Source organism: Spirosoma areae (assembly GCF_054781775.1).
This window is the reverse complement of sequence record NZ_BAAGTT010000040.1, coordinates 1-57,463: the sequence shown is the minus strand read 5'-3', so window position 1 is coordinate 57,463 and position 57,463 is coordinate 1. Positions and strand designations below refer to the sequence as shown.

Annotated in this window: 57 protein-coding genes (1 of these 57 cut by a window edge); 27 read left to right on the top strand and 30 right to left on the bottom strand. The window is 50.8% G+C overall.

The features are described 5' to 3' along the window. A protein-coding gene (locus ACYVI1_RS23695) for a tetratricopeptide repeat-containing sensor histidine kinase (RefSeq protein ID WP_460913329.1) crosses the window boundary here: on the top strand, nt 1-975 show its 3' end. It extends 1,254 nt beyond the left edge of the window; the window shows 975 of its 2,229 coding nt (coding positions 1,255-2,229); its start codon lies off the left edge, out of view; it ends in the stop codon at nt 973-975. Nucleotides 976-1,043: 68 nt separating this feature from the next. On the opposite strand, the gene ACYVI1_RS23690 is transcribed toward ACYVI1_RS23695, so the two are convergent. From ACYVI1_RS23690 to ACYVI1_RS23680, 3 genes are all read right to left on the bottom strand, one after another. Continuing rightward, nucleotides 1,044-1,622: a cupin domain-containing protein gene (locus ACYVI1_RS23690; protein ID WP_460913328.1), complete on the bottom strand. Its 579-nt coding sequence runs from the start codon at nt 1,620-1,622 to the stop codon at nt 1,044-1,046. Between the two features lie 174 nt (nt 1,623-1,796). Then, nucleotides 1,797-2,942: a serine hydrolase domain-containing protein gene (locus tag ACYVI1_RS23685; RefSeq protein WP_460913327.1), complete on the bottom strand. Its 1,146-nt coding sequence runs from the start codon at nt 2,940-2,942 to the stop codon at nt 1,797-1,799. A 9-nt stretch (nt 2,943-2,951) separates the two neighbouring features. Then, nucleotides 2,952-3,638 carry an outer membrane beta-barrel protein gene (locus ACYVI1_RS23680; protein WP_460913326.1) on the bottom strand — a complete coding sequence of 229 codons (687 nt, stop codon included), beginning with the start codon at nt 3,636-3,638 and terminating at the stop codon, nt 2,952-2,954. Between the two features lie 104 nt (nt 3,639-3,742). On the opposite strand from ACYVI1_RS23680, the gene ACYVI1_RS23675 reads away from it, so the two are divergent. The 5 genes from ACYVI1_RS23675 (at nt 3,743) to ACYVI1_RS23655 (ending at nt 12,599) form a co-directional block, all read left to right on the top strand. Beyond that, a complete protein-coding gene (locus tag ACYVI1_RS23675) occupies nt 3,743-4,663 on the top strand; it encodes an EamA/RhaT family transporter (protein ID WP_460913325.1) in 921 nt (306 codons plus the stop codon). Nucleotides 4,664-4,780: 117 nt separating this feature from the next. Further along, complete coding sequence (locus ACYVI1_RS23670) at nt 4,781-6,412, top strand: ABC-F family ATP-binding cassette domain-containing protein (RefSeq protein ID WP_460913324.1); 1,632 nt, start codon at nt 4,781-4,783, stop codon at nt 6,410-6,412. 217 nt (nt 6,413-6,629) lie between these two features. Continuing rightward, a complete protein-coding gene (locus ACYVI1_RS23665) occupies nt 6,630-7,289 on the top strand; it encodes a DinB family protein (protein ID WP_460913323.1) in 660 nt (219 codons plus the stop codon). A 331-nt stretch (nt 7,290-7,620) separates the two neighbouring features. Then, a complete protein-coding gene (locus ACYVI1_RS23660) occupies nt 7,621-11,133 on the top strand; it encodes a metallophosphoesterase (RefSeq protein WP_460913322.1) in 3,513 nt (1,170 codons plus the stop codon). Nucleotides 11,134-11,246: 113 nt separating this feature from the next. Next, nucleotides 11,247-12,599 (top strand): dihydrolipoyl dehydrogenase family protein, encoded by a 1,353-nt coding sequence (locus tag ACYVI1_RS23655; RefSeq protein ID WP_460913321.1) that lies wholly within the window; start codon nt 11,247-11,249, stop codon nt 12,597-12,599. 15 nt (nt 12,600-12,614) lie between these two features. Here the strand turns inward: ACYVI1_RS23655 and ACYVI1_RS23650 are convergent, their stop codons facing one another. From ACYVI1_RS23650 to ACYVI1_RS23590, 13 genes are all read right to left on the bottom strand, one after another. Then, nucleotides 12,615-13,550 (bottom strand): hypothetical protein, encoded by a 936-nt coding sequence (locus ACYVI1_RS23650; RefSeq protein ID WP_460913320.1) that lies wholly within the window; start codon nt 13,548-13,550, stop codon nt 12,615-12,617. Between the two features lie 38 nt (nt 13,551-13,588). Then, the gene (locus tag ACYVI1_RS23645; RefSeq protein WP_460913319.1) at nt 13,589-14,023 is read right to left on the bottom strand and encodes a (4Fe-4S)-binding protein; all 435 of its coding nucleotides are present in this window, start codon (nt 14,021-14,023) and stop codon (nt 13,589-13,591) included. A 54-nt stretch (nt 14,024-14,077) separates the two neighbouring features. Then, nucleotides 14,078-14,518 carry an OsmC family protein gene (locus ACYVI1_RS23640; RefSeq protein ID WP_460913318.1) on the bottom strand — a complete coding sequence of 147 codons (441 nt, stop codon included), beginning with the start codon at nt 14,516-14,518 and terminating at the stop codon, nt 14,078-14,080. Nucleotides 14,519-14,565: 47 nt separating this feature from the next. Beyond that, entirely contained in the window at nt 14,566-15,213 is a 648-nt protein-coding gene (gene pyrE / locus ACYVI1_RS23635; RefSeq protein WP_460913317.1) for an orotate phosphoribosyltransferase, read from the bottom strand. Between the two features lie 75 nt (nt 15,214-15,288). Then, nucleotides 15,289-16,569, bottom strand: a complete 1,281-nt coding sequence (locus tag ACYVI1_RS23630; protein ID WP_460913316.1) for a hemolysin family protein — start codon at nt 16,567-16,569, stop codon at nt 15,289-15,291. A gap of 78 nt (nt 16,570-16,647) precedes the next feature. After that, entirely contained in the window at nt 16,648-16,875 is a 228-nt protein-coding gene (locus ACYVI1_RS23625) for a hypothetical protein (protein WP_460913315.1), read from the bottom strand. Between the two features lie 95 nt (nt 16,876-16,970). After that, nucleotides 16,971-19,673, bottom strand: coding sequence for a cytochrome c biogenesis protein CcsA (ccsA, locus tag ACYVI1_RS23620; RefSeq protein WP_460913314.1), 2,703 nt, complete (start codon nt 19,671-19,673; stop codon nt 16,971-16,973). Continuing rightward, on the bottom strand, nt 19,670-19,930 hold the full coding sequence (locus ACYVI1_RS23615) for a ParE family toxin-like protein (protein ID WP_460913313.1): 261 nt from the start codon (nt 19,928-19,930) through the stop codon (nt 19,670-19,672). Before ACYVI1_RS23615 ends, ccsA (ACYVI1_RS23620) begins: the two co-directional genes overlap by 4 nt. Next, nucleotides 19,927-20,124 carry a hypothetical protein gene (locus ACYVI1_RS23610; RefSeq protein WP_460913312.1) on the bottom strand — a complete coding sequence of 66 codons (198 nt, stop codon included), beginning with the start codon at nt 20,122-20,124 and terminating at the stop codon, nt 19,927-19,929. Before ACYVI1_RS23610 ends, ACYVI1_RS23615 begins: the two co-directional genes overlap by 4 nt. After that, nucleotides 20,121-20,570, bottom strand: coding sequence for a cytochrome c maturation protein CcmE domain-containing protein (locus ACYVI1_RS23605; RefSeq protein WP_460913311.1), 450 nt, complete (start codon nt 20,568-20,570; stop codon nt 20,121-20,123). Before ACYVI1_RS23605 ends, ACYVI1_RS23610 begins: the two co-directional genes overlap by 4 nt. Before the next feature lie 39 nt (nt 20,571-20,609). Beyond that, nucleotides 20,610-20,876, bottom strand: a complete 267-nt coding sequence (locus ACYVI1_RS23600) for a CcmD family protein (protein WP_460913310.1) — start codon at nt 20,874-20,876, stop codon at nt 20,610-20,612. 70 nt (nt 20,877-20,946) lie between these two features. Further along, nucleotides 20,947-21,609 carry a cytochrome c biogenesis protein CcsA gene (gene ccsA / locus ACYVI1_RS23595; protein ID WP_460913309.1) on the bottom strand — a complete coding sequence of 221 codons (663 nt, stop codon included), beginning with the start codon at nt 21,607-21,609 and terminating at the stop codon, nt 20,947-20,949. A gap of 78 nt (nt 21,610-21,687) precedes the next feature. Then, complete coding sequence (locus ACYVI1_RS23590; RefSeq protein ID WP_460913308.1) at nt 21,688-22,362, bottom strand: heme exporter protein CcmB; 675 nt, start codon at nt 22,360-22,362, stop codon at nt 21,688-21,690. A 115-nt stretch (nt 22,363-22,477) separates the two neighbouring features. On the opposite strand from ACYVI1_RS23590, the gene ACYVI1_RS23585 reads away from it, so the two are divergent. From ACYVI1_RS23585 to feoB, 4 genes are all read left to right on the top strand, one after another. Beyond that, a complete protein-coding gene (locus tag ACYVI1_RS23585; protein ID WP_460913307.1) occupies nt 22,478-23,494 on the top strand; it encodes a bestrophin family protein in 1,017 nt (338 codons plus the stop codon). 14 nt (nt 23,495-23,508) lie between these two features. Beyond that, nucleotides 23,509-24,270, top strand: a complete 762-nt coding sequence (locus ACYVI1_RS23580; protein WP_460913306.1) for a sulfite exporter TauE/SafE family protein — start codon at nt 23,509-23,511, stop codon at nt 24,268-24,270. Nucleotides 24,271-24,364: 94 nt separating this feature from the next. Further along, nucleotides 24,365-24,598 (top strand): FeoA family protein, encoded by a 234-nt coding sequence (locus tag ACYVI1_RS23575; protein WP_460913792.1) that lies wholly within the window; start codon nt 24,365-24,367, stop codon nt 24,596-24,598. A gap of 26 nt (nt 24,599-24,624) precedes the next feature. Then, entirely contained in the window at nt 24,625-26,778 is a 2,154-nt protein-coding gene (gene feoB / locus ACYVI1_RS23570) for a ferrous iron transport protein B (RefSeq protein ID WP_460913305.1), read from the top strand. Between the two features lie 12 nt (nt 26,779-26,790). Here the strand turns inward: feoB and ACYVI1_RS23565 are convergent, their stop codons facing one another. Further along, nucleotides 26,791-26,955 carry a hypothetical protein gene (locus ACYVI1_RS23565; protein WP_460913304.1) on the bottom strand — a complete coding sequence of 55 codons (165 nt, stop codon included), beginning with the start codon at nt 26,953-26,955 and terminating at the stop codon, nt 26,791-26,793. 219 nt (nt 26,956-27,174) lie between these two features. After that, a complete protein-coding gene (locus ACYVI1_RS23560; RefSeq protein ID WP_460913303.1) occupies nt 27,175-28,707 on the bottom strand; it encodes an NAD(P)H-hydrate dehydratase in 1,533 nt (510 codons plus the stop codon). Nucleotides 28,708-28,821: 114 nt separating this feature from the next. On the opposite strand from ACYVI1_RS23560, the gene rplS reads away from it, so the two are divergent. From rplS to ACYVI1_RS23545, 3 genes are all read left to right on the top strand, one after another. After that, complete coding sequence (gene rplS / locus ACYVI1_RS23555) at nt 28,822-29,196, top strand: 50S ribosomal protein L19 (RefSeq protein WP_460913302.1); 375 nt, start codon at nt 28,822-28,824, stop codon at nt 29,194-29,196. 148 nt (nt 29,197-29,344) lie between these two features. Then, on the top strand, nt 29,345-30,118 hold the full coding sequence (gene dapF / locus ACYVI1_RS23550) for a diaminopimelate epimerase (RefSeq protein WP_460913791.1): 774 nt from the start codon (nt 29,345-29,347) through the stop codon (nt 30,116-30,118). Between the two features lie 61 nt (nt 30,119-30,179). Continuing rightward, the gene (locus ACYVI1_RS23545; protein WP_460913301.1) at nt 30,180-31,109 is read left to right on the top strand and encodes a bestrophin family protein; all 930 of its coding nucleotides are present in this window, start codon (nt 30,180-30,182) and stop codon (nt 31,107-31,109) included. Between the two features lie 6 nt (nt 31,110-31,115). Here ACYVI1_RS23545 and ACYVI1_RS23540 read toward each other — a convergent pair whose 3' ends face one another. Together ACYVI1_RS23540 and ACYVI1_RS23535 are read right to left on the bottom strand one after the other, a co-directional pair. Next, complete coding sequence (locus tag ACYVI1_RS23540) at nt 31,116-31,424, bottom strand: rhodanese-like domain-containing protein (protein ID WP_460913300.1); 309 nt, start codon at nt 31,422-31,424, stop codon at nt 31,116-31,118. A gap of 8 nt (nt 31,425-31,432) precedes the next feature. Next, a complete protein-coding gene (locus ACYVI1_RS23535; protein WP_460913299.1) occupies nt 31,433-32,377 on the bottom strand; it encodes an RpnC/YadD family protein in 945 nt (314 codons plus the stop codon). 129 nt (nt 32,378-32,506) lie between these two features. Here ACYVI1_RS23535 and htpG point away from each other — a divergent pair, with 129 nt between their 5' ends. Then, complete coding sequence (htpG, locus tag ACYVI1_RS23530; protein WP_460913298.1) at nt 32,507-34,351, top strand: molecular chaperone HtpG; 1,845 nt, start codon at nt 32,507-32,509, stop codon at nt 34,349-34,351. Between the two features lie 153 nt (nt 34,352-34,504). Here htpG and ACYVI1_RS23525 read toward each other — a convergent pair whose 3' ends face one another. From ACYVI1_RS23525 to ACYVI1_RS23505, 5 genes are all read right to left on the bottom strand, one after another. After that, the gene (locus ACYVI1_RS23525; RefSeq protein ID WP_460913297.1) at nt 34,505-35,338 is read right to left on the bottom strand and encodes an oxidoreductase; all 834 of its coding nucleotides are present in this window, start codon (nt 35,336-35,338) and stop codon (nt 34,505-34,507) included. A gap of 45 nt (nt 35,339-35,383) precedes the next feature. Further along, nucleotides 35,384-35,743 carry a SnoaL-like domain-containing protein gene (locus ACYVI1_RS23520; RefSeq protein WP_460913296.1) on the bottom strand — a complete coding sequence of 120 codons (360 nt, stop codon included), beginning with the start codon at nt 35,741-35,743 and terminating at the stop codon, nt 35,384-35,386. A 68-nt stretch (nt 35,744-35,811) separates the two neighbouring features. After that, a complete protein-coding gene (locus ACYVI1_RS23515) occupies nt 35,812-36,696 on the bottom strand; it encodes an AraC family transcriptional regulator (RefSeq protein ID WP_460913295.1) in 885 nt (294 codons plus the stop codon). Between the two features lie 3 nt (nt 36,697-36,699). After that, a complete protein-coding gene (locus ACYVI1_RS23510) occupies nt 36,700-37,335 on the bottom strand; it encodes a DUF4126 domain-containing protein (protein WP_460913294.1) in 636 nt (211 codons plus the stop codon). A gap of 53 nt (nt 37,336-37,388) precedes the next feature. After that, the gene (locus ACYVI1_RS23505) at nt 37,389-38,882 is read right to left on the bottom strand and encodes an ATP-dependent DNA helicase (protein WP_460913293.1); all 1,494 of its coding nucleotides are present in this window, start codon (nt 38,880-38,882) and stop codon (nt 37,389-37,391) included. A gap of 161 nt (nt 38,883-39,043) precedes the next feature. Here ACYVI1_RS23505 and ACYVI1_RS23500 point away from each other — a divergent pair, with 161 nt between their 5' ends. The 4 genes from ACYVI1_RS23500 to coaD all read left to right on the top strand — a co-directional run bounded on the left by ACYVI1_RS23500 (nt 39,044) and on the right by coaD (nt 41,677). After that, nucleotides 39,044-39,481 carry a CBS domain-containing protein gene (locus ACYVI1_RS23500; protein ID WP_460913292.1) on the top strand — a complete coding sequence of 146 codons (438 nt, stop codon included), beginning with the start codon at nt 39,044-39,046 and terminating at the stop codon, nt 39,479-39,481. A gap of 140 nt (nt 39,482-39,621) precedes the next feature. Further along, nucleotides 39,622-40,122 (top strand): NUDIX domain-containing protein, encoded by a 501-nt coding sequence (locus ACYVI1_RS23495; RefSeq protein ID WP_460913291.1) that lies wholly within the window; start codon nt 39,622-39,624, stop codon nt 40,120-40,122. Between the two features lie 119 nt (nt 40,123-40,241). Next, entirely contained in the window at nt 40,242-41,120 is an 879-nt protein-coding gene (locus ACYVI1_RS23490; protein ID WP_460913290.1) for a DUF3822 family protein, read from the top strand. Nucleotides 41,121-41,200: 80 nt separating this feature from the next. Further along, nucleotides 41,201-41,677 carry a pantetheine-phosphate adenylyltransferase gene (gene coaD, locus ACYVI1_RS23485; RefSeq protein WP_460913289.1) on the top strand — a complete coding sequence of 159 codons (477 nt, stop codon included), beginning with the start codon at nt 41,201-41,203 and terminating at the stop codon, nt 41,675-41,677. Between the two features lie 38 nt (nt 41,678-41,715). On the opposite strand, the gene ACYVI1_RS23480 is transcribed toward coaD, so the two are convergent. Continuing rightward, nucleotides 41,716-42,426 carry an NUDIX hydrolase gene (locus ACYVI1_RS23480; RefSeq protein ID WP_460913288.1) on the bottom strand — a complete coding sequence of 237 codons (711 nt, stop codon included), beginning with the start codon at nt 42,424-42,426 and terminating at the stop codon, nt 41,716-41,718. 117 nt (nt 42,427-42,543) lie between these two features. Between ACYVI1_RS23480 and ACYVI1_RS23475 the strand changes: the two genes are divergently transcribed. Both ACYVI1_RS23475 and ACYVI1_RS23470 read left to right on the top strand, forming a co-directional pair. Then, complete coding sequence (locus ACYVI1_RS23475) at nt 42,544-43,833, top strand: hemolysin family protein (RefSeq protein ID WP_460913287.1); 1,290 nt, start codon at nt 42,544-42,546, stop codon at nt 43,831-43,833. A 305-nt stretch (nt 43,834-44,138) separates the two neighbouring features. Next, entirely contained in the window at nt 44,139-44,456 is a 318-nt protein-coding gene (locus ACYVI1_RS23470) for a hypothetical protein (protein WP_460913286.1), read from the top strand. Nucleotides 44,457-44,471: 15 nt separating this feature from the next. Here the strand turns inward: ACYVI1_RS23470 and ACYVI1_RS23465 are convergent, their stop codons facing one another. Further along, the gene (locus ACYVI1_RS23465) at nt 44,472-45,107 is read right to left on the bottom strand and encodes a Uma2 family endonuclease (protein ID WP_460913285.1); all 636 of its coding nucleotides are present in this window, start codon (nt 45,105-45,107) and stop codon (nt 44,472-44,474) included. 58 nt (nt 45,108-45,165) lie between these two features. Beyond that, nucleotides 45,166-46,929 carry an ABC transporter ATP-binding protein gene (locus ACYVI1_RS23460; RefSeq protein ID WP_460913790.1) on the bottom strand — a complete coding sequence of 588 codons (1,764 nt, stop codon included), beginning with the start codon at nt 46,927-46,929 and terminating at the stop codon, nt 45,166-45,168. Between the two features lie 137 nt (nt 46,930-47,066). Here ACYVI1_RS23460 and ACYVI1_RS23455 point away from each other — a divergent pair, with 137 nt between their 5' ends. Then, the gene (locus ACYVI1_RS23455) at nt 47,067-48,314 is read left to right on the top strand and encodes a DUF2264 domain-containing protein (RefSeq protein WP_460913284.1); all 1,248 of its coding nucleotides are present in this window, start codon (nt 47,067-47,069) and stop codon (nt 48,312-48,314) included. A gap of 1 nt (nt 48,315) precedes the next feature. Here ACYVI1_RS23455 and ACYVI1_RS23450 read toward each other — a convergent pair whose 3' ends face one another. Both ACYVI1_RS23450 and metG read right to left on the bottom strand, forming a co-directional pair. Continuing rightward, nucleotides 48,316-48,657, bottom strand: a complete 342-nt coding sequence (locus tag ACYVI1_RS23450) for a DUF6169 family protein (RefSeq protein ID WP_460913283.1) — start codon at nt 48,655-48,657, stop codon at nt 48,316-48,318. 455 nt (nt 48,658-49,112) lie between these two features. Continuing rightward, complete coding sequence (gene metG / locus ACYVI1_RS23445) at nt 49,113-51,179, bottom strand: methionine--tRNA ligase (protein ID WP_460913282.1); 2,067 nt, start codon at nt 51,177-51,179, stop codon at nt 49,113-49,115. Nucleotides 51,180-51,259: 80 nt separating this feature from the next. Here metG and ACYVI1_RS23440 point away from each other — a divergent pair, with 80 nt between their 5' ends. The 6 genes from ACYVI1_RS23440 (at nt 51,260) to ACYVI1_RS23415 (ending at nt 57,349) form a co-directional block, all read left to right on the top strand. Then, nucleotides 51,260-52,381 (top strand): AAA family ATPase, encoded by a 1,122-nt coding sequence (locus ACYVI1_RS23440; protein ID WP_460913281.1) that lies wholly within the window; start codon nt 51,260-51,262, stop codon nt 52,379-52,381. Then, a complete protein-coding gene (locus tag ACYVI1_RS23435) occupies nt 52,374-52,889 on the top strand; it encodes a hypothetical protein (protein WP_460913280.1) in 516 nt (171 codons plus the stop codon). Before ACYVI1_RS23440 ends, ACYVI1_RS23435 begins: the two co-directional genes overlap by 8 nt. After that, nucleotides 52,870-53,895, top strand: coding sequence for an NAD-dependent epimerase/dehydratase family protein (locus tag ACYVI1_RS23430; RefSeq protein WP_460913279.1), 1,026 nt, complete (start codon nt 52,870-52,872; stop codon nt 53,893-53,895). The genes ACYVI1_RS23435 and ACYVI1_RS23430 overlap by 20 nt, the downstream gene beginning before the upstream one ends. A 177-nt stretch (nt 53,896-54,072) precedes the next feature. Next, a complete protein-coding gene (locus tag ACYVI1_RS23425; protein WP_460913278.1) occupies nt 54,073-55,476 on the top strand; it encodes a tetratricopeptide repeat protein in 1,404 nt (467 codons plus the stop codon). A 451-nt stretch (nt 55,477-55,927) separates the two neighbouring features. Next, a complete protein-coding gene (locus ACYVI1_RS23420; protein ID WP_460913277.1) occupies nt 55,928-56,851 on the top strand; it encodes a hypothetical protein in 924 nt (307 codons plus the stop codon). Between the two features lie 6 nt (nt 56,852-56,857). Next, nucleotides 56,858-57,349: a hypothetical protein gene (locus ACYVI1_RS23415; protein ID WP_460913276.1), complete on the top strand. Its 492-nt coding sequence runs from the start codon at nt 56,858-56,860 to the stop codon at nt 57,347-57,349. Nucleotides 57,350-57,463: the final 114 nt, after the last annotated feature.

Here is a 57,463-nt window from a genome sequence, read left to right as displayed (position 1 = left end):
GTGCAGGCCGAACAACAGAAACAGAATGCCCTGGCAAGTGCCCGGCAACTGGCTCTGCTGGCGGGAATGGGGCTGACGCTGCTGTTGGCAGCCGTGGCCTTTTATGCTTATCGCACCAAACAAAAAGCCAATACCCTGCTTCAACAGCAGAAAGAAGAACTTCAACAGGCACTTGCTAAACTTAAAGCGACGCAAACGCAACTTGTTCAATCGGAGAAGATGGCTTCATTGGGCGAACTAACGGCGGGTATCGCTCATGAAATTCAGAACCCGCTGAATTTCGTCAATAATTTCTCCGAAGTATCAACTGAGTTAGTGGAAGAAATTCAGGAAAAGCGCAGACAGGCCGAACGGGACGACGAACTGGAAGAGGAACTTCTGGGTGATCTTTCAGGGAATTTAGTGAAGATTAATCATCACGGTGTGCGGGCTTCCAGTATTGTCAAAAGTATGCTTGAGCACTCCCGCATCAGCACGGGTCAGAAACAGCCTACCAACCTCAATGCGCTCACCGATGAGTACCTGCGCCTGGCGTATCACGGCCTGCGGGCAAAAGACAAAGAATTCAGCACCGAGTTAGTCACCCACTTAGACCCAGCGGTAGGTGAGGTTGAGGTGGTGCCCCAGGAGTTAGGCCGGGTGCTGTTGAACCTGTTCAACAATGCCTTTTATGCAGTACGCCAGAAACAACAGGCTAAGGTTGAGAACTACCAGCCTATGGTAACGGTCAGTACGAAACAGCAGAACGGACAGGTCGAAATTCGTATTCGGGACAACGGTACGGGCATTCCTCAACCGGTGCTGGAAAAAATCTTTCAACCTTTCTTCACCACCAAACCCACCGGGCAGGGTACGGGCCTGGGCCTGTCACTGAGCTACGATATTGTGACAAAGGGGCATGGCGGAACGCTAACAGTAACAACGCAGGCGGGTGAGTTTGCGGAGTTTGTTATTCAATTGCCGCTGACGGTGTAAATGAATCCTCGTCGCTCACCGGCGAGTGACCGATGCTCTATTGCCTTTAGGAGCAGTATTGAGCTGCCTTACCACTTTTTGAACTGTTTAATGGGCGGTCCTACACGTTTAAGACCATGTTCGTCCCGAAATTTATCCTGTTCTTCTTCCGACATACCTTTGGTGACGCCTTCACTAATTTTCCTGAACATTTCTTCCATTTTACCCGCAGGCTGAAAGAACATTAATAATTTCCCTTCTCCTTCTCCAACCTTCGCAAAACTGTGCGGTACTCTTCTGGGACCGAAAACGCTGTCGCCCGCTTTTGCCTGGTGGGTTACCTCACCTACTTTAATCAAAAATTCTCCCTGAAGAACGTACCACCACTCATCCTGATCAAAATGAAGGTGATGCGATGGGCCACCCTCCTTTACCCGGATTGATTCAAACATATAGATGTCGCCATCCGTATCTTTTGTTGATACCTTCGTGGAAAAGGTATCGCCTTCCAAAAGAGAAATGCTTTTATTGAATCGGTCTTTACCCGAATCAACCTTGAATCCTTTCTCCAGCCGGTACTTTCGTACTGATTCGGCAACCAGACTGAAGGGTGAGGACAGGAGCGTTCCCAGCGCCAGACAGGCCCTCAAAAAATTAGTTCTTTTCATCGTAATACGGTTGACGGGTTCGTTGTGGATTTAATGCCGGATGAGCTAGAAAGGCCAACCAGAAAAACTGACGTCCGTTGCCCTGGGTTATCCGCCCGACAAACGTAAAACTACCTCGTGTCGACTGGAAAATCGACTACCCAGTTAGTAAGCGGTCGAATTCCAGGTCAAAGCCTATTTCGCCTTTTGAGAATGCTTCTGGAAAAACGCGTCAGCGTTTATGCCCAAAAACGGAAACGCCGGGTGCTGACCACCCAGGGTTAATTGCAGAATCCGGTCGGCAATGTCTAATCCGTTCGATGAGTTGGCGAAATAAATAACCGCATCTTTGCGGGCATAACTGGCCGTTACGTAGCATTTGAACGCGCCATTGTCGCCCCAATGCCAGAAGTAGGTAGCCGATGGTGTTTGTTCCAGACCGATACCTAAGCCCCAGAATAAACCCGGCGATAAAACGTCGGAGCCGGAGAACCGCTGCGGCAGTTGACTTTGTGGCGTCAGCAGTTGGTTAACGGTAGCAGCTTTTAGACCCGTGGGTGTCAGAATTGCCAGAATAAAGCGGGCATAATCCTCGGCGGTGGTGTGCAGGGAATAGGCCATATTAGCCTGCGATGGCTTGTATTTCGGTTGCGTCTCTCCAGACTCGTTATGGGGCTGAGCGAAATGAGTCTCGAAAGTGGGTTGCCAGACAAACCGGCTGCTGGTCATGCCCAGCGGTTTCAGTACGCGCTCATCCATAAACTCGTTGATGGGTTTAGCCGTAATTTTCTCAACTACTTTTTGCAGATATACGAAGCCTTCGCCCGAGTAACCAAATCGTTGGCCGGGCGTAAAGGACATAGCCAGCTCCGGCGATTTACGGTTTTTGCGCCAGTTCGGAAAACCCGATTGATGGCTGAGGACCAGCCGGGCGGTAATTTTCTGGTAGCGTTCGTCGGCAGCAGCGTCTGAATAGGGGAGGTATTCGTAGAGTGGCTTGTCTAAATCGAGTACGCCCTGTTCAACCAATTGCAGGACTGCATAGGCAAAAACCGGCTTGCTTAGGGAGGCCGCTTCAAAAATAGTGCTGGCCGTAACCCGTTGCGTCGAGTCGGCTTTTGTCAGGCCGTATCCGTTGCTATATGCCAGTTTATTATTCCGGATAATAGCGATGGATAAGCCCGGTATGCGGGCGCTGTCCATCAATTGGGTGATACGCTGGTCGAACTGCGATGGCGCAATTGGCGGTGGAACGGATTGGGTGTAGCCTGACCGTGTCAGCAACAGAACAAGGATCAGACAGGTGAAAACGCTCAACAGCGGACGTAAGGTGAATGTCATCGGAAAGTCTTAAAAAGCATATGCTGCCTGTGTCAGTACACTAAATTCATACGAAGATTTATTCGTTTTTGACCCCCCTAACTGCCCCAGTTTAAACGCTATGGTGGGTTGAGCGATTAACTTAATGTGCTGATTCAGCGTATATTGAGCGCCCGCGCTCAGTAAAATATGAAAAATAGGACGGGGGTTGGGTTCAAGCCGGAGATATTGAGTTGACTCCGCTCCGCGCGTAACCACGACCCGCGAGCGGATGGGCAGGTCAGTGAGGGCGCCCAACGAAAAATAAGGCGACAGCCGATTCGCCGACGGGCCGTAATTCAGCAGCAAAGGAAGGCGTATAAATCGGTTGTGCACGGCAATCCGGCCCTCACCTGCTTCCGGCTGGCGGGTCTGGCGCGTCGTCATTTGCGTAAACCAAACGCCCGACGATACCGACCAGCCGGGCGCGTAGTTGTAGCCTACTGACACCCCCGCCGAAAATCCCCCCGACCACCGGCCGCCATTCAGAAAAACAGGCTCAACAACCTGGCCATCGCTTTCGGGATACAGGTATCGGAAGTAGTAATTTGTGTAAGCCCTTGCGGGCGACACGGATGCTGATACCGAAAGATACGGCTGGCCGGAGTTCGGCTGACCGAAACAGAGCGTTGATACGATAAACAGAAGCGTACTGGAGAAGCCTGCCTTTTTCTTCATACCTCAAGACACCATTTTTTGGGATGAGCGATTAAAGATACACGCACAACCGAACAGTCGGATTATCTTAGCCCGAAACTTATGAATCAGCCGCTTTCGCTCCCATGCTCTTTTTAGGTCTTAGCATCCTGCTCTCGGTGCTGTTGCTGTTGAACTTTCGGGTGTTTCCGCGTTACGAAGTCAATACATTTCAGGCCATTGTGTTCAACTACCCCGTGTGCTTTCTGACGGGCCTGCTGCTGTTGCCCGCCGGTCAGTCGTTCACAATAGATTTTACGCAAACCTGGACCTGGCTGGCCTTCGGGCTGGGCGTCGGGTTCATTCTGACGTTTCTGCTGTCGGGAGCGTCCACCCAGCGGATGGGCATTACGGCCACGTCGCTGGCCAACAACCTTTCCTTAGTGATTCCGGTATGTTTCAGCCTGTTCGTGTTTCGCACGGGCGGGAAAGCCTTCGATGTACTCAACTACCTGGGGTTGCTGCTGGCGGTTGTTGCGGTGGGGTTGAGTACCTATAAAAAAGAGTCGTCGGAATTGGCTTCAGCAACGACCAAAGCAAGCCGGTCAGGAACGAATGTATTGCTGCCGGTGGGCGTGTTTTTGATGTATGGAGCGACCAATACCCTAATTAACTACATGAATCTGCACTACATACCCTCAACCGACAAAACCATTCAGGTGACGCTCACAATGGTACTGGGTGCCCTTGTTGCGGGTCTGGTGATGCTGGGCGTTCGGCTGGCGCAGCGAAAAGAAGCCCTCCAACCCCGAAGCCTGATTGGGGCCGTAACGCTGGGTATCCCAAATTTTCTTAGTTTTTATATGCTGATTCTGGCATTGTCGGCCTTTGGCGGGAATGGCGCGTTCGTTTATCCGCTCTACAACATCGGGGTTATACTGGTGGCTGCGCTGCTGGCCGCCCTGTTCTTTCGCGAACACCTGTCAACTGCCAACAAAGCAGGGCTGGCCTTAGCGGTGCTGGCCATCGGTCTGATTTCCTGGCAGGAATTGGCGAATGTGCTTTAATTGCGCTGAAACTAACCCTGCTTTGGCCTGATGGCGAGAGGGTAGGTTCTGTCATTGAGCCAAAATTCTGCTAAAATTTCGTACCTTTGGGCTTCAATCTGAACGAAAAAATAAGACATGGTAACGGTACAAAACGTCTCACTTCGCTATGGAAAGCGGGTGCTTTTCGACGACGTAACGATAAAATTCAACGCTGGTAACTGCTACGGCGTTATTGGAGCCAACGGAGCGGGCAAATCCACGTTTCTGAAAATTCTGTCGGGCGAAATCGAAGCCCAAACAGGCTCGGTCACGATGACGCCCGGCGAACGGATGTCGGTACTGAACCAGAATCAGTCGGCCTACGACGAGTATCCGGTGCTGCAAACAGTTATTATGGGCAACAAACGCCTGTATGACATCTCGCTGGAAAAAGATGAACTCTATGCCAAAGCGGACTTCACGGATGCCGATGGCGAAAGGGCCGCCGAACTCGAATCCGAATTTGCCGAGATGAACGGCTGGGACGCCGAGTCCGATGCGGCCAGCCTGCTGTCGGGGCTGGGCATTCGGGAAGACCTGCACTATTCGCTGATGGGCGACCTCAACGGTTCCGAAAAGGTGCGTGTGCTGCTGGCCCAGGCGTTGTTCGGTAGCCCCGACGTGCTGCTGCTCGATGAGCCGACCAACAACCTCGATGTGGAATCGGTTATCTGGCTCGAAAACTTTCTGGCCAATTTCAGCAACACGGTGATCGTAGTTTCCCACGACCGGCACTTTCTGGACCAGGTTTGCACCCAGATTGTGGACGTTGATTTCAGCAAGGTCAAACTCTTTGCCGGGAACTACTCGTTCTGGTACGAATCGAGTCAACTGGCGCTGAAACAACGCCAGGATCAAAACAAAAAGACGGAGGACAAACGCAAGGAACTCGAAGAGTTTATCCGGCGGTTCTCGGCCAATGCCTCCAAATCCAAGCAGGCCACCAGCCGGGCAAAGTTGCTCGAAAAACTCACGCTGGAGGACATTCAGCCGTCATCGCGGAAATATCCGTATGTGAATTTCAAACCTGAGCGTGAACCCGGCGACCAGATTCTCTCCGTCGAAAACCTGACCTACACGGCGGAAGACGGTTCCAAACTCTTTGAAAACCTGTCGTTCACGGTCAACCGGCAGGATAAAATTTTCCTTTATAGCCGCGATGGACTGGCTGTGTCGGCCTTGTTAGATATCCTGGCTGGCGAACGCAAAGCCGATTCAGGCACATTCAAATGGGGCATCACCATCACGATGTCGTACTTTCCGACTGATGCCGAAAAGGAGAAATTCTTCCAGACCGACCTGAATTTGGTGGACTGGCTTCGGCAGTATTCGGTGGAGAAAGACGAGAGTTTTATCCGGGGTTTTCTGGGGCGGATGCTGTTCTCGGGCGAGGAGTCGCTCAAGAAAGCGACGGTATTGAGCGGGGGCGAAAAAGTGCGGTGTATGCTCTCCAGAATGATGCTTTCGGGTGCGAACGTGCTCATGCTCGATGAACCCACCAACCACCTCGACCTCGAATCCATCGAATCGCTGAACAACGGAATGATTGATTTCAAAGGCCCGATTCTGTTTACCTCACACGACCACCAATTCGTGCAAACGGTAGCCAATCGCATCATTGAAATTACCCCGGCGGGTATTCTCGACAAACTGATGACCTACGACGATTACCTCACCGACGAGCGCGTGAAAGCCCAGCGTGGGGAGTTGTATGAAGCCATGGCGTAACCGGTTGCTGTTGTGTAAGTCAATAAATGAAATACTCCCCTGAGAAGCCATAAAAGAGCTTCCCAGGGGAGTATTTCATTTTGAAAGATTTATGCCTGTAGTTTCCTGATAGGTTAGATAAAGCCTGTGAGTCTACAGATGAGTTACCGCTTACTCAATAGTCTACCGGTTTATATGGTTAAGTTCTTATTTTTCACAACCTGAAAAGAGGTACTACATGAAAACGACAAACCCCAACCCACTCACCCGCCGGTCTTTCCTGCAAGCGTCTACCAGGCTTGTATCGGGTCTGCCCTTTCTCCCGCAAATGCCCCTCAGCAATTCGTCAGCACCACCCGCCAGCATTCATATTATCGGACCGATGGAGGGATATGCCCCGCAGGTGGGCACAATGCTCTCCATGCTAAACTGGATGAGCGATAGTGTTGTGCGGGCAACCCGAAAACTTACCCCGACTGAACTGGACTACCTTCACGATGATAAAGCCAATACCATCGGGGCGTTGCTCATGCATTTAGCGGCAACTGAAGTTATCTATCAGGAGTTAACCTTTGCCAACCGGCAGGATTTCAGTGACCAGAACAAGAAAAAATGGGGGGTAGCCATGAACCTCGGCGACGAAGCCCGTAAGCAGATAAAAGGAAATTCGCTCGACTACTATTTGAACGCCCTGAGTGAAGTGCGGGCAACAACCGCAGCGGAGTTTAAACAGCGCGACGATGCCTGGATTTCAAAAGTTGACCCACAGTTCTTTGGCAATCAGCCGACGAATAACTACTGCAAATGGTTTCACGTAGCCGAGCACATTGGAAACCACCGGGGTCAGATTACCTGGATACAGAAACGCTTGCCGGGCGCTAAACCAACCAAAGATTGATGGTTAATACGCACGCCAGCCAATAAAAGTGCAACGCAGGTAGTTGCAGAAAGACTCAATACAAAAGCCGCTATTAGTTCTGACTAATGGCGGCTTTTGTATTGCCGCATCTTTTGGGGACCCGATCGGGTAGGGTCGTTTCGGAAGTACGGACAAACAAAGCACTTACCTTTCTTCGAGGTCGCCTATTCAGTTGCATGTGCCTGAAACAGCTACGAGAAGTTATCTGTATTCATAAGGCATATAGTTAATTAATATAATTTTTAGAATTTATTTTTGAAATAAACAAAGATATGTAGTAACTTCCTACTATATAGTAACGACATCCACCATGAAAACAACTTTATCCGCCCTGCTGCTGACGCTGTTCGTGAACAGCCATGCAGTTTCCCAGGCCCCGGAAACGCTTGTTAGCCGGGGAAGCTCCTGGAAGTATTTTGTCAATGCCCAGCCCACGGCCAACTGGTCGGGTGTCGATGCATTTAACGACAGCGCGTGGCCGCAGGGGAATGCGCCCTTAGGGTATTCGCCGGGGAACGGCGATGGTGCCGCCACCCCCGTATCGAATACCAGCAAGACCGTCTACTTTCGGAAGGCCATCACACTGACAAACGTCTATGATTATCAGCAGTTTATCATTAGATACCAGCGCGACGATGGCATCGTCCTTTATGTGAATGGCAACGAAATCCTGCGCGACTCACTGCCAAAGGTGCCGAATATAATCACGTATGATACGCCCGCCAGTTTGGGCGGTAGTGAAACGAATTGGAATGAGTACTCAGAGGATATTGCTCATAACTCCCTGCAGTATTTTCATACCGGCGTCAACATCATTGCGGCTGAGGTTCACCAGGGCACTTTTGGCACCACACCCGATGCGGATTTGCGCTTCGACTTTGAATTAATCGGGGTTAAGGTCACCAATCCGGCTTCGCTGTCGGCAGTGACCCGTGGGCCGTACCTGCAAAACGGAACAACCGGCCAGATGACCATTCGCTGGCGAACCGGTACGCCCACGCGGGGAATCGTGCGTTATGGATTTGCACCCGGTTTTCTGAGAGACTTTGCCATCGAACCACCCGCCACCCGAACCAACGATCACTCCGTAACGCTAACGGGCCTTAGCCCCAATGCCCAATATTACTACAGCGTTGAAACCCTGGAACCGACTGCACAGGTGCTGGAAACGAGTGATCAGCATTTTTTTAGAACAGCGCCAACACCGGGAGCGCCCCAAAAAACACGAATCTGGGTATTGGGCGATTTTGGCACCGCCAACGCCCGGCAGGACAGCGCCACGGCGGGCTACAAAACGTTTGTGCAGAACAACAACATCGACTACGTGAACCTGTGGCTCTGGCTGGGCGATAATGCCTATGGCTACGGCGTTGACCAGCAGTATCAGAGCCGGGTTTTTGACAGGGGCAAATCCCGCTACGACTGGCTGATGCGGCAAACGCCGTTTTATGCTACCCCCGGCAATCACGACTTTAAGAATGGCGATTTTCCGTCCTTCCGCAGCAACCACAAGATTCACTACTACGACGTGGTCAGCAATCCCTCCCAAACACCCGAAGGCGGGGGCGTGGCATCGAACACTCCGCATTATTATTCCTTCAATTACAACAACATCCACTTTGTAAGTTTGGATACCTATGGCTATGAACCGGGTGAAACCACGGTTTTTCCGGCCAACAGTGCCCAGTTGGCCTGGTTGGAGGCCGATTTAGCGGATGCTCAAACGAAGCCCACCATCAACTGGATTATTGTTTATACGCACTATCCGCCTTATTCGATGGGCACAAAAAACTCAGATTCAGACCTTGAACTGGAGAAAATCCGGGTACGGCTGGTGCCCATTCTGCACAAATACAAAGTGGATTTAGCCTTGTTTGGGCACAGCCACGTTTATGAACGCTCCTACCTGATGAAAAGCGGGCATACCGGACCCGAAGGCAGTTTTAGCTTTGCCCAGCATACGGCCCCGGTGGCCAACAACGGGCAGACCTCAACGGGCACTGGCACCCCCACGAACTGCTATTACTTTAAAAATTCGGCAGATACGGAAAATTACCTCGTCTACCTCGTGAATGGCGCAGGTGGAGCCGGACCCGAAACGCTGGATAATAGCGGGAAACGACCGCATAACGCGATGCCTGTTTTTTTTAATAAGGGCGGGTCAATTCACATTGAAGTGGATGGAAAGCGGCTGAATTCCAGGTATGTAGCCGCCGGTGGGCAGGTGCTCGATGATTTTACCATCGTTAAAGATTATGACGGGTTCCTGGTGCCGCCCACCAACGGCAGCAGCCTGGCAGCCACCTGCGAATGTGCCGATACCCAGGGATACACGCATTACACCGATAATAAGGGCAATTTGCTGCTGTCCATCAAGAAGAACGGCATCACGAAGATTGGCAAACCCGGCGATGGCACCTTTGCTTTAACGCTGAATGCGGCAACGGGCGGCACGGCTGTGAATGCGAGCGCCCCCGTAAACTACGTGCGCGATAATCCCCTCAGCGAGAACCGGTTCTGGCGCGTATCGAACCGCTACTGGACCCTGAAACCAGCCGCCGAACTGGTAGGCAGCGAGCAGGTAAGCATCCGGCAGTATTACAAAGAAACCGACCGGCAGACCTTAAATAAACTGATGGCAAATGCACCGAATGATTCGCTGGGCGCGCTGAATCCCTATAAAATCAATAATGACAATTCAACCTACGATCCAAATCCGGCCAGTGGAAGCCACGCCACCATTCCCAAAGCTACTGCCTTCGATACAAAAGGGGCGTGGGTATATGATTTGAATAAGGATGGGCTTGCCTCTATGTTCGGTGCCCGCTGGGTCCAGATGGATAAGGAAAACCGTTCGGTTGAGTACACAGTGGGTCGACTCAATGGGGGCGGGGGCGTTGGCGGCTACTGGGGCAGTTTAAATCCAATGGGCAATCAGCGTATCACCCTGTCGGGGGGCAATTGGGCGTATCTGGCCAATGGAGCGGCTCCTGAAGCGAACTCAAACTGGAAAGGACTGCCCGGCGGGGGCGAATTCATTAAAACCAACTGGATCTATGAAGATAAAGACGGGAAAGAAACCCAGGATTACGTCTCGCCATTAGGGTATTCGCCGGGGGGAATCAACGGCGAACGAACACGAATCCCACCCTGCGCGTCGGAACCCTGTGCAACCCAATGGCGAACGACCTATTTCCGGCATACCATTGGCGCACTGTGCGCCTGCCCACAGTATCAATATTACATGCTGAGCTACCGGCGCGATGGGGGCGTCGTCATTTACATCAACGGTATCGAACGGGTGCGGGAAAATATGCCAACGGGTCCCGTCAGTTTCTCGACCGTACCCAACGGGGCCACATCCGATAAAGCCTACTGGCAGGTTTATGCGTTTCCGAACGATGGCTCTGTTCTGACGACTGGCGATAACATTATTTCGGTTGAAGTGCATCGAACGAATGAGTTGCAGGGACCAGAGCAGTCACCCCGGCTTTACTGGGATATGGAGCTGATTCGGTCGCCCGATTTGCTGACCTCGTCCAATCGACTCGCGGCAGACCCGGTGGTTGTTACGGGTGTAGCCAAAAACGAAGAACCGATTGTGGTGTACCCGATGCCGGCAACGAAGGGCAAGGTCTTTTTTACACCACCGCTCGTGTTTGAAACCCTTTCGCTGACGGATCTGCTGGGGCGCGAACGATTTCGGTTTGCCAGGGCTGGAGTCATCAGCGAACTGGATGTGTCGACCCTGCCCCCCGGTATGTACATTCTCCGCAGCCAGAAAGGCGACCGGCTGAATCAGTACAAAGTGGTTGTACCATAGGACGAACTCCATAGAGGTAGAAGTGGCTGATTTAGAGCGGGTCAGCCACTTTTTTTAATCAGTAGGTCGGGTTTGTTGGTTATAGCCTAAAGTAGTTACAACCTGAAAAGCCGATGCATACCTTCGACCTGCTTGTGATTGGTACGGGTTCAGCCGGAGTAACCGTTGCCAAAACCGTTCGTGAGGCCGGGAAACGGGTGGCCATTCTTGACAAACTACCGTTCGGCGGGACCTGCTCCCAGCGTGGTTGCGACCCCAAAAAAGTGCTGGTCGGCGCTGCAGAAATCATCGCCCGGGCCAATCAACTGAAGGGAAACGGGCTCACGGGCGGCTCAACGATTGACTGGCCCGCCCTGATTCGGTTTAAGAAGACATTTACCGAGGCTGTTCCTCAGCGAACCGAAGAAAAATTTGCCGACCTGGGTATTCAGGCATTTCAGGGCGCGGCTACCTTTTTGTCGGCTAATACCATCCGCGTTGGCGACGACGAATTGCGGGCACACCGCATTGTTATTGCTACGGGCCAGCGGCCTAAATTACTCGGCATTCCCGGAGAAGCCCTGCTTACCGACAGCACTGGGTTTATGGAACTTCCGAATCTGCCCGACAAAATTGTGATGGTCGGCGGGGGCTATATTGCCTTTGAGTTTGCCCACATTGCCGCCCGCGCCGGGGCCAGGGTGACCATTCTGCACCAGGGAAAACGACCACTCGACGGTTTCGATGCCGATTTGGTAGCGCTGTTGGTGAAAGCAATGGAAGCCATCGGTATTCGAATCGTGCTGAATGCCAGCGTAACCGCGCTGGAAGGGAAACCCGGCAATCTGCTCGTCCGATATGAGCAACAGGGGAAAAGCCATTCCATATCGACCAACTTAGTGGTTCATGCCGCCGGGCGGGTAGCCGACGTGGCCGAACTGGCGCTGGAGAGGGCCGGGGTTGCGGTTAATGAGAAGGGTATTGTGGTCAATAAGTACCTGCAAAGCACAACCAATCCGGCAGTGTATGCGTGTGGCGATGTGGCCGACAAGGGACTGGCTCTCACGCCCTTAGCCTCGTTTCAGGGGCAGCTTGTTGCCGGGAATATTCTGCACGGCAATCGAAGCGCATTCATGAATAGTCCTGTTCCGACGGTGGTTTTCACCGTGCCGCCCTTAGCCTCGGTCGGCCTGACGGAAGAGCAGGCCAGCGAGCAGGGGACGAACGTAAAGGTGATGTTTCAGGAAACCACCGACTGGTATAGCAGCCGACGAATTAAGGAGCCGGTTTCGGCGTTTAAACTCCTGATTGACGAGCAAACCGACCAGGTTCTGGGCGCGCATCTGCTGGGTTCGGGCAGCGAAGAAGTTATTAATGTTATCATGCTGGCCATGAAACACCGCATCCCGGCCAGCGACCTGGCAAACACGCTCTTTGCTTACCCAACGCACGGGGCCGATTTGAAGTCAATGCTGTCGGCGGAGTAAGCCAGCAACACCGGTTTACGATGGATTGAGCAGCCGGTACAGAAGCTCAAGACCAATGCCCGTTGTCAGGAAGCGTTCTTTTTTATTTTGCAGGAGTTGCTGCGTCCAGTCCACAAAACCACCATCGCCAATATCAATAGTCTGCGTGCCGTCGGTGATCTCAATTTTATACTGCAATCCGCTATAGTATTGGTTATCATTAAGGCTATCGGCCATAACCTCAACCGGCATATCATACTGGCAAAGGTATTCTCCTAACAGGCTTACAAAACCAACGGGGTCGGCGTATCCTTTACGCGGGTACAGGCGAATCGCCAGCGAGTTGAGGTGCAGGGCATCGCGAAAAAAGCCCGTCACTAACCCCATGTGCTCAGCTAAAGCCTCTTTTTCAAACTGATAGCTGCCCGTGTCGCGACCTGCCGTAACGAAGCAGGCAATCTTGAAATGGGGCCTCATACCGGGTAAATCGGGCACGGGTGGCGTTCGGATGTGCCGATGAATGGCGCTGAAACGAAGTTGTTCAGCGGTGCGAGGGTGTCGTCCGGCTTGTCGGAGTGAAGCAACATGAAGTGCCAGAGAATTGGTTGCATCGGCAATAACCTCTGTTTGCCGGGTGGCCGACAGGACTTTTTTCTGGTCGGCAGTAGCTATAACCGAACAACTACCCAACGGAGCCACCGGCGACAATTCAACGGGCACAAAGCCAAACGCACCGGAAACGGAAAACGCCTGATTTTCCAGGGTTCGTAAGCCCATAACGTCCACGTCAGCCGGTTTCACAAAACGATTTTGCTGATACTGCCTGAGCAGGTCAGCGGCTGACAACTGCTGCGTTTTTTGGTTAAAAACGTCTAACAGTACTGAGGTCAGTTCTGACCCCGACAGGCTGTTTGCCAGTGTATCTATCAAAGCTGGCTGCCCGATTCGTTCCGCTATTTTCTTCGAGATCATGTCAACTAACAACGCAAAGTCGGCGAACTGATAGCTAATTAGCCCTGAAATCCTATTTTAACGTGCGAACCGTCGCAGTAGGGTTTGTTGCTGCTGGCCCCACACCGGCAGAAGGCCGTGACCTTATTTTTCTGGGTTTGGTGTCCGCTGGCGTCTTTCACCCGTAAGTTGCCATAGACCAGCAACGGGCCATTTGGCAAGGGTTCCACAATGCTTTCGGCCTGAACATCAGCGGGTTTTATAGCCTCTTCGTTTCGGAAATAGCTCAGCGCTTTTGATGGGCATCGGTCAACCTGTTCGGCAATGCGTTCAGTAGTGGCGCCGTCCATCTTAATCCAGGGCCGCTCTCTGGGATTGAACACGTCGATCAACTGCGTCCAGCAAACTTTGGAATGAATGCAGACAGCGGGTTTCCAAACAACGGTAATCTCGTCGTTGGTGTAAGTTTTGGTGATATCGGGTGTTTCGCTCATGGCTGGGTACTCGTAATTAAGACATTGATAGACAGCGGCTTGAATGACTAATACTTAGTAAGGACCAACTGTCTGGTCAGCCGGGTTACTCAATCGCCCGTCGTCGACCAGTGTCGTTTCAAAATCAATGGGGTTTCGCAAGGCCCGGTGAACGGGGCATCGGTCGGCTATTTCGAGCAGCCGGCCGCGCTGGTCGTCGCTCAAATCACCGGTCAGAATCAACTTCACCGCAAACAGCGACCGGTTTGCTTTGGCATCGTGCGTATAGTCCACATGCGCGACCACCGAAGCAAGCGGCCAGCTTTTTCGGTCGGCATACATGCGGAGCGTAATGACTGTACAGGCTGCCAGCGAACCCGCCAGCAACTCACCCGGTCGCATGCCCCGGTCCTGCCCACCCACATCGGCGGGTTCATCGACAACAATCACCTGCGAACCAGTTGACAGATGGGTTTCATAAGGGGTACGCTCAATTCGGGCGGTAATAGTGGGCATATACTAGTAGTTTACAAACCTAAAAGGTTTTTGAAAACCTTTTAGGTTTAAATAAATTTACTCCCCCACGCAGCCGGGTTCTGCCGCCAGGCCGCGAGCGATTCCAGGGCATTGGCCGGAATGTAGTTAAGCTTCCGGGCTTCGGTCAGCAGGACATCGTAGTTGCTCAAACAAACCAGCGGCACGTTCTTCTCGGCAAAGTTCTGGTCGGCAATGGGAAAGCCATAGGTGAAAATAGCGGCCATGCCCAATACCCCGGCCCCCGCGGCCCGTAAGGCATCGACGACTTTGAGCGAACTGCCGCCGGTAGAAATTAAATCTTCAACGACTACCACGCGCTGTCCTGTTGGCAGGTGGCCTTCTATTTGTTTACCCATGCCGTGCGCTTTGGGTTCAGGTCGAACGTAGCAGTAGGGGAGTCCCAGCACATCGGCCACTAAAGCGCCCTGCGGAATGCCCGCCGTAGCTACCCCGGCAATTACCTCGGCAGTAGGGAACTGATAATGAATAACCTCGGCCAGCGCGTTTTTGATAAACGTCCGCACGTCAGGATACGCCAGCGTGACCCGATTGTCGCAGTAAATGGGTGATTTCCAGCCCGAACTCCACGTAAATGGATTATTGGGCTCAAGCCGAACGGCCTGTACCGCCAGCAGATGCTGGGCCACAGCTTGTTGAAGGGATGATGAATTCACAGGGTCTTTATTTAGATTCTGCTGATTCGTTGGATTCCAATTAAGGCCAGAGAATCGATAGAAGCGAGCTTCTCTTTATTCCTTTGTCAGATGAACCTTCACCGTATCAATCCGGGTGCCATCCATCGAAATAATGGTAAAGGTAAACGGGGCGAATTCAATCACATCATCAACCTGTGGAACGTCTTCATGGGTGGATAGAATCAGGCCGCCGAGCGTGTCGTAACTCCCTTCGGGGAGGTTCCAGCCGTATAGTTTATTCAGATCTTCAATTTCATGCCGGGCACTGAGCAGCCAGGTGTTCTCGTCAAGTTGTTGTTCAACCCAGTCCTCGCTGGTGTCATATTCGTCCTGAATCTCCCCAAAAATCTGCTCCACCATGTCCTCCACACTCACAATGCCTGCCGTGCCACCAAATTCATCGACTACTAGGGCCAGACTCTTCCGTTCCGACAGAAACCGCAGCAACAGGTCCTGAGCAGGCATGCTTTGAGGAACGGTAATGATGGGCGTAATGATTTCGTCAATAGTGGCTGGCTTCTTAAATAAAGACAGGACGTGACAGTAGCCCACAACGTCGTCAATTGTACCGCGATACACCACAATTTTAGAGTGACCGCTATCCTGAAACGCCTGCCTTAACTCGTCAATCGGGTCGTCGATGGCAATGGCCGTAATGTCGGGGCGCGGCACCAAGCAGTCACGCACGCGTACATCGCGGAACTCGATGGCATTGTTAAAAATCTGGGTATCGACCTCTACATTTTTTTCAGTGTCGTCTTTCAGCGTCAGTTGCTGAAGGTAATGATTCAGGTCGGTCAGGCCGAAAACAGGCCGGATTTCAGGATTTTTCTTGCCCAGCACGTAGCGTATGAAAAAACGGGCCGTGCCCACCAGTATTCGAACGACGGGCGCAATGGCTTTATAGATAACCCACAACGGTACGGCTAAGGCTTCCAGAAAACGGTCGGGGTGAATCAGAGCGAGGCTTTTGGGAATATAGTCGGCTAAGGGCAAGAAAATAACCGTCAGAATGAGCGTTTCGAGGGCAATAAAGATGAACTCCTGCCCGGCCCAGGCCTGCGGCAAAATGGCCATGAGCAGCGGATTCAGGACGGTTACACCCAGAACGCCGTAGAGAACCAGAAAAAGGGTGTTTCCGGTTAGGGTTGTTCCAACGAAGAGTATCGGATTTTTCAGAAAACCCGACACTAATTTCTCGCCCAGCGGCCCCTGTTTGCTGTGTAGCTCAAAATACAGCCGGTTAACAGACACATAGGCCATTTCAACGGCCGAGAAAAACCCGGCCAGCACTAAGGCCAGGAAAGCACCAAATACCAGGGCGTAAGCTTCCAAATGAGTTTCAGGTTCAATGGTTCAGGTTCAGCAACAAGGAACTGCACCGGCGGCCCGGCTTGAACCCGAACCTGGGAACTATTTTTTATTTTTCTTCCGATCTTCCACCATTTGCTTAATGGTGGGCGAAACGATTTTGCTGCGGTCGAGTCGTTTGGTACGAACATACTGAAATGCCAGCAGAAACGCTAAACACAGCATTAGCAGCCAGTAACTATTGGCAAAATCAGTGCGTTGATATTCGGCAATCCAGATGACCAGAAAACCGGCCGCTGCCGCTAAAAGAAGTATTTCAGGAAGTTTCATAGGGAATTTAGTCGGTAGTTTTCTTGAGGAACATCAGCTTGACTTTGACAAAGTTTGGAACTTTGTCAAAGTCAAGCTGATGTTCCTCAAGAAAACTATACTCCTCTGTCTCTCATCTTGCTAAACTCCCGATACCGCCGAACGGTGGCAATCAGGAAGCCGAGCACAATCACTAAGGTGCCAATCCAGAGTAGGTTAATGAGTGGCTTTTCAAAGGCCTTCATCACAATGTAATCACGCTGGGTGCGGTTGACGGCAAAGGTGAATTTGCCGGTGCGCGGGTCAATTTCGTTCAATTGAATACGAACGCCAAGCTCATCGCTTACCTCCGCCGGATGCGCCACCAGGCGGTTTTTGATGATGAACGCTGGGCTTAGTATTTGCTCGCCGGTTTTGCTCATCACCCGCACCCGCGCCCGAACGGCGGCATCGGTGGGGCCAATCTCCATGCCTTCGACCTCGCTCGCCCGCACCACGTCGTCCAGAACAGCGACGTAATCATTCAGGAAAAACGTGTCTTTGATGGCTACGCTATAGGTTTCGGTTTTCTCCCACTTGTCTTCCGCAGTAGGGTCCGGCACCGACGACACGAAGGTGTACATGTCGCGGTCAGCTTTGTGCCGAATATCGGGCGAGGCCAGCAACCCCATGCGTTCGTTTACCTGAGCGCGGGGATAGAGACTGAAAATTTTACCGTTCGGCTCGCGGTACTCCACTTCGTAATACGTGTTTTCGGGATAGAGGGCCAGCGTATCGCCTTTTTTATGATATACCTTGCCCTTCTGTACAATATCGCGCTGGGCAATTCCGTGAAACGATAGTTTCTCGCCAGCCCCCTCGATAAGCAGCACATCTTTCCGCGGAATGTAGCCCGGCACGTCGCGGGCTTCAATGCGTTGCCCACGATAGGTTAGCTGGTAGGGACCCATGCGCTCCGGTTGGTTGAGCCACAGCAGCGTGTTTTCTTTGTTTTCTTTGTTGTCGTTCTTGGTAAACTCGTCCTGCTTTGAGATGAGCAAGCCACTGTTATTGAGCGAAATAACTTTCGAGAACCCCGCCGAATACAGGATGCCCAGCAGCATCAGCGCCAGACCGATATGGGCAATAGCCCCGCCCGATAGCCGGTAATTACCCCGGATGATACCCAGCAGGATGGTTCCATTCGTTGCCAGTGCAAAAACCGACGCAACCAGCAACACCATGTAAATAGGATTTGTGATGGAACTGAAGGCAATGATACCCGCGCTGACCAGGAGCGTCAGAATGCCCGGCGTAATGAGGGCATCCCATTTTTTATGCTCCACTTTTCGCCACCACATAAATTGACCAACGCCTGTCAGCAACGCAATCGCGACGAAAAACCAGACCTGAAACTTGTTGTAATGGGCAATCTGGTCGGCGGGCAGGGCGAGGTTGGATACCTTGCCGAAGATTTCCAGAATCTTGTTATAGACCGGAATCGACGTGGTCGCAATCACCTGGAAAGCTGCCAGACAGATGACCGTAGCCCCAATAAACACCCAGAATTCTTTGGTATAAACTGACGCTTCCTGCTCATCGCTCGGAATATGCTTCCATTTACGGGCCGCCAGCCATACCGCCAGCACCACGAACGCCAGCAGATACACCAGCAACTGCCCCGACAGCCCTAAATCCGTGAAAGAGTGAACGGAGGCATTGCCCAGAATGCCGGAGCGGGTCAGGAATGTTGAGTAAAGAATCAGCAGGAATGTACTGATGGTCAGAATAATAGCGGTTTTCAGGCCCGTTGAGGATTTTTTGGCAATGAGCATCGTGTGCAGTGCAGCCACCAGCACCAGCCAGGGCACATAAACCGCGTTTTCGACCGGGTCCCAGTTCCAGTAGCCGCCGAAGTTAAGGGTTTCATAGGCCCAGTAGCCGCCCATCACGATGCCAACGCCGAGAACCATGCCGCCGAATAGTGTCCAGGGCAGTGCGGGCCGAATCCATTCGAGGGGCTGATTGCGCCACAGGCCGGCAATGCAGTAGGCAAACGGCACTAATGTGAGCGCGAAGCCCAGGAACAGCGTGGGCGGGTGAATAACCATCCAGTAGTTCTGAAGCAGGGGATTCAGGCCGTTACCGTCTTTCGGGATAAAATTGGGGTCGGCGGCAAAGATGGGCGTGTCGGGCATGGCTTCCCGAAGCAGCAGAAAGGGCGAGGAACCAATCTTGAACGAATCACCGAAAACAACGCCCAGAATCATCGACGCCAGAAACGCCTGCACCAGCGCAAAAACCGTCATCATGGGCGCTTCCCACCGGCTCCCACTGCTCCGAATCAGAATGGCGCCCAGCAGTGCATTCCAGAAGAGCCAGAGCAGAAACGACCCCTCCTGACCTTCCCAGAAACATGAAATCATGTACTGCACCGGCAGCGCCAGCGACGAGTGGCTCCAGGCGTAGTGATACTCGAAATAATGATTGTAGATGATGTAGTACAGACTCACGGCTATACCCACCACAGCCGCGCCGTGCATATAGAACGCCCACCGCGCCAGTGTCCGCCAGTCGTCTTTTTCATCCAGGGGCATAGGGGCGGGGACTATAGGTGCTTTCCGACGGGCAGTTTTGCCACCGAAGGAAGCCCGGTTTGGATTCGCTTGTCTTGATTCTCCTGCATAGGCTAATTGCGGTTCTTCAACCGACTTGACTTGCACAGCAGCACCTGCCCGACCGAGTGCCGACAGAAAATAAGCGACGGTTGCCACGAGTGCCGTAACGAACGACAGAATAACGAAAAAGTGGCCGAGTTGCCCGATGGTAGTGTGTATCATTGATTAATAAGTCTATCGTATTCTGCATGTGGCCCTATCCAGAACCAAAGCATATCTTCCCCATCTTCAGTAGCTAAAGCACGATACTTTTTGCCAACTCGAACAGACCACAAACCTTTCTGAACCTTCTTAAAATGTAGAGATGGGTGGAACAGATCGGCTTTAAGCAATGTGTAATTCTTATTAGCCAGTTTCTGAATATCTTCAGGCAAAGTGTGATAACAATCCCAATAGTCCGGAGTTGTTTTATGTATCACAATGGTCGCGTCAAGCCCTGACGATTTTGTTCTTTCGCTTTGTTAATAAGGGCATCCAACCTCCCAGCTTTAGCGTCTTCTTCAATCTGTTTATCCCAAAGTTGGTTACGAAGTTCTGCTAACCAATCTGCTAACTCGTATATCTCCTTAGTCGGTAGATTTTCGATAGCCGCTTCGATTTCCTGTACGCTCATATCTTTGCTGGCTTAGTCCCGGACGACTCGTGTTCGGTCGTTTCAATCTTGCCTTCCTGGTATTTAGACGGGCATTTCAGTAGAATTTTATTGCACTGAAAATGGTCGCCCTGCATGGCGCCAATCACCACAATCTGCTCAGCGCTGCCGAAGTCCTGCGGTTTGGGGCTGTTAAACACGACTTTCTGCGCCCGGTTATCGTTGTCCACAAGTGTAAATTCAAAGTGGTTGGGGTCGATGGCCGGGTTATAGAGCATGTCGGTAATGTTGCCCTGAGCATCTTTCTGCACTTTGCCCACAACGTGAATCATCTTATCGTCGCCATCCTGCGCGAGTTCAGACGCTTGTTTGAAGGTAACATAGGAACTGGCATCGCCCGCCGTTGACACGATGATGCCAATGGCTACGGCAATAACGATGATACCGAGAATATGAGAGAGTTTCATTTTACACTGAGCGAATGAGTGAATAACTGAATAAGCGAATTAAGATAATCGCGCATCCTGCTTCTTACGAATTGTTTCACTGACTTCCTTTTCTAATTTCCCAATCTGCCGGTCGAGCCGAACGAGATAACTAATAATACCGGCAAATACGGCGGCAATAACGGCCACCACAACCCAGATTTTGCCATCGGCCCGGAGCCGGTCGGCCATTTCGACACCGGTAGCAACGGGTTGTTGAGCCATGAGGTTCTGGCTCAGCAAAAGAAGAGCCACTAACGGGTATTTCAGTAGAAACGGTAGTCGCATTTGAATGGGTAACTAAGTCTAAGAGTTAACGAAAAAAACAGGTGAATCATTCCGGTATATTACCATAAAGTCAATCGTCTAAAGCTACTTTCAGCCGGCGTAACCGAACGCGGAGTTCCGTAATCCAGACGCCCAGCAGGGTAAAACCGATAATGGCCGGGTAAAAGACCGTTCGCATCTTATTGTCCATGTCGTCGTATTGGCCAAAGGCGGGGTTGCCTCCATTGCCCGGATGCAGCGAATCCGTTAAACGAGGAACGACGAAAATCAGCGGAATAAACACCGCAAAGGCAAAGATGTTGTAGACCGCCGAAATCCGGGCACGTCGCTGTTCGTCGTCGAAAGAGCCACGCAAAATCAAATAAGCGAAGTACATTAGCATTCCTACAGCAGCGCTGTTGAGTTTCGGATCGTTGGGCCACGGTTCACCCCACGTAAAATTACCCCAGATCGACCCAGTCACACAACCTAATAATCCAAACAGAATAGCCGTATTGGCAAATTCCACCGCAATCAAATCATCATCGAACCGGCCTCTGCGTAGATACCGAACCGAGTAAATGCACGATGTCAGCAACAGCGTACTCATGCCGAACCAAAGTGGTACGTGAAAATACACATTCCGAATACTCTCATTCAAAATCCGCATACGCGGCACCACGCCCAGCAATCCCTGAAAGATTACATAAGTTAAAATCAGGACCGCGAGGGCTTTCCACCAGGTAGTTTTCATTGTTTATCGTTTCAGGTTCAATGTTCCAGGTTCAATGTTTCATGCAGCAAACATTGAACCTGGAACGTTGAACAGTTTTCAACTCCGCCACAAAAACGGAAACAGCAGCCACGACAGCGTCAGCACGATAGCATCGATGGCCAGCACCGTCCCGATTTCGTTCCAGCTAACACTGCGGTCGAGACCGTCGAGTGCATTTTTCGATATTTTCAGCAACAGCAGCAACAGCGGCAAAATAATCGGGAAACTCAGCACCGCCATCAGCGTGGCCGGATTCTCAGCTTTGCTGGCAATGCCCGATACAAGTGTCAGCGAAGCCGCAAAGCCTACCGCTCCCAATATTAATGTCAACAGATACAAAGGCACATCGTTAACTGGATTACCCAGCACGAACGCATAGACACTAAACCCTAAAAGAGCCAGCACCAGCATTAATACCGTGTTGTACAGGATTTTTGCGAGGATAATTTGTTCAGGACTGGCCAGTGTGTAGTAGTACAACTGCCGCCCGGCCCGCTCCTGCACAAAACTTTTGGCAATGGCGTTGATAGCCGTAAACAGCAGAATAATCCAGAACAGCGTGTTCCAGACAATGGGTGTCAGTTGGCCGCGCCGGGCGTTGAAACTCAGGTAACACACAAACACCGCCCCCACAATGTACAGCAGCATTCCGTTGAGGGCGTAGCGTTGCCGCCACTCCAGCAGAAACTCTTTCTGCATCAACGCCTTCATCTGCCGTACTGATTCTGCCATACCGGTTTAGTTACTTCTGCAAATTTACAGTGCAATGGGCACGCAGAAAAGAAATAGTTTTGCGTTTCAACCGGCTCGCCAGGTTGTCTTCTATCAATCGTAACTCCATCATCCTGTGTACATCAAACGTTCGTTCAGCTTGCCCCTGATTTACTTTTTCACCTGGCGTATTCTGCTCTATTCACTTGTCGTGAGCCTTATTGCGTTGCTTATGTATGACGTGCTCGACTGGAAATGGGTAGCCATTCCCTGGCTACCGGTGTCGCTGATCGGCACGGCGGTTTCGTTCTATGTCGGCTTTAAAAATAGCCAGTCGTATGACCGGCTCTGGGAAGCCCGAAAAATATGGGGCGGCATTACCAACACAAGCCGGGCCTTTGCAACCGCCGTTAGAGCATTTGTAACCGACGAGTTTGCCCCTGAACCCGTTTCGGAAGAGCGGATAAAGCAGGAAAAGAAAACCCTGATCTATCGCCATATTGCCTGGCTCTACGCGCTGAAACACCTCATGGGGCAGCGCACCGCCTGGGAACACCAGCGAAGCACAAATGCCTGGTATCGGAATTATTTTGAAAAAGAATTCGCGTTTGGCTCCTGGGAGGATGAGTTAAGCCCCTATCTGAGTGCCGATGAGTTGCACTGGCTGAAAGGCAGGAAGAATGCCGCGGTTCAGTTGATGGACTGTCAGAGCCAGCACCTCGCTCAACTCCGAAAAGAAGGACTGCTCGAAGACTTTCGGCAGATGGAACTACAGAAATTTATCACCGATCTACTGGCCGAACAGGGTCGGTCGGAGCGCATTAAAAACTTCCCATTTCCGCGCCACTTTGCGACTACCAGCCTGATTTTCATTGGAATTTTTACCTTCCTGCTGCCCTTTGGTTTAGTGAGCGAGTTTGCCAAAATGGGCGATAATTTCATATGGCTGCTCATTCCGAGCAGCATGATTGTGAGCTGGGTATTTGGCACGATGGAGCTTAACGGCGACTACAGCGAGAACCCGTTTGAAGGCTTAGTCAACGACGTGCCCCTGTTCACCATCGTTCGAAATATTGAAATTGACCTGAAAGACATGCTCGGTGAGAGCGACTTACCCGAAAAAGTGCAGCCTGTGCATGATGTGTTGCTTTGAGGTAGCCGGTATCAATGACGTATTCAATTCTGGTCCTGTGTGGTTTTTCATTTCTGGCGGGTTTTGTGGATGCTATTATTGGCGGGGGTGGGTTGATTCAAACGCCCGCTCTGCTGTTCACGCTGCCGCAATACCCCGTCCCGACGCTGATTGGCACCACTAAAATCCCGTCCTTAGCCGGGAGTCTGATGGGGGCGGTTCAATATGGCCGACGGGTAGCGGTGGCTGGGCGGTTCATTGGCCCGATGATGGCGATTGCCTTTGGAGCTTCCTGGGTAGGGTCATGGACACTCGCCCGCGTGCCCAATAGTTTTATGAAGCCGTTAATCCTGGTGATTCTGGTTGCGGTGTTCAGCTACACACTCACCCAAAAACAGTTCGGACAAGTGGCTCAGCAAGTTGTTCCTGAACAACAGCAACGACTGCGAATGTGGCTCATGGGCGTGGTGATTGGCTTCTACGATGGCTTTTTCGGGCCGGGAACGGGCAGTTTTCTGGTGCTGGGCTTTATCGCCCTCATTGGCTTCGACTTTCTGAAGGCCAGCGCCCACGCCAAGTTAGTTAACGCATCGACTAATTTGGCCAGCCTGTTATTTTTTGCCATGAAAGGAAGTGTACTTTATCCGGTTGCCCTCCCAATGGCAGCGGCTAACCTTACGGGGGCATTCCTGGGGGCCAGACTGGCAATTCTGAAAGGGAACAGTTTCATTCGGGCGTTGTTCCTGCTGGTCACTGCCGCAACAATTCTGCGATTTGCCTGGGATTTAGTCCGGTAGATTTGCTTACGCGAACTTTCTGCTGTAATCTTGTGGTTAATTAAACTGAATCTAAATAAGTGCAGGCACTAACCTGACTGTGCTTACCACCATGATGAGCAATCGAAGTGCCGCCGACCTGAAAGTTGGTGAACAGGCCATAATTCGGTCGTTCAGCGATCAACTGATGTCGCTGAAATTGCTTGAAATGGGTTGTTTGCCAGGTTCGCCGATCCAATTAACGGCGAAAGCTCCGCTGGGTGATCCAATTTGTCTTATGGTGTCTGGGTACTCGTTAGCTATGCGGAAGTCGGAAGCCGCCACGATCCTTATTAGAAGTGAAGAATAAATACGTTTCATTCTTCACCGTTTGTTTTGAAAACATCTCCTAAAATCGCCCTTATTGGCAACCCGAATGCCGGTAAATCGTCGCTGTTTAATCAGCTAACCGGATTACGGCAGAAAACGGGCAACTTTCCGGGTGTTACGGTCGATAAAAAATCGGGGACCTGGTCAATTGACCCACAAACCACGGCCATAATTGTCGATTTGCCCGGTGTTTACTCAATTTATCCCAAATCGTTAGACGAACAGATCGTTACCGATATTCTGGCCAATCCGGCTCACCCTGACTATCCCGAGGTGGCTATCGTTGTGGTCGATGCGGCCAATCTGCACCGAAATCTGCTGCTCTTTACCCAGGTCGCCGACCTCGGTGTGCCGGTTGTGCTGGCCCTGAATATGCTCGATGTCGCCCGCCAACAGGCAAAAGAAGTCAACGCGGTGCGCCTGGCTATGCGGCTGGGTGTGCCGGTTGTGCGGATCAACGCCCGCACCGGCGAAGGACTTGACCAACTCAAAAAGGCTGTTGTGGCTCAACTTCACACCCCAACGCTAACGGGCGCCTTATTCTTCGATCCGGCAGAGGGAGCTGCAGAGCTAATAACCGATACGAAACAGCAATACCAACTCAGCAATAACTACCTCGCCCTCCAGTACATCATTCAGCACGACGGGTTCACATTCCTCAATCGCCAGCAACAGATTGGTCTGGATGCCATTATTACCCAGCATCGGTTTAACGAACGAACGTTTCAGGCGGGCGAAACCATTACCCGTTATAAACGTATAGCGCCCATAGTGGCTGATGCCGTCTCGAACAGGCACCCGGCGAATCGACCAACCTGGAGCCAGAAACTCGACCGCGTGCTGCTGCATCCAGTCTGGGGTTATGCCATTTTTGGCTTCATCCTCCTTCTGATTTTTCAGGCCATTTTTGCCTGGGCACAGCCGTTCATGGATGGCATCGACGCGGGCATGGCCTGGCTCAACGGCCAACTCAAAGAAAACCTGCCTGCCGGGCCGCTCACCGATCTACTCACGGATGGCATTCTGGCGGGCATTGGTGGTATCCTGGTATTCATCCCGCAGATTGCGTTTTTGTTCCTGCTGGTGGCCCTGCTCGAAGAATCGGGCTATATGTCGCGGGTGATGGTCATCATGGACCGCATTATGCGAAAATTCGGGCTGAATGGGCGCAGCGTAGTGCCCCTGATTTCGGGCGTAGCCTGTGCTGTACCGGCCATCATGGCCACCCGCAGCATTGGCTCCCGGCGCGACCGGCTCATCACGATTTTGGTGACACCCCTGATGAGTTGCTCGGCCCGGTTGCCTATTTACACCATTCTGATTGCCTTAGTAGTGCCAGACCAGCGCGTTTTGGGCCTGTTTAACCTGCAGGGACTGGCGCTAATGGGGTTGTATCTGTTGGGTTTGCTTAGTGCATTGCTGGCGGCCTGGGTGCTGAAAGTAGTGCTTCGCTCCAAAGAGCGCGGGTACTTCATTATGGAACTACCGACCTTCAAAATTCCCCGCTGGAATCACGTTGGCCTAACAGTTTGGGAAAGTGTCCGGGCGTTTGTGTGGGAGGCCGGGCGAGTCATTCTGGCCATTTCGATTGTGTTGTGGGTGCTGGCCAGCTACGGCCCCGGCGATGCCATGAAGCAGGCCGAAACCCGCGTTCGGCAACAAAATCTGGCTGTTGCCACCGGAATGCCGGACCACGGAATGCCGGACCACGACCACCTGCAAAATCGAATTGCCTCCGAGCGGCTCGAAGCGTCCTATGCCGGTCACTTCGGTCATTTTATTGAACCCGTTATTGAGCCACTGGGCTACGACTGGAAAATTGGCATCGCCCTGCTGAGTTCCTTTGCCGCCCGCGAAGTGTTTGTGGGCACGATGTCGACCATTTACAGCATTGGCCAGTCTGCCAATGCAGATAATGCCGGTGTGACCATTCGGGAGCGGCTTCGGCAGGAGCGTAACCCTAAAACGGGTGGACCCATGTATACCCCGGCCCTGGCCTGGTCGCTGCTGATTTTTTATGTATTTGCCATGATGTGCATGAGCACCCTGGCGGCCACCCAGCGCGAAACCAAAAGCTGGAAATGGCCAACTGTGCAGTTAGTGTACATGATGGCCCTGGCCTATGGCGCAGCCTTCGTGACCTATCAGCTTCTGCGGTAATCGTGGGGCAGATTACCAGAGTAATCCCTGGGCCATCAGCGGGTGAACAATGTGGTAAACAATGTAGGCCAGTAGAGCCACCGTCAGGCTGCCCAATGCTGTTGTTTGATCGAAGGGTAATCGCGCCTTGCGGGCAGGTCGGTTAACCTGCCAGTGGCGCTGTGCTGTATGCTTCATGGTTTATATCTGTTGTCAACTGTTCCAATGTGGGTGCAAATTTGGGCTTATGGGCGTTGCCAGAACAGCGCAGAAACCCGGAATTTGCTCCCTACGTATATCTACCTGTTGGTCTAAACCACCAGAACGTGTTGGGTTACTAACGAGAAAAAGGCACGGATGGATTCTTCGGCAGACCCACCCGGCAATTGTAGACAAGAGTTTTCCTTTTCTGATAAATCAGTCCCAGCGCAACGCGTCGATCACGTCGGAAGCAACCATACCGATAGGCCCTCGCTGTTCAGCCACCCTGTCGCCGGCCAGTCCATGAGCGAAAACTCCCAGAACGGCGGCTTCGATGGGGTCATAACTCTGAGCCAGCAGGGCCGTCAGTACGCCTGTCAGCACATCGCCCGTGCCGCCCGTGCTCAGGCCAGGATTGCCCGTTGAGTTAAAATGCACATCGCCCGTGGGCGTTGCAATGGCTGAGTAGGCTCCTTTCAGAACGACGACGACCTGGTATTTTTGGGCAAATTCGCGCAGGATATCTAATTTCTGATAATCGTTATCCCACTTCTTCGTCAGTCGCTCAAACTCTTTAGGGTGGGGCGTCAGGATGCTTTGTGGCGGAAGTTGAGTCAGTAAGTCGCGATTTTCGGCGAGCAAATTCAGCGCATCAGCATCCACAACCATCGGGTTTTTGAGGGTAGGCAGCAGTGCTTTCACCATCGCCAGCGTTTCGGGTGCTTTGCCAATGCCGGGGCCAAGACCAACGGCTGCGTAATCGGCAGGCACCGGACTTTCAACCTCACTGAAGCCACGGTCCGGCCGGTCCGCCGGTGCGGTTCCGGTGAGTACATGCTGATGGGCATCGGGTCGACACATGGCTTCGGGAACCGCCGTTTGCAGAATGCTATAGCCACAGCGCGGCACCTGAACGGTCAGTAAGCCCACACCCGACCGCAGGCAGGCTTTTGTGGCCAGCACAGCCGCCCCAATTTTACCGTAGCTGCCTGCCAGCAACAGCGCATGGCCAAATGAACCTTTATGGGCATACCGATCCCGTTTGTGCAACAACAAACGAGCCTCGGCGGGCTGCGTGAAATAATAAGGCGTGGGTGTAAGATCGATATACCGTTTGTGCAGCCGAATGTCCAAAATGTGCCATTCGCCAACATAACGGCCATTTCTGGGGAGCACAAAGGCCAGTTTGGGCAACTGAAACGTAACCGTATAATCGGGTTCGATGATGACATCGGCAGGCGCGTTCGGCTGATCGGCATAAAGACCACTGGCAATATCGACCGACACAACGTTCGCAGGAGCGCGGTTAATGGCTTCAATCGTGTCTTTAACGATGCCTTCAGCCGGACGTGATAGCCCTGACCCCAATATGGCATCGATAACCACTTCATTATGGCGCAGGGCCGGAATATCCTGCGGAGATTCAATGTATCGAATGGTGTCCATAACGAGTTTAAGCCGACGGTGGTTGTGCATAAAATCGTCGGACTCGCGCGGAGCATAGCGCACCACAAACACCTCAATCGGATAGTTGCGTTCAAGCAGCAACCGGGCAATGGCCAGCCCGTCGCCCCCGTTGTTACCCAGGCCGCAGAAAAGTTTAATTGGGGTTGTGTCAGCGAACCGGTCCACAAACCAATCGACAAAAGCGAGCGCGGCCCGCTCCATCAGATTGAGTGGTGCAATCGGCTCGTGTTGAATAGTCGATTGATCGAGCGCCCGAATTTGGTCAACATTGAGTATTTTCATGAATATGGAATTGGTGCCAGGGTGTAATTTTACAAAAGTATTTTCGGCTACCAAGAATAAATGCTATCTTTGCGGCTCATTTGGGAAATACTTATCTGGCGATTATATACGGTCATGAGCGAGTTAATTAAATTAGTGGAGGCAGACAACGCGCAGCGTCGCACCGAGTTGCCCACATTTCGGGCGGGCGATACGGTAAACGTACACGTTAAAATCCGCGAAGGAAATAAGGAACGTATTCAGGTATTTACGGGCACCGTCATTCAACGCCGGAATCCAAGCAGTGGTGGCGAAACGTTCACCGTCCGCAAAATATCGAACGGTATTGGGGTCGAGCGGATTTTTCCGGTTCTATCGCCAAACATCGACAAGATTGATGTCGTTCGTCTGGGCAAAGTTCGCCGGGCGCGGTTATTCTACCTGCGTGGCCGTCAGGGCAAAGCGGCTCGTGTGAAAGAGCGTAAGCCAAAGGCAGCCGTAGTCGCTTAATTGCTTCTTCAATCAGAAAAAATAAAAAAGCTGCCTGAGAAGGTGGCTTTTTGTTTTTAAGTCGGTAGTCAGGAGTCGGCAGTCAATAGGAATTAACGACTTTACTGATTACTACTTATTACCTGTTATCGACTCTTGCCTAATGACTATCGACTTCCATAAATACCAGGGTACCGGTAACGATTTTGTGCTGATCGACGATAGAGCCGGGACCTTCCCGGCCACCAGTCAGGCGTTCATCGAACGCTTGTGCCACCGCCGGTTTGGGATTGGCGCCGATGGCCTGATTCTGCTTCAGAATGATGCCGAGTCCGATTTTCGGATGGTGTATTTCAATGCCGACGGCGCCGAGGGCAGCATGTGCGGCAACGGGGGCCGATGTATTGTTCGGTTCGCCCACGACCTGGGGCTGTTCGAGAGCGAAACCCGATTTCAGGCGGTCGATGGTGAACACGTCGCCGTTGTCTGCGAAGAGGATATCTTTTTAAAAATGAGCAATGTTGCTGGTATCGAAGACCGCGCTGGACTAACATTTCTGACTACCGGATCACCCCATGTCGTTCAGTTTACCGACGATTTAGAATCGCTTGAGGTCGTCAGGGCGGGCCGCGCCATTCGGTATAGTGAGCCATTTCAGCCCAGCGGCACAAACGTTAATTTTGCTCAGGTCATCGACGACAATACGGTGTTCGTCAGAACCTATGAGCGTGGCGTTGAAGATGAAACCTATTCCTGCGGCACGGGCGTAACGGCGGTAGCCTTAGTCGCACACCAGCAGTTAGGGATGCTCGATCCGGTGTTTATTCAAACCATCGGCGGCAATCTGCGCGTATCTTTCAACGCCTTACCCACCGCAGGTTTTGATAACATTTACCTGATCGGTCCTGCCAAACGCGTTTTCGCCGGAACAATTACGGTTTGAGTCGTATTTAGATACTATGGATTCAATGCATCAATTGAATCTAATACGTCCTGACTACAACATGATTGTTTATAAAGAAAAAGACTGGTTGCCTGCCATCTGGCATTTTCATACGGGACCTACGGCTAAATCGTTGCTTAAACGCTTAGTGACGGTCGGCGTTTATGTAACCATCATTACGGTGTGTGAACTGAATTATATGGATCTGCGCCTGAAAGATACGCCCGGTTCTTTTTTGGGCGCGATGGGTATTCTGCTCAGTCTGCTGCTGATTTTCAGGACCAATACCGCCTATGACCGCTTTTATGAAGGGCGGCAGGCCTGGGGAATGTTAGTGAACAATTGTCGTAATCTGGCCATTTTTTTTAACGCCGTTTTGCCCGAAGGTGACAGTGCCAGTCGGGCTTTTTTTGCCAAATCTATTTCCAATTTTCCGTTTGCTCTCAAGAACCACCTGCGCGATTTATCGGGTCAGGCTGAGTTGGATATAGTTGAAGAAGGTGAACGGCGCGATCTGAGCAACTTCGACCATAAACCGGCTGGGGTAGCCAACCAGCTTTGGGTACGCACCGAAATCCTATACCGGGAGGGCAATATTTCGGAGTCTCAGCACATCAACCTAAACCAGCATTTAACGACGCTGATGGACGTTTGCGGCATTTGCGAACGGATAAAAAGCACACCGATTCCGTTTTCCTATTCGCTCTTCATCCGGTTGTTCATTATGATTTATGTCGCCCTGTTGCCTTTTACGGTCGTCGATGTGTTTGGCTACCTGACCATTCCTGCCGTGTTGCTGACGTCCTACATTCTGGTTGGCCTGGAGATGATTGGCGAGGAAATTGAAGAACCGTTTGGGCTTGAACGGAATGATTTGCCACTGAATCAATTAAGTCAGTTGATTCGCGTGAATGTTCACGACATTTTGCAGATCTATTTGCCGCATGTGGAGAAGCAGGCGGCCAAACCGGGCTTCACCATCGTAACCTGAATCAACTCAATCGACGGCCTCAATAATACCGCCGTGCAAATGGTAGATTGTCTTGTGCTGAAACTCTGGCTGGCGCAGGAAATCTTTGGCGGCCACCCGGCTCCGAGCGCCGTTCGTGCAGATAATAATCAGCGAGCCGTAGGGGAGAAGTTCGGTTTTGCGGGCACGAATGTCGGGTAGGGGAATATTCAGCCCGCCGATGTTGAATTCCTCAAACTCCCACTCATCGCGTACATCAACAAGGGCTATATCGGGTTGTTGCCGGAGCGCGTCGAACTGGGCGAGGGTGATGTCAGTGTAGGTTAAGCCAGGCACAAAACACGCTAATTAGAGGCTGAAACGCGCCGAACGTCTTGCACAAACGTCAGCGTAACGCCAACTAAGTGAGCAATCTTGTCATCAGAAAAATCTGTTTCAGCCAGCAGGTTTTTTATCAATTGGAATTGCGCTTTGCTTTCTCCCTTTTCTTCTCCTGCCCGAATCCCCTTTTGCAATCCCTCCTGAATCCCCTTTTGCAATCCCTCCTGAATGCCCTTTTGGAGTCCTTCCTGAATGCCTTTCTCTGTACCTAATAAGAATCCCAAATTACGACCTTTCACGTAGAAAGGGTCGTTTTGCTCGTTTACGTATTTGGTTAGGTTATCCATTGCAGCGTCTAAAAGTGGTTGTAAATTACGCAATTGAACCAGAACCCGCAATTGCGCGATGTATTTCTGAAACACCAACGGGCCATCGGCAGTTTCATCAAGTTTAGTCAGCAATTGTTTCATAACCATTGGTGATTCTTGCGGTTGGTAATTAGCTAATATGGTCAGCAGAATTACTTCCGGCGTTTCGGAGGTGAGAAAAAGTCGATAATCAAGCTCCTGAAAGCTAATGAGATTGTAGCGAAACGACAGGTCGTTGGTTGTCAGGCTGGTTGGCATACGCGCCGGGGTTGGTCCGAGATAGAAAACATACTGCCGAACCGGAATCTCATACTGTTCCAGTAACATCGCACAGTACGTATGCATTCGATGAATCATCTTTGGCTCATTGGCTAACTGGAACTCAAGGTGCAGAACAAATAGCTGACCCGACTGGTCTGTAATGCGCTTCAGAGCATCTGGCTTCCGTTCTTTTGTATGTTGCAGATCATCAGGGAGTTCTTCCGATAGAACCGGGTGAATGTTAAGTACTTTTTCAATTAGAGCGGGAATAGTGGCTTCCAGGTTTTCTTTTAAAATCTTGTCATACTGGCTGGCTTGTCTCGTGTGTTGACGCTTCATGGTTATAAATATATTATTTTCTGTATTTGTTTACAAATCATTGATGTCTGTCAATCTGTCAGACTGGCCCGCTCTGGAACAGGATTTGATGAACATCCGACAGACATTAACCATACTTGACAAAACCTTATGGAAGCCATACAGAACGAAAAAGGCGAGTCCACGCGGGGCCAGATTTCCATCCATACCGAGAATATCTTCCCGATCATTAAGAAATTCCTGTATTCCGATCATGAGATTTTCCTGCGCGAACTGGTCTCCAACGCCGTAGACGCTACCCAAAAACTGCGACAACTGACCTCATTTGGAGAATTTGGGGGCGAACTGGGTGATTTGAAGGTAACCGTTTTGCTCGATGAGGAAGCCAAAACAATCACCGTCAGCGATAACGGCATCGGAATGACAGCCGATGAAATCAAGAAATACATCAACCAGATTGCTTTCTCCGGCGCGTCAGATTTTCTGGAAAAATACAAAGACAAAACCGATGATAAAGGCCAGATTATCGGACACTTTGGCTTAGGTTTCTACTCGGCATTTATGGTGGCCGAGAAAGTCGAAATCATTACGAAATCGTACCGGGAAGACGCTGAAGCGGCCCGCTGGGTTTGTGATGGCTCGACCGAGTTTGAACTGACCCCCGCCGACCGGGCCGAACGCGGAACGGACATTATCCTGCACATCGCGCCCGATTCTGAAGAGTTCCTCAACAAAGGCCGGTTGCGAAGTATCCTCGACAAATACGCCCGGTTCCTGCCTGTGCCGGTTGCTCTCGATGGGGAAACGGTGAACAACACCACGCCTATCTGGACGAAAGCGCCTGCGGAACTAACCGATGAGGACTATAAGACGTTCTATCGGGAATTGTATCCAATGAGCGAGGAACCGCTGTTCTGGATTCACCTGAACGTCGATTTTCCGTTCAATTTGACTGGTATTCTGTATTTCCCGCGCATCAAAAACGAATTGCGGTTTCAGCGCGAGAAAATTCAGCTCTACAGCCGGCAGGTGTTTATTACGGACGAGGTGAAAGATGTTGTGCCCGACTTCCTGATGATGCTGCATGGCGTTATCGACTCGCCGGATATTCCCCTGAACGTATCGCGGAGTTTCCTGCAGGCCGATGCCAACGTTAAGAAAATTAATGGCTACATCACCCGCAAAGTGGCCGATAAACTCAATGACCTGTTCAATGCCGACCGCAAGGCATTTGAGGAAAAATTCGATGATATTGGCCTGTTTATCAAATATGGCATTCTGAGCGACGAGAAATTCTGGGAGAAGGCTAAAAACTTCGTCCTGCTCAAAAACACTGAAGGTGAGTTTTCGACACCCGACGAGTATCGGGAGAAAATCCAGGCCAATCAAACCGATAAGAACGAAACCGTCGTGCTGCTCTACACCTCCGACCGGAAACAGCAGGACGCCTACATCGAATCGGCACGCAGGCGGGGGTACGATGTGCTGTTGATGGATAATGTCATCGACTCGCACTTCATCAACGCGCTGGAGCAAAAACTCGAAAAAATTCATTTCGTTCGTGTCGATGCCGATACGCTCGACAAACTGATCGACAAAGGGCTGAACAACGAGAGCGTTTTGTCGGAAGCCGATCAGACGAAACTAAAGGAGGTTTTCGAGCAGGTTTTAGACAACAAACTGCTTAACGTGAGTGTGGAAGCTCAACCAACCGATGAACTACCTGTGACGATCACCCAGCCGGAGTTTATGCGCCGAATGAAAGACATGTCGGCCTTATCGGGCGAACAATCGTTCTACGGTAATTTCCCGATGACCTACAATGTCGTCGTAAATGCGAACCATTCGCTGACGACTAAAATTCTGGCCGAAGCGGATGCTGACGTTCAGAAATCATTGGTTAAGCAGGTGTATGACCTGGCTCTTCTCTCGCAAAATATGCTTACCGGCGCCGATTTGACCGCCTTTGTACGCCGAACGGTGGCGACACTGTAAGAGGCTACAAAGCAATTTTAATCAACAGCCGGGCGAGCGTCCGGCTGTTGATTCTTTAACCGTAGTGTGAAAATATAACTTTGCTGTTGAGTTCGAGAAGTAATTGAACGCACAGGTACTCCACAAATTTTACCTGAAACAAACAGGCACAAGTCAGTCAAAAACGGCCTGTTCAGCCACCTCACGACAGGTTTTTACATCGCGCTGGACGCTTTCTATCTTCGACGTGATAGTTGCGAGGGCAATTTTCCCTAATGGCATTCGCAGCGGTGGGTATGCTGAACCGACAAGATCAATGATCGCCTTTGCCGCCTTCTTCGGGTCTCCTTCCTGTTGGCCGTTCACCTGCCGCATCCGTTCACGGAAAGCACCCGCTGTTGATTCATAATCAGTCAGTTGCAGGGAGGCTTCTCGAAACGAATGGCCGGCAAAATTGGTCCGAAAAGGCCCCGGTTCGACGAGAGTTACGTGAATGCCGAGCGGAGCTACTTCGGCGGCAAGGGCCTCGCTAAAGCCTTCGAGTGCAAACTTACTGGCGTTGTAGATGCCAAAACCAGGAAATGCTTTCAGGCCACCATGCGAGGATATTTGTACAATATGGCCTTTTTTTTGTTGGCGAAATAGCGGAAGAAAGGCTTTCGTAATTTCTAAAGCACTGAAGAAATTGACGTCAAAAACGGCTCTTGCTTCGTCAATACTTGTTTCTTCAATAGCACCGGCGAATCCTACTCCGGCATTATTTACTAATACATCGAGTTTGCCAAACCTTTCGTTAACGGTCTCGAATGTCGTTTTGATTTCAGAGGCCTTCGTAATGTCCAGTAGAATTGCGTACCCTTTGCCCTGATGCGACTCATTAAACGTATCTACCTGCCTGTCGTTTCTGAACGTACCAATCACAAAATCTCCGTTCGCAATGACTTCATCGGCCAATGCCTTTCCTAAACCGCTCGATATACCGGTGATAAGCCAAATTTTTGGTACCATACTTTTTACCAGCTTGTAGATGGGTCATTGATTTAAGACTGTGCTTCAGGCTACGTATCTTTCTTTGATTATTTTTCCATCATGCCAATCCTGAATGGCTACTTCTGTAACGGTAACGGGTCCATTATCCGCATGGTCAAAGTCGAGCGACCAAACCAGGAAACTTCTGTTTCCTTTCACTACTTTTCCGACTGCCGTAAAATCGCGTACTGTTTTTACTTTCGATAAGAGTTCAATCCCAACCTGTTTATTCGCGGCTTTGCCGGTGTGCATTATGCCATCCAAATCGGTTTTTTCTACATCATCGTGGTAGAATTTTTCAAAGGCTTCCAGGGGTTTGCCTGCTGCCATCATAGCAATCAGATCGTCTAATGCGGCCGAAATCTGCTGTTCTGTCGTAATCATAATAAGCTGTTGGTTAGCACTGCGATACAAAGTTGCAGCCATACGACCCCTGCCTGTTATAACAAAAACTACCTTCTTCGGTATTTTTCGGACACGATTTGCTTAAACCTTCCCGGCGACAGGCCTGTTTCGGTGCGGAACAGTTTGGCGAAATAGGACGAATCGAAATAACCCAATTCGGCGGCAATTTCCGTAATCGTATAATCAGAAAAAGTCAGCATCCGTTTGGCTTCCAGCATACTCCGCGCCCGAATTAATTCACTGGTGGTTTTGCCCGTTACCTGCCTCACAATGAGGTTCAAATGATGTTGAGTCATATGAAGTCGGTTGGCGTAGTCGCTGGCGGTTAGCGGTTGAGTAAAGTGAGCGTCAATGAGTTTTTTAAGGTTTTTGTAAATCACAATTGACTTCTTGGGAGGAGGTTGTTCCGTTTTAGCATCAATACACCGCTGGATTTGGGTTAGCAGAATCAAGAGTAGCGACGGTGCAAGGCTAACTGAATAAGACGACCGGTTTTTCTCCATTATCAGCAGGTCGATGGTATGCCTTATTTCCTGGTAGGTTAGTTCGTCGGGCTGCAGTAAAGGCTTCGCGTAGAGATTGTCTAAGTAGCTTAATTCAAACAGCTTGTTTTTGTCGGTAGCGTGTAGCAGCAGGAAGTCTTCAGTAAAAAATATACAGCCGCCAACTAAGGGCTGCCATTCTTCAAATAAGTGCAATTGCCCTGGCGAGATAAAAAAGAGAGTTCCAGGCGCAATGTCGTATTCCTGGTAATCAATGGTTTGGCGGCTTGTTCCCGCGTCAAACCAAATTATCTCGTAGAAGGTGTGTTTATGCGGGTCGTCTACCTCCGGCTCGTCCATCTCCTCGAATCGGGTGATTTCGAACTCAGTTGGATTAGCCGGTTGATTAATAAAATGGCCAATGGAATAAAATGGAAAGAGTTCGTTCATACCTCAAACCCGCCCATTGCTGCGTGTAATCCGGGTGATTGACGACCCGCCGACCTGCTTGCCGGAAGCCCGCGTAAACCAGACCTTCCGGCGGGATACCAGCCATCCCAGAATAAAAATGACAACCAGGCCAATTAAAAAGGCCCCAACCAATGGCAGAAAAATAGTAAAGAGCGACAGACTAAACGAGGCCACGTTCTCGCCCGTTGCGACAATTGGGTTGCCCACCCCACCCGTTGTTGCGGTAGAGCCGAGCCGCAGCAGGCTGGTTCCGGCCTGAACAATACCTGCCGAACTGCCGCCGAGGATGAGTCCCAGTCCCCAATGCAGCACGGGGTTGTCGATTTGCAGAAATGAGGTGCTGAGCAGCGTTCCGGCAATGACCGACGCAGGGGTAGCAATGGTATCGAGCAGGTTATCGAGCCAGGGAATGTAGTAGGCGCCAAGTTCAAAAACCGTTGCGACCGACAGGCCCAGCAGCGCAGGCCACCCGCCCAGCCACTCGAAGCCGGTCATAGCGCCAATGATGCCGAGTTTGGTGGCCGCGCTGGCAATGAGCAGGGGCACAAACACCCGAAAGCCGCAGCAGGCAGCCAAACCAACGCCAATACAGGCACTCATAAGCCATTCGAGAGACATAAATGTATCCGTTCAAACCTTTTAGGTTTTTGAAGCCTAAAAGGTTTATGAGGTTATGTAAAAAACTGTGAATTAAAATTCATCAGAAACGCTTCATCAGTGGCGCGGGTCAGGGCGGTGTAAAGCCAGCGCACAAACTCGTCGTTTACCTGCCCATCGGGCAAAAAACCCTGATCGACAAACACCGCACTCCACTGACCGCCCTGGGCTTTATGGCATGTGAGTGCATACGCAAATTTTACCTGCAAGGCGTTCAGATAGGGGTCATGACGGATGGCTTCGGATCGCTCTTTCTTGCTCTTAATGTAAAAGTAATCTTTCATCACACTCTCATATAACGCCTTATATTGGTCGGATGTTAACGACGGCACCGGCGTATGCAGCGTATCGAGCATAATCTTGGCGTCAAAATCGGGCTGTTCTTCGTAATCGACCAGCCGAAGGGTGACTGTTGCGAAGCGAAAGCCGTGCATTTCTTCTTTATTACGAATTTTCTGCACTTCGGCAAATTCGCCGTTGGCCAGAAATCCCGCTGGTGAGTCTTCGTCCAGCACGGTATAGTTGTTGCGGGCAATCATGAGCATATCGCCCGCGTCGAGTTCTTCCTCGCACTGGTCGATCATCCGCCTGACAAACTGATTATACTGAACAGCCGTCTTATTCGAACGGCAGATAATGGCCGTGTTCTCACGACCGTATTTATCATACGCATACCGGATACCATCTTCCAGCTTAGTCAGCGGCATTTTATAAATATCCGTAAACGACCGGACATTAAGTTGAATATTGGGTGCATCGCCCGCCAAATGGGGGGCGTTGTCGCTCAACAACGCATCGAAACCAACCGCTTTTGGCGTAGGTGAGCTATCATTGTCAAGCAGTATTCGCAGGCCCGTTGCATTGTAGAGAATGCCCGATTCTTCTTCCTGTCGCATCACCTCGGTCAGTTCCTGCTCATACACGGTCATATCGAACGTACTGGACAGGAACCCCCGGTCGAGGGCGGGGCTTAGTTCGCGGCCAACGGGCGGCAACTGGGCCGTATCGCCCACCAGCATCAGTTTATTGCCTTTATTCTCGAATACGTAATCCACCAAGTCGGTTAGCAGCCCTTTTCCGCCAAAGTCAGCCTCATCCGAAATCATCGAAGCCTCATCAACGATAAAAAGCGTGTCTTCATGGTAGTTTTTCTGCCGCTGAAAGGCGAGTGTTCCCGAACCGGGGTCGGCCACCTGCCGGTAAATTTTCCGGTGAATAGTTTGAGCGGACTTCTTGGCATAGTTGGTCATTACTTTGGCCGCCCGACCCGTGGGGGCCAGCAGAACCGATTTATAGCCAAACCGGGGCAGCACTTTAATAAGCGTACCGACGAGCGTCGTCTTGCCCGTACCGGCATATCCGCGCAGCAGAAAACAGTCGCGGTAGTGTTCATAATCTTCGTGAGTGATGAACGCGCCAATTTGCTCGAAGAATTGTTCCTGACCAGAAGTGGGTTTAAAAGGGAATCGTTTAGCCAGCAGATGTGCGGCTGTTTCGGTTTCGTTCATGGTTCTAATTTACGAAAAAATGGGCAGAGCAGCAAGGGGCAGGGAGCAGGGAGCGCGGGGCATGGAAGGCTGCTTAACTTAATTTCTGTTCCCTGCATCCTGCGCCTTGCACCCTGCTCCTTTTTTACTATATTCACCCGCCAACTAATCCCTTCTACCTGATGAACATACGTCAAATACTCCAGGGCAAAAAGATAAATGCCCTCTATTCGGTCTCGTCGGATCAAACCGTACTGGAGGCTCTCAAACTAATGGCTGAGAAAAATATCGGTGCAGTACTGGTTGTTGATAAAGGTATTCTGACGGGTATTTTCTCCGAGCGTGACTATGCCCGCAAGATTGTCCTGAAAGATCGGCACTCCGATGATACCCTCGTTGCTGATGTGATGACACCAAACGTGATCACCATCGAGCCTGAACAAAGCTTAGACGATTGCATGGTCATCATGTCGGATAAGCACATTCGCCACCTGCCCGTAATGGATAAAGGTGAATTGATGGGGATTATCTCTATTAATGATGTGGTTACGGCCATTATTCGCGACCAGAAAACCCGCATAGACTCCCTCGAAAGCTATATTTCGGGTAGCCCATATTAATTTAATGATAAATTATGACGGGGCCGCCCGTGCGGTGATGAATGATAGTGCCTGTATCTTCCATTTCATACTGCACGGGCGGCCCCGTCATAATTTATCATTAAAAACTTACCTTTGCGTCCCCAAATATTCATGACACTGTGGCGCAAGTTCTTGACAGCCCTCGGCAGGAGGTGCAGAAACTCTATGGAAACCGGCTGCGGCTGCGGGTTTGCGGCTTATACCGCGAGGGCGACCGGTTGCTGATGGTTAAACACCGGGGCATTGGCCCAACCGATACGTTCTGGTGCCCGCCGGGTGGTGGTGCTCAGTTTAGCGAAACCGCTCCCAACGCTTTGATCCGGGAATTTATTGAAGAGACGGGTTTGGCAGTGGAAATTGGCGAACTGCTTTTTGTCAACGAATTCATGCAGCCGCCCCTCCATGCTCTGGAACTGTTTTTTGCCGTAAAGGTGACAGGAGGGGCACTTCAGCAGGGATTTGATCCGGAGATGAGCGTCGATGAGCAGATCATCGAGGAGGTTCGGCTGATGAGTTTTGAGGAAATAAAAAGCTACCCCTCCGAAGAAGTACACGCTCTGTTCCGTTATTGCGATTCGCTCGATGATGTGTTTCGCCTGCGCGGCTATTTACACGAATAACCGTTTTAGTACTTTACTTTTTATTTATAGGGCTAAAGTGCGAAGCAATCAACTTCCTGTTTGCTATATTGCCTGTTCTTACCCATAAAATTCAGTTGTTCGAAGTTGTGCAAATCGCTGTGACCCTCCTTCCCACTGTAGCTGTCCGTTCCGACTCATTCGATCCAAGACAAACCGCTACCTCAACGCTGTGCTTAGAAGTGGGGCGGGACCGGTTTCGGTTGCTGGTACAGGATAAACGCAGACGGGCCATCTATCTCGAAGATTATACAGTTCCATCGCTGCTAAACGACCGGCCACTGACGAGCGTTTTGCCCGACGTCTTTCGTGGTCACGCCCTATTATCGTCCGGTCCCTGGCAACAGATTCGCATTGGGGTTAATTCGCCATCGTTCACCCTGGTACCCAAGCCGCTTTTTCGCAAAGAATATGCTGGTAGTTACCTGGCCCTTATGCGGGGCAGCGAGTTACCGGCTCATGAATTTACCCTCACTTACGACCACGAAGCCGAGGGATTCCTGTCGGTGTTTTCGCTGGATCATCCATTAGCTGATTATTTTTCGGAGATATACCCGCTCCAGCCGATAACCTTTGTTCATCAAACCAGCGCCTTACTGCTGGCTACGGCCAACCTTGACCGCAGTTCCCTGATGCCAATCAATGTTTATTTATATTTTGAAGATGAATTTATAACGGTTATATGTCGTAGTGAGCATAAACTGCGCTACTGCAATCGGTTCGGCTACAGAAACGTGCAGGATTTAACCTACTACATCCTGTATGTGCTGGATGAGCAGAAACTAAACCCTGAAACCATCAGGGTGTCTCTTTATGGAGAAATCACGCCCTTTGCTGAAGCCTACGTTGAGTTAAGTCGATTTCTGCCACACTTGTTATTTGGTCAGGCACCTGCTGGTTTAACACTGGCTGCCGGATTTGACGACTTGCCCGACCATCGCTATTTAAACTTATACGGACTTGGTTTAATGAGCGAATGAGTGAATGAGTGAATAGCTAACGCAATTAATATTCACTCATTCACTCACCGCGCGGGCGGCCCCGTCACTAATTCCAAAAGATGAAACGCATCGCTCTCTTTCCTGGCTCGTTTGACCCTTTCACACGAGGGCACGAAGATATTGTTTTACGCGGTTTACAATTGTTCGATGAGATTGTCATCGGCATCGGGCGGAATACCCGTAAGGAGCGGTACTTTGCGCTGGAGCAGATAATGGGGCTGATTGAACGGGCCTTTCACCACCACCCGGCCGTGCGGGTAATCAGCTACGACGACCTGACGGCGAATGTAGCCCGCGATATCGGCGCAAAATTCCTGTTGCGGGGGTTGCGGAACACCACTGATTTTGAGTACGAGAACGGAATTTCGCAGGTTAACCGGTACGTTTACGAGGAAATCGAAACCGTATTCCTGATCACATCGCCCCACCTGGCGCCCATTAGTTCGAGCATCATCCGCGACCTGCATCGCTACGGGCAGGATGTTGATGAGTTCCTGCCGTATCAGTTAGATAAGTCGATAGTTGATGGTCGATAATCAGGAGTAATCAACGGTAGTCCTACCAACTATGGCCCTTACTGCACTGGTAGTCCTTTCGTGGCTTCATCAATCACATAGCGGATCGAACTAAAGGAGTTCGTCAGGGCCAGTTTGGTTTCACGCCCATCGAGCCAGGCCAACTGGTCAATGTCTTCCTCGATCTGCGGAGCCATACGACTATCGTCCAACACGCTCATCCGATACCATTTGGTGCGTTTCAGGATGCGATTGCCGTTGAGGGCATAGGTGTGCCAGGTCGTGCAAATACGTTCGCCAACCCGTACCCGAACGCCGGTTTCTTCTTCTACTTCGCGGGCCGCTGCCTGGCGCGACGATTCGCCATCGTCTAATTTGCCTTTTGGCAAATCCCACACGCCCCGCCGAAACATAAGCAGTGTTTTAGCGCCTTTTGACACAACCCCACCAGCGGCTTTCACCACCCGAAATGGTTTTTTCATGGCTTCCTCACAGGCTTCCTTATCTAAACAACCCAGCGTTACCGACAGGAGCGGGCTGTCATCTGTTTTTTGAAGCAGGGTAAGCAACTTGCTGATAGTGGCCGGTGTGGCGTTGAGCAATAACAGATGTCCGTTCAGCGAATCAGCTTTAAGAGCCTCCAGACGGGCATCGACAATATGGTCGTAATCAGGTAAGACCGGGCGATTTGCCGAAGCAGCGGCCGTTCGTTGAGCAGCAGCCCTGGAGCCGACGAGCCGGATCGGGCGGTCATTAATAAAAACAATCATTGAGTTATGTACGGTTCGGGTGGTAAAAATAGCAAAAGCAATGGTGTGTAGCACGACTATACTCCGTTTAAACGAGTTCCGTTTTGTATTTTTACGCCAGGCCAATTACCTTCCTTTGTGGAAATTCTCATTATTCTGTTATTAACGATTCTGAACGGGGTTTTCTCGATGTCAGAAATCGCTCTGGTTTCCTCGCGAAAATCGAAGTTAGAAACAGCCGCTAAGAACGGTGACCGCCGGGCGCAGGTTGCTCTCGATTTGTCGAATTCACCCAATCGCTTTCTATCGACGGTGCAGATTGGCATCACCCTGATCGGTATTTTGCTGGGTATTTTTTCGGGCGATAAATTAACGACCGATGTTCAGAATGCCGTGGCTCAGGTAGCGTTTCTAAAGCCCTATGCCCACGCGGTGGCGGTTGGTTTAGTGCTGTTGCTGCTCACCTACCTCTCGCTCGTATTGGGTGAACTGGTGCCTAAACGCATCGGTCTGTCCAATCCCGAAGGCATCGCCAAAACAATGGCCGGACCAATGATTCTGTTGTCAAAACTGACATCACCCTTTATTGCACTCCTGACCCTGTCGAGCGATGTGCTGCTCAAAATCCTGCAAATCAAGCCCAACGAAAGCGCCGTAACGGAGGAAGAAATTAAAAGCCTGATTCAGGAAGGCACATCCGGCGGAGCAATTGAGGAAATCGAGCAGGAAATTGTGCAGAATGTATTTCAGCTTGGCGACCGTAAAATCACCTCCCTGATGACCAACCGGCAGGAAATCATTTACCTCGACCTGGAGGACGAACCCGCCGAAAACAGGGCCAAAATTCTGGAATACAGGCACTCGGTATTTCCACTCTGCAACGGGGGCGTCGATGAAGTGGTGGGGCTGATTTACACAAAAGATTTTTTGGGCAAAGACCTCGATAACGAACTCCTTTATTTAGATAACATCAAGCGTGACGTATTATTTGTGCCTGAAAACAACCGGGCTTACCAGGTGCTGGAACGGTTTCGGGAACGAAAGCAGTATGTGGGCATCATTGTCGATGAATACGGGGGGGTGCTGGGTGTAATTACGCTCAACGATATTTTAGACGTGCTGGTGGGCGATATCAACGACAACATCCATTCCGACTACGAAATTCGCGAACGCGGAGACGGGAGCTATCTGATTGACGCTCAGTTGCCTTTCGAGGATTTTCTGGCGTATTTTTCGATTACCCTGACGGCGCTGGTCCGACGCGACCTAACCGGCTTCGACACGCTTGGCGGCTTTGCCCTCCACATCCTGAAAGACATTCCGCAAACGGGCGAGTCGTTTGTCTGGCACGGCTACCAGTTTGAGATTATGGATATGGATAAAAGCCGGATTGATAAAATACTGATGCAAAAGCAAACCGAAGAGTAATTGGGTTTCTGAGCTCTGTTTATAAGGGAAACTAAGGTAATTGTAATCCCTGACAAGATTGACCAGGCAGATAAAGTAGCATAACAAGTTAACAAGAACACACTGCCCCCCACGAAAAGGAAACGCTCACTAAAGAAGCGGAAGTTCTGGATCAAGAAAAAGAAGTCTAATGAAAAATTGGAAAAGGCGAATTAAACCTTGCGCCGTGAATCAAATGGCCAAATTCTCTTATTAAGCCATGAAAGCATCTTAAACAGCCAGGCTACTGAGCGAGTTATAGAATAGAATCCAACTCATCAACAGCCATGCGATACCTCATTCCCGATGCCAGCGATCTGACCAGCACCGACCCCAGCCGCGTGCCAACCGGCATGGAAAACGACCCCAATGCCGACGAAGAAGTGATCGACCAGGACGCCAACGAACAGTATCCTGAACCTGTCAAAGAAGAACAAGAAGCAAAGCTTGCACCCGATAAACTGGCTGATTCAATTGCCTACGCGCTCGATGGCAGCGGCCCCGGCCCCATGAACGAGACACCAAATGTGTCTGGTCACAAAGTAATTACAGAAGGAATGACGGGTGGCGGTTTGGATGAGGAAGAAGATGATCTGCGGCCGTAAAGTAGACGGCCAGGCTTATTCGACTACCACAATACCTTCTTCGGCCAGGTAGTTAGCTATGTTGAAGGTGTGGCCATCCATCAGCTCGATGTCGGTATTCCATTCGCGTACCTGCCAGTCGCGCGGTGCCCCGTTGGAACTGGGTTCAATAACCGTCACGGTCTGGGTGTTAATCATGATCCAGATGATACGTTCGACACCGAAGTCAAGCAGTTTTTTCGATTTTTTGTAGATGTAGCCAAAACCAGTCAGTTCCGAAACGTCGGCCTCGGTGTCGATTTCAATAACGATTTTGGGTGGTACGTCGGGATGCTTTTTGTTAATCTTATCAGGGGTCAGTACGGCTTTGTCGAAAATGGCGATGTCGTTCGAGAGATTATTGTTTGTATCAATGTGGTTGCCGATTTCGTTGGTATAAACCCGATACTTTTTGCGGTCAATGAACTGATAAATAACCGATAACACATAACTAACTAATTCTGCCTGAAGCGAACTACAGCCCATAATATCCTCTAAGGTTTTGGTTTTGTTAAGCACCGACTGATAGCCCCGGTAATAAATGGGCTTGCCGTCCATAACCTCATACACTAAGTAATCCGGAATTTTTCGTTTCGGCTTTGCGGGCGTTTTGGTTGTAATAGGCGTAGGCATACGTGATAGGCTTTTACTCTAACTATACAGAAAACAGGCTACTGCTGCCGATGGTTCTTTACACAACTTCCTTATACTGCATCCGGTACAGGTTGGCGTAGAAGCCCTCCTGCTGAAGCAGTTCCTCGTGGTTACCCTGCTCAACAATTCGGCCTTTATCGACCACAATAATGTTATCCGCTTTCTGAATGGTCGAGAGCCGGTGAGCAATCACGATAGCGGTTCGGCCCTTCATCAGCTTGCCGATAGCGTCCTGAATCATCTCTTCGGTTTCGGTATCGACCGATGACGTCGCTTCGTCAAGCACGATGATTTTGGGATCCTGCACCATCGCCCGCACGAACGAAATCAATTGCCGCTGCCCAACCGAGAGCGTTGCCCCCCGCTCCATGACGTTGTAGTCGTAGCCGCCCGGCAATCGCTCGATGAACTCATCAACGCCCACTAACTTGGCGGCTTCAACTATTTTCTCCCGGCTAATGCGTTTATCGCCGAGGGTGATGTTATTTTCGATGGTGTCCGAAAACAGGAAAACGTCCTGCAGCACCACCCCAATATTCCGGCGCAAATGGCCGAGTTCGTAGGCATGTATATCTACGCCATCGACCCGGATTTCGCCGTTGTTGATGTCATAAAACCGGCTTAACAGGCTGATGATTGACGATTTGCCCGCCCCCGTTGCGCCAACGAAGGCAACTGTTTCGCCCGCATTGACCCGGAATGAAATATCCCGCAGCACCCAGTCTTCGTTGGTATAGGCGAACCAAACGTTTTTGAATTCAACCTCGCCCCGAAGCGTTGCGGGGGTGTAGCTGCCGTTGTTCACCGTGAACTCATCGCTGTCTAACAGTTTCAGAATCCGGTCGGTGCTGACAATGCCCATCTGGAGGGTGTTGAACCGGTCGGCCAGCATCCGAATGGGGCGGAAAAACAGGTTGATGAACATCACAAAGGCCGTAACCGTCCCGAACGTAACATCGGAATGAATAATCTGGGTAGCCCCGTACCAAACGACTAAGCCCACTGCCACCGCCGAAATAATATCGGCAACGGGATAATACACTGAGTAGTACCAAATGGAGCGGATGTTGGCCGCCCGGTGTTCGGTATTGATCGCCCGGAACTTCGCGGCTTCAATTTTCTCGCTGCCGAAAATCTGGACGATGTTCATGCCCGTAATGTGTTCCTGCACAAACGAGTTCAGGTTGGCTACAGCGGTGCGTACTTCGTTGAACGACTTTTTGATTTTTTCCTTAAACACATAGGTGCTGAACAGCATCAGCGGAATCGTCGACAGGCTGATGGCCGCCAGTCGCCAGTCGGTGTAGAACATCACGCCAATGATCAGCGTCAGTTGCAAAATATCACCCGCAATGGCGGCCATGCCCTCACTGAACACGTCGGCTAAGGTTTCAACGTCGGAAATGGAGCGCGTTACCAACCGGCCAATGGGCGTATTGTCGAAGAATTTTAGCCGCAGGTTCAGGATTTTTCGGTACAACTGCGTCCGAATATCGCGGATAACATACTGCCCCAGCCAACCCGACAGATACGTATTTAAAAACTGGATGATGGCCTGGGCGATCAGAACCCCAATCATTAGCACCAGCATCAGCGTTAATTGCTGATGGTCGCCCACGGCAATCACGTTGTCGATGGTATGTCGAATCAGCAGGGGCGCCAGGGGCGCTAAGCAGGCCGCCAGCATGATGATACCGATAAGCAGATAAAATCTGGTTTGATACGGCTTTACAAAGGCGTAGAGCCGCCGGAGAATGGCCAGGTCGAAAATCCGACCGGGACTTTTCTGTTCTTCGTTCACGGAAAGCAAAAAGGACGAGTTTGTTGGGTAACAGCGTTTTTGGGCCGAACGTTTCAGCTTTTGTCGTTGGCAATAAAAAGCAGTAAAAACAGGCTCTGCTGCCACTTTGGTAACTAACCACCTGAATAACCCCCGTCATGAATCGCCGACAATTTGCCCGGTTAGCCGCCGTCATACCCGTAAGTTTACCCATCGACAACAAGGCTTTAATTTCAGTTGCTTCGGGTCCTAAAGCCGCCGACGATGATCGGGCCTACTGGCTGCAAATCCTCCTGAAAATTGCCGACCCGGTGCTGTCGGCACTGGCCCAAAACCGACTGAAAGCCACCATGCCGGTTGAGTCGGCGCCGGGGCAGCAGCCGGGGCGCATTGTTGTGTCGCACCTCGAAGCCCTCGGCCGGACAATGGCGGGCCTGGCTCCCTGGCTGGAACTCAGTGCCGACGATAACGTGCAGGAAAGTCTTTCACGACAGCGTTACCTCGATTTATCCCGCCAGGCGATTGCTAACGGCGTGAATCCACAGTCGCCCGATTATTTGAATTTTACGAAGAATGCCCAGCCCTTAGTCGATGCAGCTTTTCTGGCACACGGGCTAATTCGGTCGCCGAAGTTGTGGAATGCCCTGAGCACTACTGAGCAAACCAATGTCGCGAAGGCGCTGCAATCGAGCCGGGTTATCAAACCGGGCTATAACAATTGGATTTTGTTCAGCGCGATGGTCGAAGCGGCTCTACTGAAATACACCGGCTACGGCGACGAGATGCGGATGGATTATGCCATTCGGCAGCATCTGGCCTGGTACAAGGGCGATGGCGCTTATGGCGATGGGCCTGATTTTCACTGGGATAACTACAACAGCTACGTCATTCAGCCGATGCTGCTGGACGTGGTCAAAACCCTGTCTGATGCGGGAAAAGCCGACAAGGGTTTGTACGAAACCCTGCTGGCCCGCGCCCAACGCTACGCGGCTGTGCAGGAGCGGCTTATTGCTCCCGATGGCTCCTTTGCGGCTTTCGGGCGGTCGCTGGCCTATCGGTGCGGAGCGTTTCAGGCACTGGCGCAGGTCGCTTTGCAGGGGAATCTTCCCCCTGAATTAGCGCCTAATCAGGTACGTTCAGCCCTGACCGCCGTCATTCACCGGACAATGGACGCGCCCGGTACGTTCGATGCAAAAGGCTGGCTACAGATTGGGCTGTGTGGGCATCAGCCTGCTATCGGAGAAACCTATATCTCGACGGGGAGTTTGTATTTATGCTCGGTGGCGTTTCTGCCGCTTGGTTTGCCCACGTCAGACCCGTTCTGGTCAGCCCCGACGACCGACTGGACGGCTAAAAAAATATGGTCGGGCCAGAATGTGCCAACCGACCATGCGATAAAGGGGTGAGTTATTTTTGGGCGCGAAGCTGAGCAGTCAGGTCAAAATAAGACAGGATGATGTTAGCCCGATTAGGGTTGTCGTTTCGAAGAAGCATCATAATCAGGTATACTTTGCCCGTCCGCTGATTGATTATCCGTTCATTATATCGTCCAAATCGACCGTCCTGAAACTCGGAAAACCAGAGTGAAAATTTCTGAAAGCGGGCAAACTGTCGTCCATCAGTTGTGTCGCAGGTGAAGAATACAATTCGCCATGAATCTTTGGCCACAAAATCCTGAATGATCGCCGTTACGGTAACGCCGATTTTTTGGTCGGTGGCGTAGGCCGGTGGCGCTTTCTCTACTCGCAAAAAGACTTCCTATGTATTCCGGGCGTAAGCATATTCTTCTTCAGCGAAGAAAGGTTGTTCAGTGAATTCCATTGAATAACTGCGTCTGTCATTAGTGACGAAATAATAGGTATCGTCAACTAAGTAAAACGGGTAATCACCGATTGACTGGTTTTGCATTCTTCAGCAATTCGTTGATTTTACCCGACTCACAGTCTTTCTGAAACTAAAGTTGCTTTTGCTTTTTATATTCCTGCCTTTCTTCGAGCCAGGCAAAAATAGCTTCAGGTGTCAGGGATTTTTTCTGTTTCGCTTCCATGACTGGTTTCTGTTTTTATCAAAAGTTACTATTTGCTGGTGACAATTAAAGTAGCTGGCCCCGTTCAGTGTAACAATCGAGCAATGCCCCGACGACCGACTGGACGGCTAAAAAATCTGGTCGGGGCAGAATGTGCCGATAGATTGACCATGAATGGCTATGACACCGTTCCGCCGTTCCAGACCGAATCAGGTGGGGCGATGAGTGACAGTTTTCCATCGCGGTCTTCAGCCATTAGAATCATGCCCTGCGACTCGAAACCCATCATCTTGCGCGGGGCTAAGTTGGCCAGAAATGTGACCTGTTTGCCAATGACTTCTTCGGGCGCAAAATGTTTGGCAATTCCGCTCAGAATCTGCCGCCCGCCTAAGCCGTCGTCTACTTTCAATTTCAGAAGCTTGTCACTTTTCGGCACCCGTTCGGCTTCGGTAATCGTGCCGATGCGGATGTCCATTTTGGCAAAATCGTCGTAGGTAATCTCCGCCCGAAGTTCCGGCACCGTTTTAACCGGATGGCCGGACCCTTCTAACTCGTTCATTCGTTTGGCAGTCAGCAGTTTCTGAATCTGTTTGGTAATCTCGTCGTCCTCAATTTTTGCAAAGAGTAGTTCGCCTTTCCCTAACTCATGGCCTTCAGTTAATAAATCGGCGCGGCCCGCATTCTGCCAGTCGAGCCGGTCCCGTATCTGCAATTGGTTACAGAGTTTCTGGGCCGTGAATGGCAAGAATGGCTCACAGACAATGCTCAGGTTGGCCGAAATTTGCAGGGCGATGTTCAGAATTGTGTTGACTCGAAGTGCATCGGTTTTGACCACTTTCCAGGGTTCGGTTTCGGCTAAGTATTTGTTGCCGAGTCGGGCCAAATCCATCAGGTGACCCAGGGCTTCGCGAAAACGGAACTGGTAGATGGCCTGCCCAATACGGTCAGGAAATTGTGCCAGTTCGTCCAGCACCTGCTGGTCATAGTCGGTCAGGTCGCCCCGAACGGGTACATGGTTGTCGCAGAATTTCTGTGTCAGCACCACCGCCCGGTTCACGAAATTGCCAAACACCGCTACCAGTTCGTTGTTGTTACGGGCCTGAAAATCTTTCCAGGTAAACTCGCTGTCTTTGGTTTCGGGGGCGTTGGCCGCCAGTACGTAGCGCAGCACGTCCTGCTTGCCAGGTAATTCCTCCAGGTATTCATGCAGCCAGACGGCCCAGTTGCGCGACGTACTGATTTTGTCGCCTTCCAGGTTCATGAATTCGTTGGCGGGCACGTTGTCGGCCAGAATGTAGCTGCCTTCGGCCATCAGCATCGCTGGAAAGATAATGCAGTGGAAAACGATGTTGTCCTTGCCAATGAAATGCACAAGTTTGGTGTGCTTATCGCGCCAGTACAGTTCCCAGTCGCGGCCCTGCTGTTCGGCCCACTCTTTGGTCATCGAAATGTAGCCAATGGGCGCGTCGAACCAGACATACAGCACTTTGCCTTCGGCATCGGGCAGCGGAACCTTAATGCCCCAGTCGAGGTCGCGGGTCATGGCGCGGGGGCGTAAGCCCTCTTTCAGCCACGACTGGCATTGGCCAGCTACGTTCGTTTTCCACTCCGTGTGGCTATTCACGTATTTTTCAATGTCGGGCTGCATCCGGTCCAGTGGCAGGTTCCAGTTTTTGGTCCGGCGCAGAACGGGCTTCGAGCCGGAGAGCGTCGAGTGCGGGTTAATCAGTTCGAGCGGACTGAGGGCCGTGCCGCAGCGCTCGCACTGGTCGCCATAGGCATTCGGGTTGCCACATACCGGACAGGTACCCACGATGTAGCGGTCGGCCAGAAACTGCCCGGCTACTTCGTCGTAATACTGCTCAGTCACTTCCTCATCGAAATCGCCTTTTTCATAGAGTTTCGTGAAAAACGCCTGCGAGGTTTCGTGATGAATCGGGTTTGAGGTGCGCGAATAAATATCGAAGGAGATGCCGAACTCCTCAAAGGATTGCTTAATCTGGCCGTAGTATTTATCCACGACCTGCTGGGGCGTCATGCCTTCTTTTTTAGCCCGGATGGTGATGGGTACGCCATGTTCGTCGGTGCCGCTGATGAAGGCAACATCTTTACCCGTTGAGCGGAGGTAGCGCACGTACATGTCGGCGGGCAGGTAGCATCCGGCCAGGTGGCCGATGTGAATTGGGCCGTTGGCGTAGATGAGAGCCGCCGTAACGGTATAGCGTTGGGGATTTTCGAGAGACATAATCAGGGTATTGGTGGGCAAAATTAGCAATTCAGGCCCGAACGTTGTTATGTTTACGTAAACAGTATGGCCGGGCCGCAATGGAGAACAACACACCGAATACGAATAATTTCCTCAACTGGGTCGAAATCAAAAACTTCAAGTCCATCAAAGACCTGCGGATGGACTGCAAGCGGATGAACGTCTTCATTGGCAAGCCCAATGTGGGAAAGTCGAATATTCTGGAGGGATTGGGGTTGTTGGGGGCGGGGTATGATACTGGTAAATTCTTAAAGGGGGCGGTTAGGTACCAAAGTATGAAACACTTGTTCTGGGATTTTGATACAAGTAAATCTGTTGAAGTAGGGTCAAATTCAAAGATAGTAGCAATAAGTCCAGGTCTTGGTTTTAAGACTTTTAGCGGTGAAGAGATGACTGGAGAATTCAAATCTTTTTCGATAGGGGCTTTTGATACAGAAGAATTTCAGGTAAATATAGATGCAAGGCGTTCTGTAGGAGCGGTAGCCCTTTCTGCTAAAGCAGGGCGTAGAGTCGATGAATCAGGTTCATTAACTGGTTCAGCACCTGATGACAAAGACAGAAGAGCGAAATTTAATGAGATGCTAAGGGTAGTGAAAAAATATGATTTTGCTAACCTAATAGAATTTGAAAATCTGTTTCAAAATTTCTTATTACCTCCCAACGGCCCGAATCTGTATTCAGTAGTCAGAAGAAATAAAGAGTTATGGGCTGAGTTCGCGAAGCTGTTTACAGAACAGCAGTTGGAACTTGTGCTATTTGATGAAAAGCAGGAGTTCATTCTCCAGAAAAAGGACGGGCCTTACGTTTGGCAATACCCTTTCTTCTCCATCGCCGACACCTTCCGGCGGTTCATGTTCTATATCACGGCCATCGAATCCAACAAAAACTCAGTCATCGTTTTTGAAGAGCCGGAAGTGCATTCGTTTCCGCCTTATGTGAAAGCAATGGCGCATCGCATGGTGTACAGTGAAACAAACCAGTTTTTTGTGTCAACGCATAGTCCTTACTTACTGCAAACGTTGATTGATGAGTTAGATGAATCAGAATTGGCTGTTTATATCACGTACTATAAAGATTACCAAACGCATGTCCGGCAGTTGACCGCTGACGAGTTGCAGGAAGCCCGTGATCTTAGTATCGACTTGTTTTACAATCTTAGTCGCTACGAGCCAAATGCCTGAGTTGTCTGTTCAGTTCGTAGCCGAATGTCATGCCGACACGGCTCTGATTCGCTTCTTTTTTCCTGATACCCGACTATGCATTCATGCCCAGGGCTGTCCTGAAGTTGGTAATACAATGATGTCACCCCGAGCCAGTGAGTACAAGCTGGTAGGTATCGTAGATAACGACGATGACTTGCATAAGCGTTGCAAAGGCTTTTTTAGTGCTTTTGAGCCAGTTGAGCAGGAGAATAGATTGTTCTTGAGGAAGCATCCGATGACGAATCAACACATTGTTGTTGTCGATAAAGCTATTGAGAGTTTCTTGTTGTGGAATGCTGAATGTGTGGAAATCGACGTAAGCATATACGGCTTTTACAATCGGACGAAGCATTTCCGCAATCAAACAAAATTACCAACCATTGAAACAGATCCTGCCTATTACAAACTCCTTACCGACCTCCACACCCGTCAGGCACCGGGCTTCCTCACGCTTGAACGAATTTTGAATGACCTCCTCACAACCTAATCCGGTTTTCATTACGGGCGCAACCGGTTTCATCGGCTCCCACATTGCCCGGCGGTATCTGGCCGGGGGGCATTCGGTTTCGGTGTTGTACCGGCCCCACAGCGGCTATGGAATGCTGGCCGATGTAGCCCACCAAATCACCTGGTACGAAGGCGACGTGCTGGATATTCCATCGCTGGAAACAGCCATCCAGGCCGAATCAGAGGTTATTCATGCGGCAGCCATCGTCTCGTTTGTGCCGAAAGACCGCGACCGCATGGAGCGCATTAACGTGGAAGGCACCGCCAACGTCGTGAATGTGTGTTTGAAAGCTGGTGTGCGGAAACTGGGCTATGTCAGTTCGGTGGCAGCCATCGGCCGGCCAGTGGCGAAAGGAGGGGATGCAACCGAGCCCGTTTTGATTGATGAGAGCCAGAAATGGGAAGATTCCCCCAATAACTCGACCTACGCCAAAACCAAGTACCGGGCCGAACTGGAAGTATGGCGGGGCGTGGCCGAGGGGCTACGTGCCGTTATGGTGAATCCATCTATCGTGCTGGGCGCGGGCGACTGGAGCCGCAGTAGCCTGCAACTTATCAAGTACGTAGCCGACGAAAAGCCATTTTATCCGGCGGGCTTAGTCAATTATGTCGATGTGCTCGATGTGACCGACGTGCTCGTTCGGCTCATGCAGTCCGACGTGACAGCCCAGCGGTACATCCTGAATGGGGGCACCATTCCCTACCGTTCGTTGTTAGAACAGATAGCAGCCGCGCTGAGCAAGCGTCCGCCAGCGAAGCGGATATCGCCCGCCCTGACGCGGTTGCTCTGGCCACTGGAAGCCGTGCGGTCGTGGATAATGGGGAAAGCCCCGCTCATCACCCGCGAAACGGCCAGGTCGGCGAGTTCGTTATATGCATACAATGGTCACAAAATCGAGCAAGTGCTTCGTTTTCAGTACCGACCGTTGAGCGAGACATTACAACGTGTGGCAGACGCGTTTGGCAGCCCTGCTTCGGCCCCGTAAATTTTCGGACCGGGGGTTGCAGTTTCGCTTTTTTGGTTTTATATTTCACTGCCAAAGGATAAATCGCGCCATTGGCGCGGCCCCTATCCGCTGATCTACGAGGTATGATCTATGATGTGCATTTTAAGTACGTTACAAACCATACCTCGTGAATCGTACCTCGTAAATTTTTTCTAAATGGAGCAAGAGTTCGAAGAACGAGAAGGCGATATTAAAGAATCAATCCGGCGTTTCGAGCAGATGCTGGACCAGCAGGAGAGCCAGTTTTTCGATTTGGATGTCTATGAGCAGATGGTTGAGCACTACCTCAACCAGGGCGATTTAGACAAGGCCCTGAAAGCCGCCGAATCCGGTTTGGAAAACTTCCCCTACGCGCTGGAGTTAATGCTCGATAAAGCCCAGATTCTGGCTAATTTTCAACGATTCGACGAATCGCTGGAGTTACTGGAGCGGGCTTCTTTGTTTAACCCCGGCGACCTCGACGTGCCGTTCATGCAAGGCTCGGTGCTGAACATGGCCGGTCGCTATGAGGAGTCGATTCAGGTGCTGGAAGAACTGCTGGACCAGGCCGACGATAAGGATGACATCCTGTTTCAGTTGGGCCAGAGTTACCAGAACTGGGGTAAATACGACGAAGCCATTACACAGTACAAGAAGTCTATCGCGCTGAATATCAACAATGAAAACGCCCTGTATGAACTGGCGTTTTGTCTGGACGTGACGGGCGAACTGGAGAACAGCCTGTCGTATTATCAGCAACTGATTGATACGGACCCCTATTCGTACAATGCCTGGTATAATATGGGCATTGCCTACAGCAAGCTGGCGCGGTATGCCGAAGCGGCCGAAGCGTATGATTACGCGATTATTATCAAGGAAGATTTTGCCTCGGCACACTTCAACCTGGGCAACACCTACATGAATTTAGGGTTGTTCGAGAAAGCCGAACAATGTTACCGCGAGACGCTGAAGTACGAAGAAGCCTCCGCCGATACCTTTTGCCATCTCGGCGCTAGCTTAGAGAAACAGGATCGCCTGCCCGAATCGATTAAAGAATACCGTGAGGCTATCAAATTAGACCCCCTGTGGGACGAAGCCTGGTATGGCATCGGCGTTTGTCTGAGCGAGTCGGGCAAGTGGTATGAAGCGTTGCCGTTTCTGCAAAAAGCAGTTAAGCTGAACGACCAGAACGGCGATTATTACATTGCCATCGCCGAAACCGAATACAAGGTCGGGAATGTGTTGTCGAGCGTCGAAGCGTTCGAGAAAGCGGCTGAAGTTGATGCCGAAAATCCCGACGTGTATCTGACATGGTCGCTGGTGCCCTTCGATCAGGGCGATTTTCTGCGGGCCAACGATATTATTCAGTCGGGCATCAATGACATGCCCACCGAAGCCGATTTGTATTATCGCTCGGCTGTCTACCTGATTCATGCGGGGCATTACCGCGAGGCTCTGATTCAGTTGGAAGCGGCCCTGTCGCTCGATTATGACGCGCATGTTCAGCTATTCGAGTTTTTCCCGGAACTGGAAAAACAGAAGGCGCTGTACAAGATTATTCAGCAATACAAGAAGGAGTAAAACCGCAGAGGTTTATACGTAGAAGAGGCCGCATTTGATAGACAAGTGCGGCCTCTTCTGTGGGTAATACTGCCGATTCAGTCGGGCAATACCGGTGCCAATTTCAGGTTAACCCTGGTAAATAGCAGATGGTTTTTCTGGGCATTCGGTAAAGGTGTACACCCACTAATCAAGTTCTTGTGGAGAGGAAGCCTACTTCTCCGTTGCCATCAGCACCCAGAGTGCCTAACTACCAAGTTTACCAATAGCTGATCGAGTTTCTGTTGCTAAATGGCCAAACGTTGTCTGCTTAACAAGAGCAGATCGGGCGCAGGTACTTCGTTCTGCATTTTGTTGTATTTTCTGCGGTTTGTACAAATAACCACCGTTAAATAACTATTACCGTCAGTTGGTATTGAGTGTATTGAAGTGTATATAACTTAAAGGGTTATACACCACATGTCATGTCATCATGTCGCCACATTTACGAGAATCGCTCTACAACGAGCGATGTGCAATAGCAACCGAACGTCAACCTGATCTGACGAACGAGGTTCAGCTAATCAGGCAATATTTGAAGAGATGTAACTTAATTCCGTATGGTAAAGAGTCTATGCCTCATGCTGAATTGGCTCGCCAGGTTGCTTATTACGATCCGGGAGCGCAGTGGGTTGTGGGCGACATTGGTGACCAGCCCTACTTGTATCGTATTGAAACATTGCAGTCATTCGTTAGTAAACACATAGGCCGGTTCAAGTCTATGCGGGAAGGTGGATTTGGTATTGGGACCGACATCCCGGCTGCTGAAACCAGCCGGGAAGTTAATTATCAAAAAATCTGGGAAGACCTGTGTAATAAATACGACGAAGATTGGCTGTCGCTATCAAATTGGGTTAAAGAGTTCTTTGCCTATCGGCAGTTTTCATGGTGGACCACTAATTTTCCTGAGCCTACAGTTCGTTTACCACGTTACTTTGTTGGTGCTGACCTGACGTTCCAGCATAAGTGGATGGTCGACCTGGCCCACCATGTGGGCATTGCAAATGATTGGCTTTCAAACAACCTGCTGCTATTGCGGTGTGATTGCACACAGATACCGCCACAGTCAATACGCGTTCCGTCGGTAGTGGATGGGTTTTGTCAACTTATTTTTGATCCTCAGCCCCAACTTCCACAACCTGCTCATGGTATAGCTATTCGGTTAGGCGAGCCGTTTCAACATGGTTATACCGAATATGCAGTTACTCATATCCCTGTCGATGCCATTACGTTTGTACCTGTAGCTATATCAGACATCACACTTGATCGTATTAATGAACATGCCCGTATTAATGATTCGATGTATGTGAAATTGATTGATTATCTCACGAAGGGTTCAATACCTACGAGCATCTGACTACCTATGAACTCAATTCCAGATAGTTATAAACCGGAACATTGGCGCAACTTCTTAAGCGATATACTTGATGGCTTTCATGATGGTTCTATACGTAAAATTGGTAGTGCAGCAGCCTTTGTTAATAATCAACTGAATGCTTCGACAGGGCGGCATCGTGCTCGTCAGGCTTTTTTAGAAGGTTTATCCGCTTTATTGAATTCATACGAATTTTCAGCGGTAGACGCACTTCGCCAGCCAATTGCTTATACCTACTTAGTCCGTTGGATTGAGACATTTCTTAAACATGAGCCAAAGCAGTTATATCGAGTGTATAGTCTTTTTGCCGATTTGATGGAAATGCGCGGCAAGCGGCAAGCTTTATCAATCGAAACATCACAGGATCTAACCGGGTTGTTATGGCATACGGGTGAAATTTTGCAGGAGGTTACTCATAATGCCGCCCAAACCCGCCCTCAGGATAAATTATTGATCGACTACCCATTTATTCCTGGGTAGTGGTAAGATAGCCGCTGATGACTTATCTTAGCCCGATGATAAGCGAAGTTAAACAATACACCTGCTCCCGCTGTGGTAGTGTCAATTTACGCAAAAACGGGCACTCGGCCGAAG

What these genes read in the sequence shown, in the direction of transcription:
- ACYVI1_RS23665 (WP_460913323.1), top strand. Translation starts at nt 6,630, where the DNA reads ATGAAAACGACAAACCCCAACCCACTCACCCGCCGGTCTTTCCTGCAA.
- ACYVI1_RS23565 (WP_460913304.1), bottom strand. Translation starts at nt 26,955, where the DNA reads ATGAAGCATACAGCACAGCGCCACTGGCAGGTTAACCGACCTGCCCGC.
- ACYVI1_RS23455 (WP_460913284.1), top strand. Translation starts at nt 47,067, where the DNA reads ATGAATCGCCGACAATTTGCCCGGTTAGCCGCCGTCATACCCGTAAGT.
- ACYVI1_RS23470 (WP_460913286.1), top strand. Translation starts at nt 44,139, where the DNA reads ATGCGATACCTCATTCCCGATGCCAGCGATCTGACCAGCACCGACCCC.
- ACYVI1_RS23670 (WP_460913324.1), top strand. Translation starts at nt 4,781, where the DNA reads ATGGTAACGGTACAAAACGTCTCACTTCGCTATGGAAAGCGGGTGCTT.
- ACYVI1_RS23575 (WP_460913792.1), top strand. Translation starts at nt 24,365, where the DNA reads ATGAGCAATCGAAGTGCCGCCGACCTGAAAGTTGGTGAACAGGCCATA.
- ACYVI1_RS23515 (WP_460913295.1), bottom strand. Translation starts at nt 36,696, where the DNA reads ATGAACGAACTCTTTCCATTTTATTCCATTGGCCATTTTATTAATCAA.
- metG (WP_460913282.1), bottom strand. Translation starts at nt 51,179, where the DNA reads ATGTCTCTCGAAAATCCCCAACGCTATACCGTTACGGCGGCTCTCATC.
- ACYVI1_RS23430 (WP_460913279.1), top strand. Translation starts at nt 52,870, where the DNA reads ATGACCTCCTCACAACCTAATCCGGTTTTCATTACGGGCGCAACCGGT.
- ACYVI1_RS23435 (WP_460913280.1), top strand. Translation starts at nt 52,374, where the DNA reads ATGCCTGAGTTGTCTGTTCAGTTCGTAGCCGAATGTCATGCCGACACG.
- ACYVI1_RS23480 (WP_460913288.1), bottom strand. Translation starts at nt 42,426, where the DNA reads ATGATTGTTTTTATTAATGACCGCCCGATCCGGCTCGTCGGCTCCAGG.
- ACYVI1_RS23600 (WP_460913310.1), bottom strand. Translation starts at nt 20,876, where the DNA reads ATGCGACTACCGTTTCTACTGAAATACCCGTTAGTGGCTCTTCTTTTG.
- ACYVI1_RS23650 (WP_460913320.1), bottom strand. Translation starts at nt 13,550, where the DNA reads ATGATCTCGAAGAAAATAGCGGAACGAATCGGGCAGCCAGCTTTGATA.
- ACYVI1_RS23510 (WP_460913294.1), bottom strand. Translation starts at nt 37,335, where the DNA reads ATGTCTCTCGAATGGCTTATGAGTGCCTGTATTGGCGTTGGTTTGGCT.
- ACYVI1_RS23465 (WP_460913285.1), bottom strand. Translation starts at nt 45,107, where the DNA reads ATGCCTACGCCTATTACAACCAAAACGCCCGCAAAGCCGAAACGAAAA.
- ccsA (WP_460913314.1), bottom strand. Translation starts at nt 19,673, where the DNA reads ATGATACACACTACCATCGGGCAACTCGGCCACTTTTTCGTTATTCTG.
- ACYVI1_RS23625 (WP_460913315.1), bottom strand. Translation starts at nt 16,875, where the DNA reads ATGAAACTTCCTGAAATACTTCTTTTAGCGGCAGCGGCCGGTTTTCTG.
- ACYVI1_RS23420 (WP_460913277.1), top strand. Translation starts at nt 55,928, where the DNA reads ATGTCGCCACATTTACGAGAATCGCTCTACAACGAGCGATGTGCAATA.
- ACYVI1_RS23645 (WP_460913319.1), bottom strand. Translation starts at nt 14,023, where the DNA reads ATGAGCGAAACACCCGATATCACCAAAACTTACACCAACGACGAGATT.
- ACYVI1_RS23520 (WP_460913296.1), bottom strand. Translation starts at nt 35,743, where the DNA reads ATGATTACGACAGAACAGCAGATTTCGGCCGCATTAGACGATCTGATT.
- ACYVI1_RS23660 (WP_460913322.1), top strand. Translation starts at nt 7,621, where the DNA reads ATGAAAACAACTTTATCCGCCCTGCTGCTGACGCTGTTCGTGAACAGC.
- ACYVI1_RS23440 (WP_460913281.1), top strand. Translation starts at nt 51,260, where the DNA reads ATGGAGAACAACACACCGAATACGAATAATTTCCTCAACTGGGTCGAA.
- ACYVI1_RS23415 (WP_460913276.1), top strand. Translation starts at nt 56,858, where the DNA reads ATGAACTCAATTCCAGATAGTTATAAACCGGAACATTGGCGCAACTTC.
- ACYVI1_RS23535 (WP_460913299.1), bottom strand. Translation starts at nt 32,377, where the DNA reads ATGAAGCGTCAACACACGAGACAAGCCAGCCAGTATGACAAGATTTTA.
- ACYVI1_RS23605 (WP_460913311.1), bottom strand. Translation starts at nt 20,570, where the DNA reads ATGAAACTCTCTCATATTCTCGGTATCATCGTTATTGCCGTAGCCATT.
- ACYVI1_RS23525 (WP_460913297.1), bottom strand. Translation starts at nt 35,338, where the DNA reads ATGGTACCAAAAATTTGGCTTATCACCGGTATATCGAGCGGTTTAGGA.
- ACYVI1_RS23545 (WP_460913301.1), top strand. Translation starts at nt 30,180, where the DNA reads ATGATTGTTTATAAAGAAAAAGACTGGTTGCCTGCCATCTGGCATTTT.
- ACYVI1_RS23685 (WP_460913327.1), bottom strand. Translation starts at nt 2,942, where the DNA reads ATGACATTCACCTTACGTCCGCTGTTGAGCGTTTTCACCTGTCTGATC.
- ACYVI1_RS23675 (WP_460913325.1), top strand. Translation starts at nt 3,743, where the DNA reads ATGCTCTTTTTAGGTCTTAGCATCCTGCTCTCGGTGCTGTTGCTGTTG.
- ACYVI1_RS23425 (WP_460913278.1), top strand. Translation starts at nt 54,073, where the DNA reads ATGGAGCAAGAGTTCGAAGAACGAGAAGGCGATATTAAAGAATCAATC.
- ACYVI1_RS23680 (WP_460913326.1), bottom strand. Translation starts at nt 3,638, where the DNA reads ATGAAGAAAAAGGCAGGCTTCTCCAGTACGCTTCTGTTTATCGTATCA.
- htpG (WP_460913298.1), top strand. Translation starts at nt 32,507, where the DNA reads ATGGAAGCCATACAGAACGAAAAAGGCGAGTCCACGCGGGGCCAGATT.
- ACYVI1_RS23560 (WP_460913303.1), bottom strand. Translation starts at nt 28,707, where the DNA reads ATGAAAATACTCAATGTTGACCAAATTCGGGCGCTCGATCAATCGACT.
- ACYVI1_RS23505 (WP_460913293.1), bottom strand. Translation starts at nt 38,882, where the DNA reads ATGAACGAAACCGAAACAGCCGCACATCTGCTGGCTAAACGATTCCCT.
- coaD (WP_460913289.1), top strand. Translation starts at nt 41,201, where the DNA reads ATGAAACGCATCGCTCTCTTTCCTGGCTCGTTTGACCCTTTCACACGA.
- ACYVI1_RS23610 (WP_460913312.1), bottom strand. Translation starts at nt 20,124, where the DNA reads ATGAGCGTACAGGAAATCGAAGCGGCTATCGAAAATCTACCGACTAAG.
- ACYVI1_RS23590 (WP_460913308.1), bottom strand. Translation starts at nt 22,362, where the DNA reads ATGGCAGAATCAGTACGGCAGATGAAGGCGTTGATGCAGAAAGAGTTT.
- ACYVI1_RS23500 (WP_460913292.1), top strand. Translation starts at nt 39,044, where the DNA reads ATGAACATACGTCAAATACTCCAGGGCAAAAAGATAAATGCCCTCTAT.
- ACYVI1_RS23640 (WP_460913318.1), bottom strand. Translation starts at nt 14,518, where the DNA reads ATGCCCACTATTACCGCCCGAATTGAGCGTACCCCTTATGAAACCCAT.
- rplS (WP_460913302.1), top strand. Translation starts at nt 28,822, where the DNA reads ATGAGCGAGTTAATTAAATTAGTGGAGGCAGACAACGCGCAGCGTCGC.
- ACYVI1_RS23655 (WP_460913321.1), top strand. Translation starts at nt 11,247, where the DNA reads ATGCATACCTTCGACCTGCTTGTGATTGGTACGGGTTCAGCCGGAGTA.
- ccsA (WP_460913309.1), bottom strand. Translation starts at nt 21,609, where the DNA reads ATGAAAACTACCTGGTGGAAAGCCCTCGCGGTCCTGATTTTAACTTAT.
- ACYVI1_RS23580 (WP_460913306.1), top strand. Translation starts at nt 23,509, where the DNA reads ATGACGTATTCAATTCTGGTCCTGTGTGGTTTTTCATTTCTGGCGGGT.
- ACYVI1_RS23690 (WP_460913328.1), bottom strand. Translation starts at nt 1,622, where the DNA reads ATGAAAAGAACTAATTTTTTGAGGGCCTGTCTGGCGCTGGGAACGCTC.